This window comes from Aquibium microcysteis, assembly GCF_014495845.1.
In the GTDB taxonomy this organism is placed as follows: Bacteria; Pseudomonadota; Alphaproteobacteria; order Rhizobiales; family Rhizobiaceae; genus Aquibium; species Aquibium microcysteis.
In genome coordinates this window covers 4,324,199-4,381,005 of the sequence record NZ_CP061080.1, presented here as the reverse complement: position 1 = coordinate 4,381,005, position 56,807 = coordinate 4,324,199, and the positions used below count along the sequence as shown (strand labels likewise).

Here is a 56,807-nt window from a genome sequence, read left to right as displayed (position 1 = left end):
GGAGCGTCAGTGCCACGCCGAACGAAGCAAACCGTCATGGTTTGATCGTCAATGCGGATGGTGTGAGACGCACGGCTTACGAATTGCTTGCGAGGCCGGAAGTCTCTCTCGTGGACCTGCAGGCGATCTGGCCCGACCTCCGATCGATCGATCCGACCATCGTTGAAGCCCTTGAAATCGAGGCGAAATATGCCGTGTATCTCGAGCGCCAGGCGACCGACATAGCCCGGGTCCGGCGCGAGGAGGAGACTGCGATCCCGCGGGGGATCGATTACGCATCCATGACCGGACTCTCCCGCGAATTGTCTCAGAAGCTGGCGGCGAGAAGGCCTGTCAGCATTGCGGAGGCGCAGAAGATCGACGGGATGACGCCGGCTGCTCTTGCTCTGGTCCTGGCGCAGGTCAGGAACGGTCGCAACAGGAGCGTCGGCTAGCGTGTCGCGTTATGAGGCCTTGTGCGCCGTTGCCGGACCTGTTTCACGTGAAACGTTCGACAAGCTGCTCGCCTTCGAAACGATCTTCCGCAAATGGGCCGCGCGAATCAATCTGGCGGCGCCGTCGACGTTGAGCGAGTTGTGGACACGCCATATTCTCGACAGTGCGCAACTGCTTTCTCTCGCGCGGGACGCGAAGCGTTGGGCCGACATCGGGTCGGGAGGAGGATTCCCGGGAGCGATCATGGCGATTCTGCTCAACGATCAATTGGATAGCTCGATCATCCTGATCGAATCGAATGGAAAGAAGGCCGCGTTCCTGAGGAACGTGCTCGCTGACCTCGCCGGTCGGGCCAGGATCGCGCCGGAAAGAGCCGAGACCGTCATCTCTGCACAACCCGCGCCTGACGTCGTGACGGCCCGTGCGGTAGCCCCCCTGCGCGACCTTCTCACTCTGACCGAACCGTGGATGGAGGCCGGAACAAGGGCCCTGTTTCACAAAGGCCGGGATTTCCGGTCGGAAGTGAAATCAGCGAGTGACACGTGGAATCTCGATTTGGTAGAACATCGAAGCGCGGTCGATCCGCTAAGCGTCGTTCTGGAGATCGATCGAATCCGACGCGTGTGACGAACAGCGGAAGCGGGATATGATGCTCAACGGAGCCAGGATCATCACTGTCGCTAACCAGAAGGGCGGAGTCGGCAAGACGACCACGGCCATCAATCTGGCGACGGCCCTTGCCGCCATCGGTGAAAAGGTGCTCATCGTCGACCTCGATCCGCAAGGGAATGCCAGCACAGGGTTGGGGATCGATCGGAAGGACCGGGATATCTCGTCCTACGACGTCATGCTCGGGACCGCTTCCATCGTCGAGGCCGCGACATCGACTGCCGTCCCGGAGCTTTCGATCGTTCCGTCCACGATGGATCTCCTCGGTGTCGAGATGGAGATTGCCGGCGCGCCGGATCGGGCTCTGCGGCTGCGAAATGCGCTGCGCGGACCAGTGTCATCGTCGGGAAGCTTCGACTACGTGCTGATCGATTGCCCGCCTTCACTCAATCTCCTGACCATCAACGCGATGGCAGCCGCCGATTCGGTGCTCGTTCCCCTGCAGTGCGAATTCTTCGCGCTCGAAGGCCTGAGCCAGCTGCTGGAGACCATCGGCGGCGTGCGGGCTTCAGTCAATCCGGCCCTCGAAATCCAGGGTATCGTGCTGACGATGTTTGACGGGCGCAACAACCTGGCGAATCAGGTCGTCGATGACGTTCGCCAGCACATGGGAGACAAGGTCTATCAGACGGTCATTCCGAGGAACGTCCGTGTGTCGGAGGCGCCCTCCTACGGCAAGCCGGCGATTCTCTACGATCTGAAGTGCACCGGCAGCCAGGCCTATCTGCAGCTCGCGTCGGAGGTCATCCGCCGGGAGCGGCGGCTTCGGGCAGCGTAGAACAGCACCAACCGCGAGGGCAAACAGATGAGCGAAGATCTCTCCCGCAAGCGGCTCGGCCGCGGTCTCGCAGCGCTGATCGGTGAAATCGACAAGCCCGCCAGTCCCGGACGTCAGGCGGCTCCGTCCGACCGCAAGGTGCCGATCGAATTCATAGCGGCCAATCCGCGCAATCCGAGGCGCCGGTTCGCCGAGGCTGATCTGGCCGATCTCGCCGCCTCCATCAAGGAGCATGGAATCGTCCAGCCGATCGTGGTCCGACCCTCCCCGGGCGGCAGGTACGAGATCATCGCCGGCGAGCGTCGCTGGCGTGCAGCTCAACAGGCTGGTGTGACGGATGTTCCCGTCATCGTGCGTGAGGTCGATGATCGCGTCGCTCTGGAAATCGCGATCATCGAGAACGTACAGCGCAGCGACCTGAACCCGGTCGAAGAAGCGGCAGGCTATCAAAGCCTCATCGACGAGCATCACTACACCCAGGCGGATCTCGCTCAGGTCATCTGCAAATCGCGCAGCCATGTCGCGAACACGCTACGGCTGCTGAAGCTGCCGCCTGACGTGCGTCAGATGCTCACGGATGGCGTTCTTTCGGCGGGCCATGCGCGGACGCTCGTTACGGTGGATCAGCCCATGGCGCTCGCTCAGCGCATCGTGTCCGAAGGGTTGTCCGTGCGCCAGGCGGAGGCTCTTGCGCAGACGCCTGACGCCAAGGCCGGCCATGACCGTGAACGCAAGCCCAAGGAGGCGCCGCGCGAGAAGGACTCCGATACCATAGCGCTCGAGAGGCTGCTTTCGGACGCGATCGGACTTGGCGTGACCATCAACCACAAGAGCGGTGGCGGCGAACTGCGGATCAGCTACAGTTCGTTGGAGCAGCTCGATGACCTCTGCCGTCGTCTTCAGGCACATTGACGCCAGTTCCGCGCATGCCGATGCCGAACATGTCGCGAAAAGGTGGGCGGGCACCGGTTTGGGTCCGACGACAGGCGCGGACCCAAAGATCTGAAGCGCGCGGAGCGAAGCTCTAGGATCGCTGCATCCCGTCGGAACCAGGCGCGAGGCGGCGCGACAAGCCCGACCGGATCCGTTTCACTCTTCCTCTCCTCGGGCCGATCTGAAATCCCGGGACTATCCACCCGGTGGGACGAAGCGCTGCGGCGCTCCGTCGTACGATCAGGAGCCGCGGCGGGCCGACTGCACGCCCAATGCCAGCAGGGTCTGACGTGTCGCCTCGACCGCCAGTTCCGGACGTCTACGGGTGAGCAGAACGGTCTGCTGCAGCCGGTCGAGGCCCTGGGCCAAGGCGTCGCTCGTCCACCGTGCGAGGGCATGTTCGACGATCGTCCGCCTGGCAAAGAAGACGGGAGGGCGCGCACCTGCCACGACGCTCGAGGCGTTGCGTCCCGAGACGTCCATGTCGGCGCGCAGGGCGGACAGCAACTGGAACTGGCGCATCGTCGTCGACAGAAGCAGGAACGGGGCGGTCCCGGCCGACAAGGCGCGCTGCATTTTCTCGTCCATCTCGGCGAGACGCCCCTGAAGCATCGCATCGACGACCTGATCGGCCGAGACACCAGCCACGTCACCCAAGGATGCTTCGACGTCTGCGACCTCGATCGTAGCGCGCCCGGCGGCGTACAGTATCAGCTTCTGGATCTCGCCACGGCTCGCGAGGCGGTCTCCTCCGACCTGCGACTTCAGGAGCTGGCGCGCCTCGAGCGTGATCATCATGTCCGCCGCCTGAAGTTCCTGGTCCAGAAGCTGGTCGATGGAACGGCCTTCATCGGCGTAGCAGGGCAGTGCCATCGCGCATCGTGCACTCTCCGCGACCGTGCGAAGGGGCGCGTTCTTCTTCAGGTCTCCCGCCTCGACGAGGACGATGGCGTCCTGCGGCGGACGTTCGCAGAGAGCCTTCACCGCTTCGGCGATTGCCTTGTGCGTTCCGGCATTGCGCAGCCAGATCAACCGCCGTCCCCCGAACATGGACACGGTGGAAGCCTCGTCGATCAGCCGCCCCGGATCACCTTCGATCTCGCCTGCTTCGAGCTTTACCACGGAGAACGGGTCGTCGAGGTCGAGTCCGGTTCCCCCGGCGAACCGTTTCGCACGCTCCGACACCAGCCCCCTGTCCGGTCCGTAGACCAGCACGATCACGGCTGCCGGATCCGGTCGCGCGAGCCAGCCGTCGACCTCGTGAGACTTCTTCTGTGCCATGCCTCTCCATATCACGACCCAGACCGCAGGCCAGAGGCGATGAATGGACGATCCTGATGCCGAGCGGTTTCACGTGAAGCAGCCGCGCAGGCATGGCATGTTGACACGACGAAGCGAACTAGTTAACGCGTTAATCAACCCACGAAGGTGATCCATGCCGCACGTCTCGATCGAGTACTCGTCGAACCTCGACGGCGCGGTCGACATGCAGCGCGTCTGCGACGTCGTCCACGAAGCGCTGGCCGCCTGCGGGCTGTTCGAACTCGGCGCTCTGCGCGTTCGCGCCATTCGCTGCGACGCCTATGCGATCGCCGATCGACTGCCGCGAAACGCGTTTATCGACATGAGCCTGCGCATGGGCGCCGGCCGCGCCTCCGAGGACCGCGAGCGCGCGGGCAAGGCGATCTTCGAAGCCGTATCCAATGTCGTGGCGCCTCTTCTCGCCGAGCCGCATTTCGCGCTCTCGCTGGAGATCCGGGAAATCGACCCCGTGCTCAGCTGGAAGCGCAACGCCATGCACCCCCGGCTTCGCGCCGCAACGTAGGGAAGCCCATGTCCGACCTGGCCACCAATCTCGCCAAAGCAAACGACTATCTCGCCCGCTTCCGCAAGGACGGCGTGATGAACCATATCGGGGGCGAGAGCGTTGCTGCCGCCGATGGCGGGACGTTTCAGAGCGTGTCGCCCATCGACATGGCGCCGCTCGCGACCGTGGCCCGCGGGACGGTGGCGGATATCGAGCGCGCCGCCAAGGCGGCGAAAGCCGCCTTTCCTGCCTGGGCCGCGATGAACGGCGACGCGCGTAAGGCGCTCCTGCACCGGATCGCCGATGCGATCGTCAAGCGCGCGGAGGAAATCGCGTTCGTCGAATGCATGGACACCGGCCAGGCGCTCAAGTTCATGTCGAAGGCGGCGCTTCGGGGTGCGGAAAACTTCCGCTTCTTCGCCGATCGGGCGCCCGAAGCCCGCGATGGACGGACGTTGCGGGCGCCCGACCAGGTGAACATGACGACACGGGTTCCGATCGGACCCGTCGGCATCATCACGCCGTGGAACACGCCCTTCATGCTGTCCACCTGGAAGATCGCGCCCGCGCTCGCGGCCGGCTGCACGGTGGTTCACAAGCCGGCCGAGTTTTCGCCGCTTTCGGCACGCCTGCTCGTCGAGATCGCGGAGGAGGCTGGGCTGCCGAAGGGTGTCTGGAACCTCGTCAACGGCTATGGCGAGGAGGCCGGCCGGGCGCTGACCGAACACCCCGACATCAAGGCGATCGGCTTCGTGGGCGAGAGCCGCACCGGGTCGCTGATCATGAAGCAGGGAGCGGACACGCTGAAGCGCGTCCATTTCGAACTGGGGGGCAAGAATCCGGTCATCGTCTTTGCGGATGCCGATCTGGAGCGGGCGGCAGATGCGGCCGTCTTCATGATCTACTCCCTCAATGGCGAACGCTGCACGTCGTCGTCGCGCCTGCTCGTCGAAGACAGCATCCATGACGCCTTCACCGCCACCGTGGCGGAAAAGGCGAGGCGCATCCCGATCGGGCATCCGCTCGATCCGAAGACCGTGATCGGTCCCCTGATCCATCCCGATCACGAGAAGAAGGTCCTGTCCTATGTCGAGACGGCGCGACGGGAGGGCGCTACCATCGCGGCTGGTGGCGCGAAGGTCACGACCGGTGAACTCGGCCGGGGGTGCTACGTCGAGCCGACGCTGTTCACCAATGCGCGCAACGACATGCGGATCGCCCAGGAAGAGATCTTCGGTCCGGTGCTCACCGCCATCCCCTTCCGCGACGAGGCGGAAGCGCTGGCGCTCGCAAACGACGTCCCGTACGGACTGACGGGCTATCTCTGGACCTCCGACGTGACGCGCGCCTTCCGGTTCACGGATGCGCTACAGGCCGGCATGATCTGGGTGAACTCCGAGAACGTGCGGCACCTGCCCACACCGTTCGGCGGGATCAAGAACTCGGGCATCGGGCGCGACGGCGGCGACTGGTCGTTCGACTTCTACATGGAGACCAAGAACGTCGCATTCGCCACCGGAGCACATGCGATCGCCAGGCTCGGCGGCTGACCCGGACTGATCGAGATCAAGATCCGCGCCGCCGCCGCCCCCTAGGCTCACGACGACACATTGGGAGGATTGCCATGCCCCTGCCGAAACCGAACCTCTATCCACCATTCCACATCGTCAGACTGAGCCATGTGGAACTCAACGTCACGGACCTCGCCAGGTCGCGGGCCTTCTGGGTCGACACGCTCGGGCTCCAGGTGACGCACGAGGACGACGAGCTGATCACGTTGCGGGCGATGGAAGAGCGCAATCATCACTGCGTCATCCTGCGCAAGTCGGACCGACCCTCGGCGGGCCACCTTGCGTTCAAGGTCTATGCCGAAGAGGATCTGGACAAGGCACATGCCTGGCTGTCGGCCCGCGGGCATGCAGTGGAGTGGGTCGAGCGGCCCTGGCAGCACCGCACCTTGCGAACCCGCGACCCGCAGGGCATTCCGCTCGAATTCTACGCAACCATGGAACGGCTCGCGCCGATCCACCAGAAGTACGCCCTCTACAAGGGCGTCAAGCCGCTGCGGATCGATCATTTCAACTGCTTCTCCACCGATGTGGACGCCTCGGTGGGCTTCTACAACGACATCGGTTTCCGGGTCAGCGAGTACACCGAGGACGAGGAGACGAAGCGTCTCTGGGCGGCCTGGATGCACCGCAAGGGCGGGGTGCACGACATGGCCTTCACGAATGGCCGGGGCCCGCGGCTGCACCACGTGGCGTTCTGGGTGCCGACGCCGCTCAACATCATCGACCTGCTCGACCTGATGTCGACGACGGGCTATCTCGCCAGCATCGAGCGCGGGCCCGGACGCCACGGCATCTCCAACGCCTTTTTCCTCTACGTCCGCGATCCCGACGGCCACCGCATCGAGATCTACTGCTCGGACTATCTCACCATCGATCCCGACCACGAGCCGATGCGGTGGGATCTGAAGGATCCGCAGCGACAGACGTTGTGGGGGGCGCCGGCGCCGAAGAGCTGGTTCGAGGAAGGCACGCCCTTCGCGGACACGGCGATCGGCGAACCCACGCTCGCGGCGCAGCCGATCGTGGCGCCTTGACGGCTGGCGCCGTTGCATGCCGCATGACGGCGAGGAGGACCAGGCCATGAGCGCGCCGACGCGGTTCGTCAGTTTCACCCACCGTGATCGCCCTGGCTGGGGGATCGAGACCGGGGCCGGCATCGTCGACCTGTCGCGGCGGCACGGCCACCGGTGGCCGAGCCTGCGCGAAGTCGTGGCCGCCCATGCCCTGGCTGGGCTTTCGGAGGAGGGTACCGGCCTCGAAGCCGATTTTCCCGCAAGCGACATCGGATACGGGATTCCCATTCCGCAGCCGGAGAAGATCATCTGCGTGGGAGTGAACTATCCGGACCGCAACGAAGAGTACAAGGACGGGCAGGCCGCGCCCGGCAACCCCTCGCTTTTCGTGCGGTTCCCGTCCTCGTTCGTCGGCCACGGACATCCGCTGAACCGGCCGCCGGAATCCATCCAGCTCGACTACGAAGGCGAGATCGCACTGGTCATCGGCAGGTCGGGGCGGCGAATTCCGGAAGCGCGAGCGCTTGACCATGTCGCCGGCCTCACGCTCTGCAACGAAGGCACGATCCGCGACTGGGTGCGTCATGCCAAGTTCAACGTCACACAGGGCAAGAACTTCGACGGCACCGGGTCCATGGGTCCGTGGCTGGTTCCCTACACCAACGAGGCGCAGATCGCCGACATCGTGCTTCAGACGCGGGTCAACGGAGAGGTCCGGCAGCATGACCGGACGAGCCGCATGATCTTCTCCTTCCGCCGGATCATCGCCTACGTCTCGACCTTCACGACGCTCGTGCCGGGAGACGTGATCGTGACGGGAACGCCGACAGGCGCGGGCGCACGACTCGATCCGCCGGTTTGGCTCAAGCCCGGCGATGTGGTGGAAATCGAGGCGGAAGGCCTCGGCGTCCTGCGCAACGGCGTACGGGAGGAGACCGTGTGATGCTGCTTTCCGAGAGGGAGATCGCCGCCGCGGCGGAAAAGCTCGAAGAGGCCGAGCGGACCCGGGTTCAGACCGGGCTGCTGTCGCTCGCCTATCCCGGCATGACCATGGATGATGCCTATGCGGTGCAGGCGGGATTCGTCGCGCGCAAGCGCGCCGCGGGGAGGCGGGTCATCGGGTGGAAGATCGGCCTCACCTCCAAGGCCATGCAGCAGGCGCTGGCGATCGACACGCCTGATTCGGGAGTACTCCTCGACGACATGCTGTTCGACGACGGCGCCGCGATCCCGCCGGACCGATTCATCCAGCCGCGAATCGAAGCAGAGGTGGCCTTCATCATGAAGGCGCCGCTGGCGGGGCCCGGGGTCACCGTCTTCGACGTGTTGGCGGCGACGGCCTATGTGACGCCGTCCTTGGAGATCCTCGATACCCGCATCCTCCGCGTGGATCCGGCAACCGGCCGGGCCCGGACGATCGTCGACACGATCTCCGACAACGCGGCCAATGCCGGCCTGGTGCTCGGCGGACGCGCCATGCCGCCGGACCAGGTCGACATGCGCTGGATGGGCGCGATCGTCTCGCGCAACGGGGAGGTTGAGGAGACCGGCCTCGGCGCCGGTGTCCTCAACAATCCGGCGCGGGGCGTCGCCTGGCTGGCGAACCGCCTCGCGCGCTATGGCGACCGGATCGAAGCAGGGCAGATCGTTCTCGCCGGATCGTTCATCCGCCCCGTGGAAGCGCGCCATGGCGACACCATCGTCGCGGATTTCGGTCCGCAGGGGACGGTGAGCTGCCACTTCCGGTGATGCTGGGTCCGGCCGCGCCGCTTGCCGAGCGGCCGGCATTCTCCTAGAGGGATTCCCGGAACGGAAGGGAACCGAAATGGCGAGGACGCGTGCGGATCTGATGGCCTATCTCGAGGGCCTCGGGATCGAGACGACGACGGTCGATCACCCGCCTCTCTTCACCGTCGAGCAATCCCAGGCCCTGCGGGGCGAGATTGCCGGCGCGCATACCAAGAACCTCTTCGTGAAGGACAAGAAGGGACGATACTTCCTCCTCACGGTCGGCGAGGACGCGGAGGTCGACCTGAAGACCGTCCATCAGACGATCGGTGCGTCCGGACGCGTCTCCTTCGGCAAGCCGGATGCGCTGTGGGATCTGCTCGGCGTACAACCGGGGGCGGTCACGGCCTTCGGCGTCATCAACGACGTCGGGTCGCAGGTGACTCTGGTCCTCGATGCCGCCTTGATGCAGAATGACGTCGTGAACTGTCATCCATTGACGAACGAGGCGACGACGACCATCGCAAGCCGCGATCTGCTTCGTTTTGCCGAGGCGACGGGCCACGTTCCTCTGGTCTTGAACCTCGCCACTGCATCGCCACATGACGGCAACCTCGCCTGAGAATCGGAAAGCCTGAGACATGAGCACCCGGGACAACCCCTTCGCCGGATCGAACGGCGGATACGACACCGAAATCAGCTTCGGAATGGAACCGCCTGTTGCGGCCAGACCCGCGGGGGACCTGATCAAGGACACGACGACTGCGGGATTCGCGGCCGATGTCATCCAGGAATCCCGCAAGCAGACCGTCCTGGTCGATTTCTGGGCGCCATGGTGCGGGCCGTGCAAGCAGCTGACGCCCGTGCTCGAAAAGGCGGTTCGCGAGGCGGGTGGTGCGGTCAAGCTCGTGAAGATGAACATCGACGACCATCCTGCGATCGCCGGCCAGCTTGGGATCCAGTCGATCCCGGCCGTCATCGCCTTCCGCGACGGGCGCCCGCTCGACGGCTTCATGGGAGCCCTGCCGGAAAGCCAGGTGAAGGCCTTCATCAAGAAGGTGGGCGGCGAGGCAGCCGATCCCGTGCAGGACGCCCTCGCCGATGCGGCCGCCGCTCTCCAGGCGGGCGATCTCGAAGCTGCGGGCGCCATATATGGCGGCATTCTGCAGGCGGTGCCCGGCCATCCGGTTGCATCGGGGGCGCTTGCCGGCCTGCTGGTCGATCTGGGAGATCTGGAATCGGCCAGGACCGTGCTGGCGGAGGCCGTGGTGAAAGACAAGGAGCCGGCCGAACTCGCGAGCGCCCGAACGCGCCTGGCACTGGCGGAGGAGGTCGCCGCTCTCGGCGATCCGCGCGAGCTCCTGCAGCGGCTCGGGCAGGATCCCGACGATCACGACGCGCGCTTCGATCTTGCGCTGATCCAGAATGCGCAGGGCCTGCGGGCAGAAGCGGCCGACAGCCTGCTGCACATCATCAAGGCCGATCGCAGCTGGCGCGACGACGGCGCGCGGGCTCAACTGCTGAAATTCTTCGAAGCCTGGGGCATGACCGATCCGGCGACGTTGTCGGCAAGGCGGCGGCTGTCGTCGGTCCTGTTCTCCTGACCGCAGACGTGCGAGAATCCGGATGGTGGCATTGCCGTCCGGATCAGATGTTCCAGATTCCAGGGCAATCCCGCAGGAGGCCCATCCCGTTGCAAGCTGGAAACGCGCATTATCGGAATCCGACCGACTTTCCATCCACCGTGCCCGTCTTCCCCCTGTCGGCCGCGCTCCTCCTGCCTGGCGGACGGATGCCGCTCAACATCTTCGAGCCGCGCTACGTCGAGATGGTGGACGCGGCGCTGGCGTCCGACCGCCTGATCGGCATGGTCCAGCCGCGGCTCGACGGCGGGATTCGGCCGGACGGAGAGCCGGAACTTTGCGAGGTCGGCTGCGTGGGTCGTCTCACCTCCTTCACGGAGACCGGCGACGGTCGCTATCTGATCTCGCTGCAGGGTGTCTGTCGCTTCCGCATCGTCGAGGAGGTCGCTACGCGCGAGGCGTTCCGGCGGTGCAGGGCGATGGTCTTCGCGGGTGACCTCGACCTCGAGCGGGAGGCGGCCGAGGTCGACCGGGATGCGCTGCTGAAGGCCTTCCGGTCCTATCTCAAGGCCAATGAGCTGGAGGCCGACTGGGAGTCGATCAGCCGCGCGGAGAACGCGATGCTCGTGAACGCGCTCTCGATGATGGCGCCGTATGGCGCGGTCGAGAAGCAGGCGCTGCTCGAGGCGCCCGATCTCAGGACCCGGGCGGAAACCCTGATCGCCATCACCGAAATGGCGCTGGCGCGCAGCGGTGACGGCGCCGGCGCCAGCCTTCAGTAGAGGCAGGCATGGCCGAGGGTGAACGCGTCGCGGTGATCGACACCAAACTCCTCGAGCTGATCGCCTGCCCGATCAGCAAGGGACCGCTCGTCTACGACGCCGCACGCTCGGAACTGGTTTCCAAAAGCGCACGGCTCGCCTACCCGGTCAGGGACGGTATCCCGATCATGCTTCCCTCGGAAGCGCGCTCGCTTCGCGACGATCCGCCGGAGCGGTAACCAAGCTCCACCTTCGTCGAGGCCGGCCCGCGGCTTGCGGCAGACGGGAGCGCGCCGGCCCTCCGGTCCCCGATCCTTCAGTGAAAGTTGCGGCCTTTCGGCATCACCGCGCCTGACCGCCGGGCCAGAGCCTGATAGTCTTCCCGCAGGCCCGGGATCTCCTCTATGAGGGCGGCTAGGCGCGACCCCTTCGTCGCCTTCTCGCGCTGCTCGACAACCGGTCGCCGAACCTCGTCGGCATTGGCCAGCGTCATGATGAGATGGGCTTCCTCCGACAGATCGCCGAGGCGTGACGTGATGTCTTCCACCGCTTCGGCCACGACGTGGATGACCCCCGACTCCGATTGGACCTTTCCCCGCACCCTGACGAGCCGCGAGCCGATGACGATGGCCCGGAATCGCTCGAAGACCTTCGGCCAGACGATGACGTTGGCCACTCCGGTCTCATCCTCGATGGTCATGAAGATGACGCCCTTGGCGGACCCCGGCCGCTGCCGCACCAGCACCAGGCCGCAGACGGAAACACGCGTTCCGCTTCGCACGGTCTCGAGCGCGGCATTCTCGGCCGCCCTTTCCGCGGCGAGGCGCCGGCGCAGGAACGAAACCGGATGGGCCTTCAAAGAGAGCGACAGCGTGCGGTAGTCGTGAATGACGTGCTCGCCGAGCGGCATGGCGGGCAGCCGCATTTCCGGCTCGTGATCGGCGAGCTTCAGCGCCGGGTCGTCGAGCAGCGGCAGGAAACCGCCGGTCCTGGTGTCGTCCAGGCCTTGCACGGCCCAGAGGGCATCGCGCCGGTCGAGTCCCAACGAGCGGAAGGCATCCGCCCGCGCCAGCCGTTCCAGCGTCGGGCGGGGCAGGCCCGTCCGCAGCCACAGGTCGCGGACCGAATCGTAGCCGGCTTGCCGCCGCTCCACCAGCCGCTGCATCTCGTCCTGCCGCAATCCCTTGATCTGCCGGAGGCCGAGCCGCACCGCATGGCGGGTGCGGATCACGTCCCGCATCTCGCGATGTCGGGCTGCGATCCGCGTCCTGTCGAAAGGTGCATCCTCCAGAGTTCCATCCCAGCAGGAGTGATTGACGTCGGGCTCCAGCACCTCGACCCCGTGCTCGCGGGCGTCGCGGACCAGTTGCGAGGGCGCATAGAAGCCCATCGGCTGGGAGTTCAGGAGCGCGGCGCAGAAGACGTCCGGATAGAAGGTCTTGAACCAGCACGAGGCATAGACCAGCAGGGCGAAGGAGGCGGCGTGGCTCTCCGGAAAGCCGTATTCGCCGAAGCCCTCGATCTGCTTGAAGCAGCGCTCGGCGAAATCCCGCTCGTAGCCGCGGGAGACCATGCCCTCGATCATCTTCCGGCGCAGCGTGCCGATGGTGCCGACCCGTCGGAAGGTGGCCATGGCGCGGCGCAGCTGGTCGGCCTCGCCGGGCGTGAAGCCGCCGGCCACGATGGCGATCTTCATCGCCTGTTCCTGGAACAGCGGCACGCCCAGCGTCCGCTCCAGCACGGCCTTCAGCTCCGGACGCGGATATTCCGGCTCCTCGAGCCCCTGTCGCCGGCGCAGATAGGGATGCACCATGTCGCCCTGGATGGGTCCCGGCCGCACGATCGCCACCTCGATGACCAGGTCGTAGAAGGCACGGGGCTTCAGCCGCGGCAGCATCGTCATCTGCGCCCGGCTCTCGATCTGGAAGACGCCGATCGTGTCTGCCCGGCAGATCATGTCGTAGACCCGGGCATCCTCCTTCGGGATGGTCGCCAGCGTCAGCCGCTGCGGGTGATCGTCCGGGTAGTGCCGCGCCAGGAGATCGAAGGCGCGGCGCAGGCACGACAGCATGCCGAGCGCCAGGATGTCGACCTTGAGGATGCCGACGGCATCGAGGTCGTCCTTGTCCCATTCCACCATCCGGCGTTCCTCCATCGCCGTCCTGACGATGGGCACGATCTCGTCCAGGCGGTCGCGGGTGATGACGAAGCCGCCGACATGCTGGGAGAGATGGCGCGGGAAGCCGAGGATCTCGTTGGCGCGGTCCACCAGATGGCGCGTCAGCGGCTCGGCCATGTCGAGGCCGGCGGCCTTCGCCTCCTCGCCGCCGAGGCCGGCGCTCGACCAGCCCCAGATCGAGCCGGACAGCGCCGCCATGACGTCCTGCGACAGGCCCATCGCGGCCGCCGTCTCGCGAAGCGCCGAACGGCTGCGATAGGTGACCACCGAGGCGGCGAGAGCCGTGCGCCTGGCGCTGTACTTCTCATAGATATAGGCGATCACCTCGTCGCGGCGGTCGTGCTCGAAGTCGACGTCGATGTCGGGCGGCTCGTTGCGCTCGGGCGAGATGAAGCGCTCGAACAGGAGATCCATGATCTCCGGTCCCACATCGGTGATGCCGATGCAGAAGCAGATGATGGAGTTCGCGGCCGATCCACGCCCCTGGCAGAGGATTCCCTCTCGGCGCGCGAACTGGACGATGTCGTGGACGGTGAGGAAATAGCGCGCATAGGTCAGCTGCTCCACTACGGCGAGCTCGTGCCGGATCATGGCGGACACTTTTTCCGGGACGCCTTCGGGATAGCGCCGTGCCGCGCCCTCCCAGGTCAGCCGGGCAAGCTCTTCCTGCGGGGTGGCGCCGTCGCGCGTCGCCTCGTCCGGGTAGTTGTAACTGAGTTCCGACAGGCAGAAGGACAGCTCGCCGGCGAAGCGGAGCGTCTCGGCCAGCGCCTGCGGATGGCGGCGGAAGAGCCTTGCCATTTCGCGCGGCGGCTTCAGGTGCCGCTCGGCATGGGCGCGCAGCTCGAACCCGGCCTGTGCCACCGGCGTTCCGAGCCGGATGGCGGTGACGACGTCCTGCAGCGGACGCCGACCCGGCTCGTGATAGAGCACCTCGCCCACCGCCATCAGCGGCAGGCCGGCTGCCTCGGCCAGTCGAGCCGCCTGCTCCAGCCGCCAGCGGTCGTTGCCGTCGAAGGCGGGCGCCACGGCGACGCGGACGGCGCGGCCGAAGCGCCGCGCCAGCCGGCGCAGGAGGTCGAGTTCGCCGGCGCCGTCCTCGCCGAGCGGCGGCAGCACGGCCAGCGACATGGCGTCGCCCCAGGTCATCAGGCCGCCGAGCTTCAGGTCGGGCGCGCCCTTCACGCCCGCTTCGTTGGCTTCCGTCAGCATGCGGCAGAGATGCCCCCAGCCCGCGCGGTCCCGCGGATAGGCGAGCATGTCGGGCGTGCCGTCGGAAAAGACCAGCCGGGCACCGGGATGATAGGGTAGGCCCTCCTTCTGCGCCATCTTCCAGGCCCGCACGACACCCGCCACGGTGTTGCGGTCGGCCAGCCCGACGGCCGAAATGCCGAGGCGCCGGGCCATGACCACCTGCTCCTCGGGCGCGGAGGCTCCGCGCAGGAACGAAAAGTTCGACTGGACGGCGAACTCGGCATAGGCCGGGGCGGCCTTCGTCACATCGTCGGCGACGGTCATGCGAACAGTCCGTGCATGAACCAGCGCGGCACGGCCGCGGTTCCGTCGTAGAGACCTTCGCGGCAGAGCCAGAAGCGTCGCCCGGCGGTGTCCTCGACACGGAAGTAGTCGCGGGTGCGCGCGTCCCGGCTGGCCTGCCACCATTCGGGCGCGAGACGTTCCGGCCCTTCGGCACGGGCGACCCGATAGAGCGTGCGGCGCCAGCGGAAGGAGAAGGGCGGTCCGTCGGGGACCTCGGCGGAGGCCTCGACCGGTTCGGGCCGTGGCAGCAGGCGGATCGGCCGCTCGCGTGCACCCGGCCGGGGGGCCGGGACGAGGCCGGGAGGGCCGGCGGCGCCCCTGCGCGGACCCGGCGCGTCTCTGCCTTCGGAAGGCGGCGCGTCGGCAAAGGGGACGAACGCCACGGCGCGCTCCGGGAGGTGACTTTCCCGCAGCGTCGGGCGGCTGATCGCCGCCCGGCCGAGGCGGGCGCAGATGCGGTCGGCGAAGAGCGCCAGATCCTCCTCGTCGGCGGCTCTGCCGTTCCCGGCGAGATCGCCCTGCCGGGTCTCGAAGCGCGCGCTCTCGCGCATGTTCAGCCGCACCAGATCGAAGCCGAAGCCGGCATCGATGGTGGTGACGGCCAGGCGTTCGCGGAACAGACGCTGGATCATGCGTGGGTCGCGCATCGGCCGCGATGTGCCGACGCCGACCCGGCAGACCGCACCATCGACCCTGAAGAGCGCCAGTTCGATGACCTTGGCGCCCTCGCCCCGGGTTTCCAGGCTGGCGCGCGCGGTGGTCGCCAGCATGAGGACCAGTTCCTCGATATCCTCCATCCGCTGCACGGGTTCGGCCAGCGCGCGCTCCACGGAGAGGGCCGCCACAGGGAGCCGTGGCGAGAGCGCCTCTTCGGCATGGCCCAGCGCCTGGTCGAGCCGGGCGAGCGGGAGGCGGCCGAACCGTCGGGCCAGCGGCGCGCGCGGAGCTTCGAGAATGGCCCCCACCGTTCGCAGCCCGACGCTTTCGAGGCCGGCGCAGACGGCAGCGTCGAGCCGGAGCGCCGACAGCGGCAGGTCACGCAGGAAGGCCGCTTCCGCGCCTGCCTCCAGAATGATGCCGCGGGCGAAACGGGCCGCCGCCCAGGCCGCTCCGGCCGTCGAGGCGATCGCGGCCCGGGCGCTGAATCCCTGCTCGCGCAGGCGCTTCAGGAGATCGTCCAGCATCGCCCGTTCGCCGCCGAAGAGATGGGCGCAGCCGGTGATGTCGAGATGCAGTCCGTCGGACCCGTCGAGCGCGACCAGGGGCGTATAGCGGTCGCACCAGTCGGCAAGGCCGTCGAGGAGCCGCTCCTCGGCTGCAGGATCGGCCTCGACCACCTCCAGAGACGGATGCATGGCGCGGGCATCGGCGATGCCGGTGCCGCGCTTCAGCCCGAGCGCCTCAGCCTGCTCGTCGAGAGCGGCGATCCGCTGCGCGTTCCTTTCGCGCCGGCTGACCACCAGCGGCGGTCGCCCGGCCGCCGGCGTGGCCCGCCAGGTCCGGCCGAGCCGACGCCGCCAGACGCTCTCGATCGGGAGATAGGGGAACCATAGAGACAGGATCCTCTGGCCGTCTGTGCCGGAAAGTGCGGTCATGGGCGTTCCATTCCAGTTCGAACCTGCCGGACGCGCCGGTCCGGCTCTTGTCGAGGTCGACGCAGAAGGCAGGCGGACCGATCGAGCCGGGGAGCGGACCCGACACGGTGGAGCGCAGTCCCGACGCTGCCGGCGAGACGAGGAGGCGCACGGGCGCCGCGGTCGCCTCCGCCAGGGTGGAATGGCGGATGAGCAGCACCGGCCGGCCGGCGTCGCGCGCGCGAAAATGCAGCCGTCTGGTGGCGGTCAGGTCGAGACGCCGTGCCGCCCCGCGCAGTTCCAGGATCACGAGGCCGACGCAGGAGAGGGCGGCGGCTTCGTCGGCCACCCAGAGCGCATCGTCGAGCCTGGCCGTCTCGCAGAAGAGCATGCGCTCGGGCGCGATTCCGAAACGGAACCAGAGCCCGGGCGCGTGGGGCATGCCGGCTTCGCGATGGGTGTCGGAGGTGGCGATCCACAGGAAGGGCAGGCCTGCGGGAAGCGACAGCGCCGCCAGGCACAGTACAAAGCCCGCCACCGCGCCGGCATTGCGCATCTCCGCGCCGTGAATCTCCGTCAGCGCGGCGCGCGGCAGGCCGCCGCCGAGCGCGGTGTCGAAGGCAGCCGCGCCCGTGGCCAGAAGACCGCCTCCATGGGAATCCGGACGCAGCGCCATGCCCCGCTCGCGCAGCACGGTCTCTCCTTCCGGCGGCGGGCCGGCCGGGACGACCTCCAGCCTTTCGGCGGGCGTGCCCTCGATCCGGGCGATCTGTCGACGCAAGGCAAAAAGGGTTTCCCGCGCCGTGGCGATGGTCGCCATGGCCTGCTCCTGCAATCCGTTCCTGTTATGTTCCTATGGATTCCAGAGGGTCGGAAAAGAGTCAAGCACGCGTCGGCTGAATTTATTCCTAGGGCGGTTTACCCTGCGTTTCACCTCTTGCGGCCCGCCCCTCGCAAGATCGGCGACGAACGGCTATATGCCCGCCAAAGGACAGGACATGGCCCGCATCTACCAGACCCGCTCATGGCACGATCAGCTCTCGCCCTCGGTGGACGAGATGGAACTGCTCGCGCTCGAAGCCTATGCTCACCTGCCGGAGGATTTCCGTGCCCTGACCGGCGAGATCGTGATCCAGATCGCCGAGTTTCCCGACGAGGAGATCATGGACGATCTCTCGCTGGAGACGCCGTTCGATCTGCTCGGCCTCTTCGAGGGGCGCGGCATCGCCGAGCGCTGGAACCCCGCCACCGGCGAGGGACCCAACCGCGTGACGCTCTATCGCCGCGCCATCCTCGACTACTGGGCCGAGAACGAGGAGACGCTGGGCGACATCGTCACCCACGTCCTGATCCACGAGATCGGCCACCATTTCGGCCTGTCGGACGAGGACATGGAACGCATCGAGGAAGCCGCGCCGTAAAGGCGCGCCCGCAGCGGATTCCCGAAGACGTCTTACGGCCGGCGGCCCGCGCGTGCCGCTGACGCCCGGCTCGCGCCGCTCACTGTTCGCCGAGCTTGATGCCCGGTTCGTAGTCGATCCCCTCGACCTCCTTCACCACGGCCTGGCCGCAGCGCATGGTCTTCGTCTCGGCATCATAGGCGTAGGTCGGCCCGCCGGACAGGATCCAGCCCTTGTTCAGGGCCGCCGTCACCTTGTGGCAGAAGCTCGAATCGTCGGGTCCGGTGAGGAAGCGGTAGAGTTTCATGAAGCGAACCTGATCGGGAAAGACGGAGGAGACTTTACCGCACTGCGACCGCGACAGCCAGGGAGACGATCGTCCCGGCGCCTGGTCCTGCCTTGGCCGGCACGATCAGTCGCTGAACCTGTCCGGGAAGCGGCGCGCGCCATGCAGGACGGCCAAGATCTCGATATGCTCGCGAAGCCGGTAGAAGGCCAGGTAGGGCGTGCCGATGATCGTCAAGCGACGTGTGTCCTTATCGGCCAGCGCCCGGCCGAGCTTCGGATGCCACGAGAGAACGGCAACCGCCGACGATGCGGCGCACGACGGCTGCGGCCGCACGTTCGTTGTCCATGGCGATATAGGAGCCGATATCGTCGAGATCCTGCAGAGCTTCGTCCAGCCAACGAATGTCATTCATCGGGAATGAATTTGCGGATGACCGCCCGAACATCGGCGTCGGAGGCAAAGCGGCCTTGGTCGGCTGCCTTGTGGCGATCCCGGATCTTCTTCAGGTGCCATGCCTGCACGTCCTGCTCTCCCTCGACGGGAAGCGGCGAAATCGCGTCGGCAATCGAAATCGGCTTGGGGTCCATGCTCATGACGTCATTCTCGCATGCCACGGGCAAGTCGACCAGACCCTGGAGGTCTTCACAAGCCGCCTCGCTCCTCACCGCGCCATGGCGTGGTATTCGTCGTTGGGACGCATGTCGACGGCGGCAGCCATGCGGTTGGACATGTTGAAGAAGGCGGCGGTGGAGGCGAGGTCCCAGATGTCGCGGTCGGAGAAGCCTGCCGCGCGCAGGCCCTGGCGGTCCGCTTCCTCGATCCTGTCCGGCGTCTCCGTCAGCTTGACCGCGAAGTCGAGCATGGCCTTCTGGCGTGGCGACAGGTCGGCGGCGCGGTAGTTCATCACCATCATCTCGCCGAGCTTGGGATCGCCCGACAGCTGCCGCACGGCGGCGCCATGCGCCGTCAGGCAGTAGTAGCAGTGGTTGACCGAGGAGACCGCCACGGCGATCATCTCGCGCTCGAGCTTCGTAAGGCCTGACTGACCGAGCATCAGGTCGTTGTACATGTCGGTGAAGGCGCGAAGCTTCTTCTCGTCGAAGGCGTAGGCCTGGAGCACGTTCGGCACCATGCCCAGCTTTTCCTCGCATTTGGCGAAATAGGCGCGGGTCGGTTCGCTCAAGTCCCCGGCCGGGGGAAGGTCCAGTGCCGTGATCTTTCCCGTCATGATGATTTCATCCCTTCCGGTCAATGTCGCCCCGGGCTCGGATCATCGGCGGGGTCGTAAACGTTCACGATCCTGATACGATACCGGAAAAACCCCAGGGGAGGGAAGAATGCCCGAGGAAACGAGGATCGGCACCGACGACGGCGCAGGCCGGGCGTTCGCCAAGCTTCTTCTGTCGCGCGCGTCCGCCGAAGACCTGGCCGGCTACGACGACAGGATGCTGCGCAAGGCGGCAGCGCTCGCCCACGACATGGTGCTGCGCCATCGCAAGGGCGAGAGCGTGATCTCGATCCTGACCGACAGCGGGGTGATGCGCGCGGACCGCCCGGTCTGCGTCGTCACCGTCATCAACGACAACATGCCCTTCCTGTTCGATTCGGTGATGGGCGAGATCGCCGAGGGCGGGAACGAACCGTTCTTCGTCACGCATCCCGTCATGGTCGTCTCGCATGCCCGGGATGGTGCCAACGTGATCGCCGCCGATTCCGTCCAGCCGCAAGGTGATCGGCTGAGCGTCATCCAGGTTCATGTTCCTCCGATGACGGGCGAAGAGGCGGAGGCGCTCCGGATGCGGCTCGAGCGCGTGCTCACCCATGTGCGCAACGCGGTGCAGGACTGGAAGCCGATGCTGGCCCGGCTCGAGCACACGATCTCGGATTATCGCTACCTGCCCGTCCCGCTCGACAAGGGTGCCGTCACCGAAGCGATCGCCTTCCTCGAATGGCTGCGCGACAACAATTTCACCTTCCTCGGCATGCGCAGCTACCGCGCCCTCGGAGAGGGCGAGACGACGGAACTCGAGCGGACCGACCAGCGCGGACTGGGCATCCTGTCCGATCCCGACCTGCGGGTGCTGCGCGGCAGGACTCAGACCTCCATCACCACGCCCGAGATCCTCGAGTTCCTCAACGGTCCCGAGCCGCTGATCGTCGCCAAGGCCAATGCCCGCTCCCTGGTGCACCGGCGCGCCTATCTCGATTATGTCGGCGTCAAGACCTTCGACGCCGAGGGCAGGTTGTCGGGAGAACTGCGCATCGTCGGCCTGTTCACCTCGACGGCCTACACGCGCTCCGTTCTCAACATCCCCTACCTGCGGTCCAAGGCCGAGACCGTCATCGCGAAGTCGGGCTTCGACAAGAGCGATCATTCCGGCAAGGCCCTGATCAACGTGCTGGAATCCTATCCGCGCGACGAGCTGTTCCAGATCGACGCGACCCTGCTGAGAAAGCATGCGATGGCCGTGCTGGCGCTCGGCGAACGTCCGCGCGTGCGGGTCCTGGTGCGCGTCGACCAGTTCGACCGGTACGTCTCGGTGATCGTCTTCGTGCCGCGCGACCGCTACGATTCGCGCGTGCGGCAGCAGATCGGAGACCACCTGAAGACGGTCTTCCAGGGGCGCCTCTCCGCCTATTATCCGGCCTTCCCCGAAGGCTCGCTGGCGCGCGTCCATTTCATCATCGGCCGCTCGGGCGGCAAGACGCCTGCCATCCCGGCCCAGGAGATCGAGAACGCCATCCGCAACATCATCCGGACCTGGGACGACGCCCTGCGCGAGGCGGTTGCCGAAGCTGGCGAAGATCCCGCGCTTGCCGACAAGGCCCAGCTCTTCCCCGAGGCCTATCGCACCTCCTTCGCACCGCACGAAGCGATCGCCGATGCCCGGCGCGTCGCCGGGCTTTCGAAGGACAGCCCGATCGCCATCGACTTCTATCGCCGGGCCGACCAGCCGGCCGAGCATGTGGCGCTCAAGATCTACCACCACGGCGCGGCGGTCTCCCTGTCGAAGCGCGTTCCGCTGCTCGAGAACATGGGCTTCCGCGTCATCTCCGAACGCACGTTCGAAACCGTCGGGGACGAGCCCGTCTTCATCCACGACATGGAACTCGAAAGTGCCTACGGCAAGGCCGTGGAACTCGCGACGGACGGCGCACTGTTCGAAGACGTCTTCCTGTCTGTCTGGAGCGGCCAGGCAGACAATGACGGCTACAACGGCCTCGTCCAGACCGCCGGCCTGAAGGCCCGCGAAATCGTCATCCTGCGCGCCTACGGGCGATACCTGCAGCAGGCCGGCATTCCGCAGAGCCAGGACTTCGTGGCCGCCGTGCTCAACCGTTATCCGGCGATCGCGCGCGACCTCTATTCGCTGTTCAACGCCCGTTTCGACCTCGCCATGCCCAAAGGCACCTCGGCCCACGACCAGCAGGAGATCGGACGGCGGATCGGCGAGGCGCTGGAAGGCGTTCCGGTCCTCGACGACGACACGATCATCCGGCGCTTCCTCAACCTGATCCTGAGCACCCTGCGGACCAATGCGTTCAAGACGCAGGAGCCGGAAAAAGCCCGCTCGCTTGCCTTCAAGCTCGATTCAGGACAGGTCGTGGGCCTTCCCGATCCGAAGCCCTGGCGGGAGATCTTCGTCTACGGACCCGAGGTCGAAGGCGTGCATCTGCGTTTCGGACCGGTCGCCCGCGGCGGGCTGCGCTGGTCCGACCGGGCGCAGGACTACCGCACCGAGGTGCTGGGGCTCGTCAAGGCGCAGCAGGTCAAGAACGCGGTCATCGTTCCGGTCGGCGCCAAGGGCGGCTTCTATCCCAAGCAGCTTCCGGCGGGCGGATCGCGCGACGCGGTGTTCGAGGCCGGCAAGGCGGCCTACGTCAATTTCGTGTCGTCGCTGCTGTCAATCACCGACGATCTGGACGTCGACGGGGTTCTCCCGCCGGAGGGCGTGATCCGCCACGACGGCGACGACCCCTATTTCGTCGTCGCGGCCGACAAGGGAACGGCGACCTTCTCAGATACGGCCAACGCGATCAGCCAGGCGCACGGCTTCTGGCTCGACGACGCCTTCGCCTCCGGCGGATCGGCCGGCTACGACCACAAGAAGATGGGCATCACCGCCCGCGGCGCCTGGGAGGCGGTCAAGCGGCACTTCCGCGAGATGAACCGCGACATCCAGACGGAGCCCTTCACCGTCGCCGGCGTCGGCGACATGTCGGGCGACGTGTTCGGCAACGGCATGCTGCTTTCGACCGAGATCCGGCTTGTCGCCGCCTTCGACCACCGCGACATCTTCATCGATCCCGATCCGGACGCCGCCGTCTCCTTCGCCGAACGCCAGCGCATGTTCGCGCTGCCGCGGTCGAGCTGGCAGGACTATGACCGCTCGGCGATCTCGGCCGGCGGCGGCGTGTTCTCGCGGTCGCAGAAGGCGATCACGCTGTCGGAGGCCGCCGCCCGGGCGATCGGCATCGGCAAGACCATCGCTTCGCCGACCGAGATCATGAACGCCATCCTGAAGGCGCCCGTCGATCTCCTCTGGTTCGGCGGCATCGGCACCTATGTCCGGGCGACCACCGAAAGCAATCCTGACGTCGGCGACCGGGCCAACGACGCCATCCGGGTCGCGGCTCCGGACGTCGGAGCGAAAGTCGTCGGCGAAGGCGCCAATCTCGGCATGACGCAGCGCGCACGCATCGAATACGGCCTCGCGGGCGGCCGCTGCAACTCGGATGCGATCGACAATTCCGGCGGCGTCAACTCGTCCGACGTCGAGGTCAACATCAAGATCGCGCTCGCCGCAGCGATGCGGAAGGGAACGCTGTCGCGGCCCGACCGGAACGTCTTCCTCGCCGAGATGACCGACGAGGTGGCGGCTCTGGTGCTGTCCAACAATTACGACCAGACGCTCGCCCTGTCGCTCGCCGAGCGGCGGGGGCTGTCGGACCTGCCGCACCAGCAGCGCTTCATGGCCATGCTGGAAGCGCGGGGACGGCTCGACCGCGTCGTCGAGACGCTACCGTCCGATGCGGCGCTCGCCGAACGCTCGGCGAGGAACCTGCCGCTCACCCGCGCCGAACTGGGCGTGCTGCTTGCCTATGCCAAGATCGCGCTCTTCACCGACATCGTCGAAAGCGGTCTTCCCGACGAGGCTCATTTCGAGGAGGATCTGCTCGCCTATTTCCCCGACCGGATGGCGCGCGAATACAAGGCGGAGATCGAAGGCCACAGGCTGCGCCGGGAGATCATCGCCACGCAACTGGCCAATGACGTGATCAACCGCGGCGGGCCGTCCTTCGTCAGCCGGTTGCAGGACGTGTCGGCCTGCGGCGCCGCCGAGGTGGTGGCATCCTATTCGGTCGTGCGGGACGGCTTCGACATGCCGGGCCTGTTCGGTGCCATCGACGCGCTGGACAACAGGGTCGACGGCCAGGCGCAGCTCCGCTTCTATCAGGCCGTCGTGCGGCTGATCGATGCGGCCACTCACTGGGACCTCACGAACGGAGATCGCTCGATGAACGTTGGCGAGCGGGCGGCGGAACTGCGCCGCGCCCGCGGCGTGCTGGAGCCGATCCTGGTCGACCTGCTGCCGGCCTTTCTCCGCTCGCGTCTCGACGGGCGCGTCGCTGCCTTTGCGGAGGCCGGCGCGCCTGCGGGTCTCGCGGCGCGCCTCGCCTTCCTGGACGTCGCGGAAATCGTGCCCGACATCGACCTCGTGGCCCGGGCGGCCGAAGCCGATCTCCCGCTGGCCGCAAGAACGTTCCTCGGCGTCACCGAGGCGTTCAGGATCGGGCGCATCGAGGATGCGGCGCGGTCGGTGGTGGCGACGGACTATTATGACGGCCTTGCGCTTTCGCGTGCCAATGACATGATCGGCGCGGCCCGGCGCGGCATGGCCATCTCGGTTCTCGCAGGCCATCGCGATGCCGCCGATCCGGTTGCGTCATGGCTGGAAGCCGGCGGCCGGCAGATGGCGCGGGCGCGCGAGCGGCTGCAGGCGCTCACCGAAAGCGGCGACATCAGCCTGTCGCGCCTGACGGTCGCCGCCGGCATCATGACGGATCTGGCCGGGCAGTGACCCGGCGCGGGGGGACGGAACGGACATGAGCGATCTGGCGGGACCCCGTGCATCGAAGCGCGGCATCTGGGGGTGGATGCTGTTCGACTGGGCGGCGCAGCCCTTCTTCACCGTCGTCACGACCTTCATCTTCGGGCCCTATTTCGTGTCGCGCATGGCAAGCGATCCCGCGGCAGGGCAGGCGGCCTGGGGCTATGGCATCGCCGCGGCCGGCTTCGTCATCGCCATCCTGTCGCCGGTGCTCGGATCGATCGCCGACCAGACCGGCGCCCGCAAGCGTTGGATCGCCTTCTTCGCGGCCATCAAGATCGTCTGCCTCTGCCTGCTGTGGTACGCGGCGCCGGGCTCCAGCCTGTTCCTCGTCGTCCTCCTGTTCTCGCTGGCGTCCGTCGCGGCGGAGTTCTCGACCGTCTTCAACGATTCGATGATGCCGCGGCTCGTGTCGAACGAGGACATCGGCCGCATCTCCAACGTGGCCTGGGGCCTCGGCTATCTCGGCGGGATGATCGTGCTCATCTTCGTCGTCGCCTTCATGGCCGGCTCACCCGAGACCGGCAGGACGATCATCGGCGTGTCGCCGATCCTCGGTCTCGACCCGGCGCTCGGCGAGGATGCCCGCGCCACCGGCCCGATCTCGGCGCTCTGGTATCTCGTCTTCATCCTGCCGATGTTCCTCTTCACGCCCGATACCGGAACGGGCAGGCGCATCGGAACCGCGGTACGCGACGGAATGGCCGAGCTCGGGACGACCCTGACCGAGGTCAGACGGCGGGCCGGGCTCCTGCGGTTCCTGATCGCGCGGATGATCTACCAGGACGGCGTCACAGCGCTCCTGGCCCTTGGCGGCGCCTTCGCGGCGGCGATGTTCGGCTGGTCGATCACCGAGATCGGCATTTTCGGCATCATCCTCAACGTCGTCGCGATCTTCGGCTGTCTCGCCGCCAGCCGGCTGGACACGGCACTGGGCTCCAAGACGGTGGTGCTGATCACGCTCGTCCTTCTCACCATCGCGACCATCGGCATCGTCTCGACCGGGCCGGGCTACACGCTGTTCGGTGCCTGGATGATGCCGGGCGAGGACAGCGGCGGGCTCTTCGGCACGCCGGCCGAGAAGGCCTACATCGCCTTCGGCCTCCTCATCGGCATCGCCTTCGGGCCGGTGCAGGCCTCGTCGCGCTCCTACATGGCTCGCAGCGTCTCGCCCGAAGAGGCCGGCCGCTATTTCGGCATCTACGCGCTGGCCGGCCGGGCGACGAGCTTCCTCGCGCCGTTCCTCGTCGCCACGATCACCGCGCTGAGCGGCTCTCCCCGGCTCGGGATGGCGGTGATCATCCTGTTCTTCCTCGCCGGCATGCTCCTGCTGGCGTCGACGCCCTATCCGGCGCACAGGCCGGCGCGGTAGTTGCGTCTGGTGAAAATGTCCCGTTCCCGGGGAGACCACGGCGATGCCGGCCGCGAAGGGACGCGTCGCCGAAGCGTTCGGCCTCTACCCGCTGCCGGGCAAGGCGACCACCTTCATCGGCCCGTACTCGATCGTGCTGGTCACCGGCTTCTTGGCCTCGGAAGCCTTCGACCTGTAGACCCGGGACGCCCAGCACCTCGGCGTCACGCCCGTCGGGGTGCTGTTCGTCATCGGGCCCGCGCTGCTGCCGTTCTGAAAGACCGAGACACGCTTTAGGCCAATCGCCTGTCAGGGGAGGAGGCGGGTTTCGGCCCAGGCGACGAACTCCTCAAGGCGCTGCAGGGCCCTCTCCGCTTCGGCCCGGGTCTTCGCCCGGGCGCCGTACTGGATTTCGTCCTTCTGCTCGAGCAGCGCCCGCAGGTTGGCTTCCTGCCTGGACGGCAAATCCTTGCCGAGAGCGGCACGCAGAAGTTTCACCACCGCCTGGTGGTCCCCCTGATTGATCTCGCCGCGAAAGCGTGCGCTGAGCGCATCCGCATAGGCGATGGCGCAGGTGACGATGGTCGACATCAGGGGATTGGCGATGTCGCCAGCCTCGGCGACCGTATCGCTGTTGCGCGCTTCCTTGAGAAAGGCTCTCGCGATCGCCAGCCGGCCTGAGACGTAGGCTTCGTCGACCGGCCGGGAGCGTCCGGTCCTAGTCATCGGGAGCTTGCTTCGGGCTCGCCAGCTCCTCCGGCCGGCGGCCGGAGAGCACGAGTGCCTCGCGCCTGACGCTCTCCCACCATGGATCGCGCTCTGCCGCCAGGCGACGGACGTCGGCAGTGTCCAGGCCTACGACATTGGCGACGAAGCCCAGCCGCGCCGCGTCGTCCCGAAGTCCCTCGCGGACGCTCTCGACCATCGGCGACAGATCGTCCGGCGCTGCCACGAGCCCGATATCGAGGTCACTGTCGGGCCGGTCGTCACCACGTGCCACACTGCCGTAGACGAACAGGCTGAGGATCGCGTCGTTTCGGGCAACCCGCCGGATGGAGTCGAGGATCGCCTCGAACCGGCTCGGCTCGGCCTCGAACAGCGCCGCGATCTGTGGCGCGAGGACATGGCGGTCGCTGAACCGGAAGACCCGCGCGTGCGAGGACCCCAGCGCCTCCACGATGCCGACGACCGTCAAACTGTTCAGTCCCAGGCGCACGCTCTCGCGCGACAACCCGCTCCTGCGGACGATTTCGGCCGCAGCCAGCGGGCCGCCATGCCGCACCAGGACGCGCAGGATGCGCACGTTGGAATCGACGCCGAAGACGTCGGTCAGGGGCTTGCGAAGGGCGCTCTCGCGTTCCGGACGGGCCATGAACTGCTTTGATATGTTGGCAATTGCCTGAATATCATGGCAGGGCTGGCCGGATCAAGGCTTCTTCCATCGCCAAGGCGCGGCGAGCCCAAAACGCACCTGCCAGAGCCCCCACCCTCAGTGCCGGAAATGCCGCATCCCGGTGAAGACCATGGCGATGCCGGCCGCGTCGGCGGCGTCGATCACGTCCTGGTCGCGCATCGAGCCGCCGGGCTGGATGACCGCCGTGGCGCCGGCCTCGACGGCCGAGAGCAGACCGTCGGCGAAGGGGAAGAAGGCGTCGGAGGCGACGACGGAGCCCCTGGTCGCCGGCTCGGACGCACCGGCCGCCTGCGCCGCGTCCTCGGCCTTGCGGGCGGCGATGCGCGAGGAGTCCACCCGGCTCATCTGGCCGGCGCCGATGCCGACGGTGGCGCCGCCGCGGGCATAGACGATGGCGTTGGACTTGACGTGCTTGGCGATGCGGAAGGCGAATTTCAGGTCGGCGCGTTCGGCCTCGGTCGGCGCGCGCTTCGTCACCACCTGGAGTTCGAGGTCGTCGACGGAACCGTTGTCGCGCGACTGGACGAGCAGTCCGCCCGAGACGGTCTTCGCCGTGATGCCGGGAGCGCGCGGATCGGGCGTGCCTTCGGTGAGCAGGAGGCGCAGGTTCTTCTTGCCGGCAATGATCGCCTCGGCCTCGGGCGACGCCCCCGGCGCGATGATCACCTCGGTGAAGACCTTGGCGATCTCTTCCGCCGCTTCGGCATCGAGCGGCCGGTTCAGCGCCACGATGCCGCCGAAGGCGGAGACCGGATCGCAGGCCAGCGCCTTCAGATAGGCTTCCTTCAGTGTGGCGCCTTCGGCCACGCCGCAGGGGTTGGCGTGCTTGATGATCGCCACCGCGGCCGTGCGCGCCGGGTCGAACTCGCCCACCAGTTCGAAGGCGGCGTCGGTGTCGTTGATGTTGTTGTAGGACAGCTGCTTGCCCTGCACCTGGCGGGCGGTCGCGACGCCGGGGCGCTTGTCGCCGGTCACGTAGAAGGCCGCCTGCTGGTGCGGGTTCTCGCCGTAGCGGGTCACCTCGGCCAGCCGGCCGCCGACGCTGCGCCAGCCGGGATGCTCGATGCCCAGCGTCTCGGCGAACCAGTTCGCGATCGCAGCGTCGTAGGCCGCCGTGCGCGCGAAGGCCTTGGCGGCGAGCTTCCTGCGGAGCTCGAGCGACAGGTGTCCGGCATCCGCCTCCAGTGCGGCCATCACCACCGCGTAGTCGTGCGGATCGGTCACCACGGCGACGTAGGCATGGTTCTTCGCTGCGGCGCGCACCATGGCGGGGCCGCCGATGTCGATGTTCTCGACCGTGGTCGCGTAGTCCGCGCCCGCGAAGCGAACCTCCTCGAAGGGATAGAGGTTGATCACCAGGAGATCGAATGGCTCGATGCCGTGGGTCTCCATCGCTTCGGCGTGTTCGGGATCGTCACGCACGCCGAGCAGGCCGCCATGGACCAGCGGGTGCAGCGTCTTGACCCGACCGTCCATGATCTCCGGAAAGCCGGTCACCTCTGAGACGTCGGTGACGGTCAGCCCTGCGGCTGCGAGCGCCTTTGCCGTACCCCCGGTCGAGACCAGCTGGACGCCGCGGTGGAAAAGTTCGGACGCGAACGCCTCCAGGCCCGTCTTGTCGGAAACCGAGATCAGAGCGCGGCGAAGCTGGATGCGGTCGGGCGCGGGAACGTTCTTGGATGCGACGGCCATGGCGCTTGTCTGTCTCCGTGCGATGTCGGGGAAATCGCGCCCTACCACAGGACGCGCCTAAAACAAATCGAGCGGGACGAGCGTCAGGCGTTCCCGATCGCCATGCGCTTGAAGCGCCAGCGCACCACATCCGTCTCGGAGGCGTCGAAGGACAGGACGATCTGCATGTTGCGGCGCGGTCCGGAAAGGCCGGCGAAGTAGATCGACTCCTCGATCACCGGCTTCGCCTCGGCGCAGGAGAAAATCCAGGCCTCCGAGCCTCCCGTCGACAGAGCGATCCGGTCGTGATCGTCGCGCAGGATCTCCACGCCCGGATGGATGTGGAACCGCACCGCGACATGGTCGCCATGGTAACGGGGCTGATCGCCATCGGGCGTATAGAACCGGTCGCGACCGACCAGCGTCGCACCCTCGTCCGCCAGGATGAGCATGCGTTCGTGCACGAGACCGAAAGCCGGGACGTACCCGTCATGGTGCGCCACGAAGCCCTGCATCCCGCGCTCGTCGATCCGTCGCGATTCGACGATCTGGGGACCCGATGTGATTCGCCGGCCGAGGAGCTCGACCGGACGCGTCCCGGTCAGGAAGCCGCAGGACGAGGTGTCGTTGATACAGGCGGTGCTGTGTGCGGCGGTGGCGCGCGCCACCGTCAGGAAATCGGCAGGGCCGCGGTTGTCGACGCCTGCGTTGACGACGAAGAGCCGGCGCTGCGACGACATCTCGAAGGACAGGCAGCCGGCGTGGGCGGCGCCCGAAGCGTCGAAGGGCGGCGCGCGTCCGGTGTCGGCGATCACCGTCGTCTCGCCCAGACACAGCCTTTCGAAGCCGGAATGCGGTGCATGCAGGAGCGGCTGGCCCGCGGCATCGTCATGGCGCAGGATCGCCACGATGCGGTCGGGAATGGTGGCGCCCATGCCGTTGAAGCGGGCGAGATTGCCGTCCTGGTGGCGGAAGAACCGCAGCGCCGGCAGCATGCGGTCGATCGCGCCCATCAGCGCCTGCGGCGGCGCCTCGGCCTGATTCGCGTAGGTCTGCCGGAGCGGCAGGAGATCGGCGAGAAGCTCGAGAATCGCCAGCGGACTGCGCGAGATGTGGCCGCCGTCGGCGAGGATCTGCCTGTCGAGTTCGCGCGCAAGGTTGCGCGTGGCTGTGCGCAGCGCGGTCGGGGCCGTGGGCAGCGACAGCGCGGCGAAGGCGATGGCGATCCGCGCGCGGAGCCTTTCCTCGTTCTCGGGCATCTCGCCTGCGATCGACCGCAGGTAGCGGATCTGGAAGGAGAGTGACCTCAGGAAGGAACGGTAGAACGGCAACTCCGCACCTTGCAGAACCACCGTCGAATGCTGAAGCCAGGCAATGATCCGCCGCGCGGTGACGTCGGGTTCCCAGGCGACACCGGCCAGACGCCCGCTGTTGGTGGTGATCCAGTCCGACACCAGCGCCCGCGCATTGGCTGCGGCAAGCTCCGTCCCGGCCTCGCGCATGTGACGCAGCCACCGGAAGCTGTTCAGCGACCGGCGCCAGGGGAGAGGCGGGTGATCCATGCCGAAAGGCGAATTGCCGCCGGTCTCGATGATTCGGCCGGCAAGCGCGAACCGTCCATGGTAGATCTCGATGGCGATCTGTGCGTCCGGCAGGCGAAGATCGGGCGGCGCGATGAGCACCCGTTCCGGGGTGCGCCCCATATAGCGCCAGCGATACGCTGGACCCGACCGCAGCGTCCGCCGCGCTCGCGCCCACGCCTCGCGTGCAAGCAATGCCCACAGGCGCGGGGAATGATCCGCCGCTTTCGCCAAAACTCATTGTCCTCGTCTGTCGGCCCCGCGCCCTGTTGTAACCGATTCAAGATTCAGAGCGACACCGAATTTTACCGAACCAACAGGCTTGTCCTCCCGAGGGCTTCAGGCCCTCGTCAGGTGCCTGCCGACCTGCGGAGTCTGACCGCGAAGAATCCGTCGAGACCCGCATGGGATGGCTCTTCGGCGGGCAGGCCCGCAGGCGTGGTCCGAAGTTCGCCCACCGCGTTGACGAAGTCGTCGATGCCCGGCAATTCGCCCGGCTGCGCCGGATCGCGGACGAAATCCGTCCTGGACGCGAGGAAGCCAGCGATCATGTCCTCGCCCTCGGCGGGGTCGAGCGAACAGTTGGAGAAAACCAGCAACCCGCCCGGGGCGATCATGTCCGCAGCGTGGGACAGGAGCCTTGCCTGTACGCCGGCGAGCTTGACGACGTCCTCGGCGGACTTGGTCCATGGAATGTCGGGATGACGCCGGACGGTGCCGGTCGAGGAACAGGGCGCATCGAGCAGGACGGCGTCGAAGGGAGCGGCCGGCGCGTACTTCGTCAAGTCCTCTTCGACGATCTCCGCCTCGAGTCCGAGCCGGGCGAGGTTCGACGCGAGACGTTTCCGGCGGTTCGCCGACGCTTCCACGGCGGTGACCTTCGCGCCCGCCGCGGCGAGCTGAGCCGTCTTGCCGCCCGGTGCCGCGCAGAGATCGGCCACTCGTCGCTCGGCCACGTCGCCCAGCAGGCGCGCCGGCAGGGCCGCCGCGGCATCCTGGACCCACCATTGCCCGTCCGCAAAGCCGGGCAGGTCTGGGACCGGCCTATCGAGATGCGGCACGCGGACGGAACCCGTCGGGAGGACGAAGCCGCCGAAGGCTTCGGCCCATCGTTCCGGGTCGGACCGGACGGTGAAGTCCGTCGGCGCCTCGGAGCGATGCATCGCCAGGATGCGCGCCGCTTCCTCTTCGCCGTAGGCGGCCTTCAGGCGCTCGACGAACCAGGCGGGAGCGTCTGCCGATTCAGCCAGCGCAGCGGGAAGCGCGCGTTCCTTGCGGCGGGCGAGTTCGCGCAGCACGCCATTGACGAGCCCGGAGAACCGCTCGGTGCGCGGATCGGCCTTCGCATGGACGACGGCGAGATTGACGGCGGCGCTGTCTGGAACGTCGAGGAACAGGATCTGCGCGGCTGCGACATGCAGGATGTGGGCGAGCGCGGTCGCATTGGAAGGCAGCGGCCGGTCGAGCCGGCGATCGATGAGTGCCGAGATGGTCATGCGGAAGCGCAGCGCGGTGGCGAGGATGGCGCGCGCCAGCGCGCGATCACGGGGGTCGAGCGCGCGATAGTCGGGGTGGCCGTGCTCGTCGTCGGTCAGCCCGTCGAGCGGCGTCTTCTTGTCGACGACGGCGGCCAGCAGTCTGGCTGCAGCGCGTCGTGCTGCCAGTCCAGGCGTGCCGGCGCCGTCGTCCGGGATATGTCGCGATCCGGCATGTGAGCGGTGCCGCTGCGCGCCGCTCAAGACCAGGGCCCCTTCGGCCCGCGTTCATTGCCCGGGTTGCCCGTCCGGGGAACCGAGCCGCGTCCCGGGCGCGCGGTGCCGCGCGTCGGCTCGGTCCGGCCTTCGCGTCCGCGCCCCCAAGGGCTCCCGTCTTCGACGACGGGACGATCGCGGCGGGCGGCTCCGCCGGACAGGCCGTTGCGCGCCATGTCCTCCAGCGCCGCGATCCGGTTGTCGGTGTTCGGGTGCGTCGAGAAGAGGTTGTCCATCTTCTCGCCGGACAGCGGATTGATGATGAACATGTGCGCGGTGGCCGGATTGTGCTCCGCATCCGGGTTGCGGATGCGCCTGGCCGCATTCGCGATCTTGTCGAGCGCCGATGCCAGCCAGAGCGGATTGCCGCAGATCTCGGCCCCCAGCCGGTCGGCGGAATACTCGCGGGTGCGGCTGATCGCCATCTGCACCAGCATGGCCGCCAGCGGCGCGACGATCATCGCCACCAGCACACCGACGAAGCCGAGCGGATTGTTGTTGTCGCGGTTGCCGCCGAAGAAAAAGGCGAAGTTGCCGAGCATCGAGATCGCGCCCGCCAGCGTCGCCGTGATCGTCATGATCAGCGTGTCGCGGTTCTGGATATGCGCCAGTTCGTGCGCCATCACGCCCGCCACCTCCTCGTAGGAGAGGCGCTCCAGCAGGCCGGTGGTCGCGGCCACCGCGGCATTCTGCGGATTGCGGCCGGTGGCGAAGGCGTTCGGCTGGTCGTTCTGGATCAGATAGACCTTCGGCATCGGCATGCCGGCGTTGTGCACCAGGCCGCGCACGATCTCGTAGTATTCCGGCGCGTTGCGCTCGTCGACCTCGACCGCGTGATGCATCCGCAGCACCATCTTGTCGGCGTTCCAGTAGCCGAAGAGGTTCATTGCGGCTGCGATGACGAAGGCGATCAACATGCCGCCCGAACCGCCGATCAGGTAGCCGACGCCCATGAAGAGCGCCGTCATGGCGGCAAGCAGCATCGCGGTGCGTATCATGTTCATCGACGAAGGCTCCGTGCTGCCGGCGAGCGCGAAAGCTCGCAGGGTGTCCAAACCGCTCTATATGATGGTATGCGCTGGGTGCCACTTCAATATTGTGCAACGGGTCGAGAACGATGGGCGACGACGGCGAAGACCGGAAGAACGCGTCAACGGCGAGGCAGCAGGACGCTGGATCTGCAGGATCTCCCGCGGATCCCGACGGCCCGGCGCCGAAGGCGTTGAGCGCCGCAGCCCAGCGCGCGCTGGAGGAGGCCGAAGCGCGGCGGCTTGCCTACGAGGCGCAGGTCGCCGCTCTCCCCAGGGAGCTCGGCGGACGCGGTGGCAAGGAACCCGGCCGCTACGGCGACTGGGAAGTCAAGGGTATCGCGACGGACTTCTGAGGCAGGCCAGTCCGGGCCGCCGGATGTCTCCGGTGTCGTTCCGTGCAGCCGGCCAGGCCGGCCGCGAGCGCGATCACGACAGGAGCGCGATCATCTCCGGCACGAAGCGATCGCCCTGCCCCGCCTCCACCTGATCGGCATAGGCGCGTGCGACCGCCGAGGCGATGGACGCCTCGCTGCCCAGCACCTCCGCCATGGCGGCATAATAGCCGATGTCCTTCGCGGCATTGGCGATGGAAAAGCGGAAATTGCCCGTGTCGCCATCGAGGATGAAGGGCGTGAGCCGATCGAGCACGACGCCCTTGCCGCCGCCCTGCGCCAGAACGCCCTGAAGGGTCGCAGGCTCGATGCCCGCCCTCGCCGCGGCGGCCGCCGCCTCGCAGAGCACCGCGGAGAAGCCGAGCGATACGTAGTTGTGCACGAGCTTCATGACGTGGCCCGAGCCGACGGGTCCGGCATGGGTGACGTTCTCGGCGAAGCAGCGCAGAAGCGGGAGGCATTCCGTAAAAAGCGCCTCGTCTCCCCCGACCAGAAGATTGAGGCGCCCCTCCGCGGCCTCCTTCGGTGTCCGCGTCATCGGCGCGTCGAGCATGCGCCCGCCGGCCTCGTGCACCAGAGCCGCCATGCGGCGCGTCGAATCGGGAAGCGCCGTCGAACAGTCGATGACCACCGTTCCAGGCCGAAGGCCCGCGATCACTCCGTCCGGGCCGGTCAGGACCGCTTCGACCTGCGGCGAGCCGGTGACGCAGAGCACGATCGTGCCGCATCGCGCGGCGAGGCGCGCGGGTGTGGAGACCACCTCGGCCCCGGCGGCGACGAGATCCTGCGTCGGCTGGTTGCCGGGATGGTCGACGAAAGCGATCCGGCGCCCGGCGCGCTGGATGCTCGACGCGATTCCGTGGCCCATCAGGCCGACGCCGATGATCCCGATGATGTCAGCCTGCATGGCTCGTCTCTCCTGCATAGTGTGAACAGGGCCGCAACCGTGCGGGCGGTTCCGCGGTGCGATCCGCGAGCCGACGATCCTTTCGGGCGGTGCCTGTCCGGTCATGGAGAGGCAAAACCCTTCCGGTCGGGAAAGTCCAGACGGGACGATCGTAAAATCCTCGCCCGTCGATCGTTTCGGCCGGCCTGGGCCAACGTCCGGTCGGGATGATGGCGCCGGAGCGCCGAACGGACCGGTCGGGGGCTCGCCCTATGCCGGTCGGTCGGAGGCGTGCAGTCGGCGCAGCTCGGTCTTCAGCACCTTGCCGTAGGCGTTCTTCGGCAGATCCGCCAGCCAGACATAGGCCTTCGGCCGCTTGAACCGGGCGATCCGGGCGTTGCAATGGGCGTCGAGCGCCACCTCGTCGACCGACGCGCCGGGCTCCCGCACGACGCATGCGACCACGATCTCTCCCCATTCCGGATCGGGTCGCCCGATCACGGACACCTCCGCCACCGCCGGATGGTCGAGCAGCGCCTCCTCGACCTCGCGCGGGTAGATGTTGGTCCCGCCCGAGATGATGACGTCCTTCGACCGGTCGTGGAGGGTGAGAAAGCCCGCATCGTCCAGCGCGCCCATGTCGCCGGTGTGGAGCCAGCCGCCGCGGATGGCCGCTTCCGTGGCGGCCGGATCGTTCCAGTAGCCCTTCATCACCGACGGGCCGCGGACGGCCACCTCGCCGATCTCGCCACGGGGCAGGGGCCGGTCGTCCTCGCCCAGGACCGCCACCTCGCATCCCGCCTGCGCCACGCCGACCGAGGCCAGCCGATGCGCCTGCACCGGGTCGCCCGCGCAGGCCGCCAGCGCGTCGGCATGCGCCTGCCGGTGCAGGGCGGTGATGGTCATCGGCGTCTCGCCCTGGCCGTAGATCTGGACGAAGCGGGTGCCGAACCGGTCCATCGCGTCGCGGATGTCGGCCAGATACATGGGACCGCCGCCATAGACGATGGTGCGGATACCCTCGCCATGGCTGCCCCGCGCCCGTGCGGCCCCGATCAGGCGCCGGATCATGGTGGGAGCCGCGAAAAAGCACAGCCGATCCATCGTTTCCGCGAGGTCGAGGATTTCGTCGCTGTCGAAGGCGCCCGACGCCGGAACGACGTGGCGCGCGCCGACGATCATATAGATGAACTGGTAGAGCCCCGCGCCGTGCGAGATCGGCGCCGCGTAGACCTTGGCGTCGGCCGCCTCCGCAGCGTCGACGTCGGCCAAATAGCTCATGACCATGGCGTGGATGTTCGCCGGCGTGAGCATCGCCCCTTTCGGGCGCCCGGTGGTGCCGGAGGTGTAGAAGAGCCAGACGAGATCGTCCTGCTTCGTGGGATGAAGCGGCGGCGGCGGACCCGCCAGAAGGGCGTCGAAATCCGGCCCGTCCATGTCGACGATCCGTGTCTCCGGGGCGAGCGCGGCCAGTCCTTGCGCATGCGCGGCATCGGTGAAGGCGAGCCGCGTGCCGGAATGGTCGAGGATGAAGGCCGCTTCCTTCTCGTGCAGCTTGGCATTGATCGGCACGGCCACCGCGCCGATCCGCCAGATCGCCTGCATCGCGACGAGATAGTCGGTGCAGTTGGCGAGGAAGAGAGCGACGCGGTCGCCGGGAGCGACACCGGAAGCCTTCAGTCCGGCGGCCAGCGAACCGGCGCGTGCCGCGAAGCCGGCATAGTCGGCGACCTGTTCGGTGCCTCGAAACAGCGCCGGGCGATGCGGCCAGAGCAGGGCCGCCCGCTCGAGCCAGCGTGCGGGATTCACGGCTCGATCTCCCGGGTCGTGCAGGATCGCACCGATGAGCCGCTCATGATCGCCTCCCCTTTCGCGGTTCTCGTCAACGAGCCGGGAATCTGCCCCTCCGGGGAGAGCATGGCAAGGCAGCCGGCAGATGGCTCAGGATGCATCTCGGTCGCCCGCGGCCGGAAAATCGGCCGCCTGATGCTCGACGATCTCCAGATAATCCTTCCGAATCGGGCAGAAGATGTCGAGGTTCATGACCACCTCGTCCGAGATCGGGATGCCGCCATGCATCACGTCCGGCGGTACGCGCAGCACTTCGCCCGCGCCGACCTCGAAGGTCTCCTCGCCGACGGTCCAGCGCATGCGGCCGGTCAGGACGACGGCGATCTGCTCGAAGGGATGCTTGTGCATGCCGATGGTCATGCCCGGCTCCAGCCAGTTCATGACCAGGAGCACGTCCTCGCCGCGAAAACCTGCCCGGCTGACGTGCTCGCGCACGGCGAAGCGCGGCAGGTCTTCCCATTTGACCGGCATGCGGAAGGGTTGAAGCTCGCTCATCCGTCTCTCCTTCTTCGGTCAGCCATCGGTCCGGGCCGCCGCCGGCGCGCCGAAGCCGCCGCCGCCCGGCGTGATCATCATCACCTCGTCGCCGGCCTTCATGTCCGTCTTGCCGGACAGCACGGTCGCCGTGCCGTTGACGAGGAACTGCCCGGCCCGTCCCGGTTCGCCACCGGCGAGCCCCTGCGGCGCCTCGAGCAGGCGGCTGGGGACCGTGTTCAGCAGCCAGGGCTGGGTCGTGCGCATCCGGAAGCCGATGCGCTGGCCGTCGCCGCCCGGCTGCAGGCCGCCTCCGCCCGAACCGCGCTCCAGTTCCTTGCACGTGAAGACGATCGGGTAGGCGGCCTCGAGCACCTCGACCGGAACAGCCGAGACGCCGGTCGGATAGCAGACGGCCGAGATCCCAGGCTTGCCCGCCCGCGCGCCCATGCCGCCGGAATAGTTGAACATCGACGAGGTGAAGGCCCGGCCTTCGCTGTCCTGCCCCTGGATCTGGACCGTCCACACCGCGCCGGAGCCCTCGGCCACGACCTTGTCCGGCACGACCTGCGCCAGGGCGTTGAGGATCGGGAAGGGCACGTACATGCCGACGACGTGCCGGGCATTCACCGGAGAGGGATAGGTGGCGTTGACGATGCAGTCGTCCGGCAGCTTCATCCTGATCGGCGCCAGCGATCCGGCATTGTTCGGCAGGTCCGGATTGAGCGTCGAGCGGATCGCGAAGGTCGCATAGGCCTGCGTGTAGGCGGGCACGACGTTGATGCCGCGCGGGCTGCGCCCCGACGATCCGGCGAAGTCGACGGTGATCTCCCCGGCCTCGCCGTCGATGGTCACGGCCGTCTTCAGCGTGATCCGGTCGCCGCCGGGAACGTCGAAGGTCGATTCGCCATGAAAGGTCCCGCTTCGAAGCGCCCGGATCGATTCGCGCGTCGCCTTCTCGGACCGCGAGATGATCTCGTCCGCCAGCGTCTCGATGTCGTCCAGCCCGTAGCGGTCGCAGAGCGCGTTGAGGCGCTGCGAGGCGATCATGCCCGACGACACCTGCGCGCCGAGATCGCCCAGCAGGGCGTCGGGGGTGCGGACGTTGCGGGTGATGATCGAGAACAGGGTCTCGTTGCGGACGCCGGCCTCGTAGAGCTTGAGGACGGGGATCCACAGGCCTTCCTCGTGGATGTCGCGCGCGCCGGACCCGATGCCGTAGCCGCCGATGTCGGTGTGGTGGATCGTCGAGCCGGCATAGCCGATGATCCGGTCTCCCCGGAAGATCGGCGACAGGACGGTGATGTCGAAGAAATGCCCCGCCGACATCCAGGGATCGTTGGTGATCAGCACGTCGCCGGGCTTCAGCCCGTCGGCATCGACATGCTTGAGCAGGTTGGCGGCGGCGGCCGCCAGCGAGTTGATGTGGCCGGGCGTCCCCGTCACCGCCTGCGCCACCATCCGGGCGCGGGCGTCGAAGATGCCGTTGGCGAGGTCGCCCGCTTCGCGCACGATGGGCGAGAAGGCGATGCGCTGCAGCGCGCGGGCCTGCTCGGAAACGATCCCGATCACGTTCGACCACAGGATCTGGAGTTCGACGCCGTCCATGGTCACTTCTCCGTCGTCTTGTCGGCAACGAGGCTGCCGTTCGGGTGCAGGCGGATCGTCCAGCCGGGCAGGACGAAGATCGTCGTTTCGCGCTCTTCCACGATCACCGGGCCGGCGATGGGATCGTCCTCCATCAGTTCGGTGCGCGAATAGACCGCCGTTTCGACCGGCCTGCCGCGGATGTGGACGATGCGGCTGCGCGGCGCCGGACGGCTGTTGCCTTTCTTGACATGGGCGGCGGCGCGATCGGGCAGGCTGCCGCGCGCGGTGACGTGCCAGTTGACCAGTTCGATCGGCATGTCGAGCTTGAGGCCGTACTGCGCGACGTATTCCTTGTCGAAGATCGCGCGCATCGCCGCGGTGTCGAGGCGTTCGCGCGGATCGAAGGGAAGCTCGATCCGCAGCTCGGACTGCTGTCCGAGATAGCGCAGGTCCGCGCCGAAGACGAAGCCGATGTCGGTTGGCGCGAGGCCCGCCTCGGTCAGGGCCGCCGTTCCCTCCTCAGTCATCTGGCTGACGAAGTCGCGGGCGGTCGCCGGATCGAAGCGGTCGATCAGCCCGAGCTGGCTGCGGACGAGGTCGATCTGCGCCGGCGTCACCAGCGTTCCGAAGGCCGAGAGCACCGAGGCCAGCGGCGGATAGATGACCTGCGTGGATTCGATCAGGTCGGCCACCAGGCAGGCATGCACCGGGCCGGCGCCGCCGAAGGCCAGCATCGGCAGGCCGCGATAGTCGACGCCGCGGTCGGTGGCGTGGGTGCGGGCGGCGGCGGCCATCTGTTCGCAGACGACCTCGTAGATTCCCCAGGCCGCCTGCTCCGTCGTGAGGCCGATTCCCGCCCCGAGCGAGGCGATGGCTGCCCGCGCGCCGGCCGCGTCGAGCCTCATGTCCCCTCCCAGGAACCGGTCGGGATCGAGGATGCCGAGCACCACGTCGGCGTCGGTCACGCAGGGCTCGGTGCCGCCGCGGCCGTAGCAGACCGGACCCGGGATCGATCCCGCGCTTTCGGGACCCGTCCGCAGCAGGCCGAGATCGTCGACCCAGGCGATGGAGCCGCCGCCGGCGCCGATCTCGATCATGTCGATCGACGGCACGGTGATCGGCATGCCCGAGCCCGGCTTGAACCGGTAGCGGCGATCCACCTCGAAGGTGCTCGTCACCAGCGGCTCGTGGTTCTGGATCATGCAGGCCTTGGCGGTAGTCCCGCCCATGTCGAAGGAGATCAGGTCCGGCAGCCCGAACATGCGCGAGAAATAGCACGCGACCAGGGCGCCGGCGGCCGGGCCGCTCTCGATCATCCGGACGGGCAGAGTTCCCGCCCGCGCGGCACCGATCACGCCGCCGTTGGACAGCATGATCAGCGGCTGCTGCGAGAAGCCGCGCCGTCCCAGTTCTGCGATCAGTGCCTCGAGATAGGGGCGCGTGATCGGCACGGTGTAGGCGTTGATGGCGACCGTGGAGGTGCGCAGGTATTCGCGCATCTGCGGCGCGATCACCGAGGACAGCGACACGAAGATTTCGGGGGCTTCGCGCGCGAAGACCTCTGCCACCAGCGCCTCGTTCCCGCCGTTGCGATAGGCGTTGATGAGGCTGACGGCGACGGACTGGATGCCGCGCGACCGGCATTCGCGCGCGATGGCCGCGATCTCGGCCTCGCTCGCGCCCTTCTCGATCGTGCCGTCGGCCAGAACGCGCTCGTCGAGCGGCCACGTCCGCTCACGCGGGATCAGCGGCTCGGCGAACTCGATCTGGGGATCGTACATGTCGTAGCGATGTTCGTCGCGGATGTAGAGGATGTCGGTGAACCCCTTCGTCAGGATCAGCCCGACGGGCGGCCCCTTGCGCTCGATCAGGGCGTTGGTCACCACCGTGGTGGCATGAACAACGACGTCGTTGACGTCGGCCGGCGCGATGCCGGCGCGTCCCATCACCAGGTCGACGCCGCGGAAGAAGCCCTCGAGCAGGTTGCCATGCGTCGTCAGGGTCTTGTCGACGAAGGTGCGGCCGTCGTCGGCCAGGAGGACGGCATCGGTGAAAGTGCCGCCGATGTCGACCGCCAGCGAGTATCGTGTCATGCGCGTTGGTCCGTATTTCCCAGATTGGTGGAGATCTTGCGGGCAGCCCCGGTCAACGCTTCCACGAAGCGTCCGGCGGGCGGCGTCCCGATCGTGTTGGTGGGGCCGGCGATCGTCAGCGTCGCGACGAACCCGCCCTTCATGTCGAAGATCGGCGCGGAGACGGCGGTCACCCCCTGCAGCGTCTGGTTCGGTGCGTCTGCCCAGCCCCGCGCCCTGACGGCCTCGACCTCGGCCTCGACGCGGCTGCGATCGGTCGGCGTCTCGCTGGTCCACTGCCGCAGCGCCGTATCGGCCAGCCGCGCGCCGCCGAAGGCCAGCGCGATCTTGCCCTGTGCCGAGGCATGGAAGTCGAGCAGCGCGCCGGGTCGGGTGACGATGGCGACCGGCTGCTCCGTACGCACCATGTCGAGGATGCGCATGCCCGTCGTCTCCAGCTGCGAGAAGGACACGGTGAAGCCGGTCGCGTCGCGCAGCTCGACCATCACGGGCCGCGCCTCGCGCAGGATGTCGGTCGAATCGGCCAGTGCCTGGCCGAGGTGATAGAGCTTGTAGGACAGCCGGTACTTCTCGGTGGCGGGATCCTGGAGGACGTAGCCGAGCGAAAGCAGCGTGCGCAGGAACCGGAACACCCTGACCTTGGACACGCCGATCCGGCGCGCCAGGTCGGAGAGCCCGACCGGATGCCCGATCTCGGCCATCACCTCGATGATCATGAAGGCCATCTGAGTGGACTGGTTGACCGACTTGTCGAGTTCGACGCTCATGACGGCCTCACCGGAACAGGTTCGGGATGAACAGCGACAGCCCGGGCACTGTCGCGACCAGCATCAGCACGATGGCGCACAGCCCCAACATCGGCAGGGCCGCCCGCGCCACCGCCTGGATCGGCGTGCGCGCGATCGAGCCGACGATGAAGAGACAGAGACCGACCGGCGGCGTGCACATGCCGATCATCAGGTTGAGAACCACCATTACGCCCATCTGCACCGGATCCATCCCGATCGACGGCGACAGGGCATTCAGGACCGGAATGATCAGGACCATCGCCGCCAGCGGCTCCAGGAACAGGCCGAGGACCAGCAGGATGACGTTGAGCAGGACGACGAGCAGCACCGGCGAGTCGGTCAGCCCGAGGATCAGGGCGGCGACCTTCTGCGGCAGGCTCTCGATGCCGAGCACGAAGCCGGTCATGCTGGCCATCGCCACGACGAGCATCACGCCGGCCGACATGGTGGCGGTGTCGTAGAAGCAGGTCCTGAGCTTCTCCCAGGAGAGCGAGCGATAGACGAGGAAGCCGATCGCCAGCGCATAGATGCAGGCGACGCCGGCCGCCTCCGTCGGCGTGAAGATGCCGCTGCGGATGCCGACCACGATGAAGACGGGCAGGACGACGGCCGGGAGCGCCGCGATCAGGATGCCGCGGCGTTCCTCGCGCGGGACGGGCGCGGCGACGGGATGGTTTTCGCGCCGGCCCTTCCACAAGGCGTAGGCCATCAGGAGGCTTCCCAGCAGCAGGCCGGGAAGGATGCCGGCCAGGAAGAGGTCGCCGATCGACGTGCCGGTGAGGACGCCGAAGAGGATCAGCGGCAGCGACGGCGGGATCATCGGCCCGAGCAGCGAGCCCACCGCCGTCAGCGCCGCCGCATAGGCGGGCGGGTAGCCTTCGCGCTTCATCGGCGGAATCATGATGCCGCCGACGGCCGCCGCCTCCGACGTCGCCGCACCGCTCGACCCGGACAGGAGGAAGCTCGACAGGACGTTGACGACGGCCAGGCCGCCCTTGATCCGGCCCACCGCGAACTGCGCGGCGCGGACGATGTGTCCGGTCAGGTTGGCGGCACCCATCAGGTTGCCGGCCAGGATGAAGAACGGGATCGTCAGCAGCAGGAAGCTGTCGATGCCGGCGATCATCCGCTGCGGGAAGGCGACGAGCAGGTGGCCGTGCCCTTCGATCAGCAGGTAGACGAGGGACGCCGCGCCGAGGCCGAGGGCCACCGGCATGCCGATGAGCAAAGCGAGGAAGAAGATGCCCAGATAGAGGATCATGGATGTCCCTCCGGGACGCCGCCGTCGCGAAGGTCGGCAGCATACTCGCCCGTTCCGATCATCCGCCCGTAGAGGATGACGTCCACGGCCAGCCGCAGGGCGAGGATGGTGAGCCCGATCGGCAGGGCGACATAGACCCAGTACATGGTCGGGGTCGGGAATGCGGGGCCGAAGAGGTCGCCGAGCAGGAACTTCATGGCGGGGATCGGCGCGGAACCGAGCCGGTTGGCATAGACCAGGCCATACCAGACCAGAACCGCAAGGAGCACGATCCCGCAGACGTTCGCGATCATCGCCAGCACGAGGCCGGCCCTGCGCGGCAGCGCGTCCCGCAGCATCGGGACGCTTGCGATCTCGCCACGTTCATAGGCCAGAACGACCGACAGGAAAGAGACCCAGATCAGCAGGTAGCGCGAGGTTTCCTCCGCCCAGATCAGCGAGGCCGAGAAGCCATAGCGGAGGACGACCTGCGTGGTCATGACCGCGAGCAGGACGATCAGCATCCAGACGACGACCCTGGACACCACCGCGTCGAAAGCGCGTCGCAATGCCAGCATTGATCGGCCTCCTCAAGGCACGCCTTCTCCCCGACGGCACGCGACCGTCGCTCGGCGACCATATCCGATGGATCACTGAAATGGGGGCGGCGACCGGATCGGTGCGCCGCCCGGCTTAGCTCAGTTCGACTGACGCACGGCGTCGACGAAGCTCTGGATCAGCGGATCCTTGGCGAGCCAGGAGTCGAAGACCGGCTTCATGCGAGCCTGCATTTCCTCGAGATCGTCGAGCTTCGAGATGGTGACACCCTTCTCTTCCAGCTTCCTGGCGATCTCGGCCTCCTGGTCCCGCGCAAGCGCGTAGTGCTCCGCGATGACCTCGTGCCCGGCCGCGACGATGGCGGTCTTCACGTCATCCGGCAGGCTGTCGAACTTGGGTCCGCCCATCATCAGCACGCCCGGCCAGAAATAGTGGCCGGTCAGCGTCGCGTTCTTGGCGGCCTCGTAGAAGCTCTCGGCATAGGCGGACGACAGGTTGATCTCCACCGCGTCGATGGTGCCGGTCTCCAGCGCCGAGAAAATCTCGCCATAGGCCATGCCGATGGGGTTCGTGCCCACGGCTTCCCAGATCGCCTTGTGCAGCGGCGTGGGAACGATGCGCGTCTTGAGCCCCGCGAAGTCCGCGACCGATTTGACCGCCTTGGTGCGGGACAGGAAGTGGCGCTGGCCGGCCTCGATGTAGCCGAGGCCCTTGATGCCGGTCGTCCCCAGCGAGTCCAGCATCTGCTGGCCGACGTCGGAGGAGAGCACTTCCGCCATCTTGTCGTAGCTCGGCACCAGGAACGGCAGCTGCAGCGCGTCGAAGGCGGGGGCGTTCAGCGTCAGCGGAATCGTCGGCACCGAGACCAGGGCGCCGTCGATGGTTCCGAGCTGGATCCCTTCGAGAAGCTGCTTGTCGTCGCCGAGCTGGCGATCGCCGAACACCTCGATCTTGACCTTGCCCCCGGTCTTTTCGGCGACCTTGTCGGCAAACATGACCAGCCCGTTCTGGAACAGGTGGCTCGACGCCGCGGCGTGTCCGAACTTCAGCGTGACATCCTGCGCGAACGCGGCGCCCGGGGCGAGCAGGACGAGTGCGGCGAGAAGGCCGCTGCGAATATTCATGTTGCATTCCTCCCTTTTGTTTCATATATAGAAACACCATTGCAATATACGATACACTTGCCGTGCGGTCAATCCGCTGACGGGTGGAACCGGCACGGCCTCTTCAGCCCCGGTCCGGATCCTGCCGAACCCCATCGATCGCAAGCGGCTCGGGTGCGCGAAAAGACGGTGCGCCCAGTCGCAGCGAGATATTCCGGACCGACCATTGCCGTCCCGGCCCCGCGAAAGGCGGCGGAACGCGCGACGACGCGCCGCTTGGGTTTCGGACAGTCGCGCACCATATGGTCGGGCGCATCTCACCGTCGCGGGCAAGACATGGTTCCGTCCCTCCACATCGCCGTCCTTCCGGAGAGCGTCTCCCTGCTCGATCCGGTGATCGTCGTCGGCAGCTGGTTCGGCATGGGCCTGGTCGAGCCGCTGCGCGCCGGTCTGGCGGTCGCGAGCGTCGTTCCGCTGGCCGTCATGCTCTCCCGCCGCTCGCCGATCCTGCTCCTCGTCGTCACGCTCCTGGTCGGCTTGACCGGAACCTGGGCGGCCCACTCCTGGGAAGCGCTGACCGCCATCAAGGACGATCGGCGCATCGTGGTCGACGAAGTCGCAGCCTACCTTGCGGGCATCGCGCTGATCGGCCGGACCGGATGGTGGGCCGCCGGATGCTTCGCCGTGGCGTTCCTCGCCCTGGACCGGCTGAAGCCATGGCCCTTCCACCTCGTCGAGGGTGTCCCCGGCGGGTACGGGGTGATGCTGGACGATCTGGCGGTGGCGGTCCCGCTCGGCATCGCGGTCCTGCTGGTCGCGGCGGCCGGACGCCGGATCGGCATGGTCGAACCTCGTTCGGGGTGAAGCCGAGGCCCGGCAACCGGGGACTTGTCGTCGGGACGAACCACCGCGCGCCTGGCTCCCGGGCACGCCCACCCCGACGAGCGCGGGACGCCCTTCCCGTCCGCCAGCGACAAGAACGGGCGGGCTCGGGAGGGGTCGGGCAGCCCGGCCGTCTCAGGCGGCCGCGAGACCGGCGTCGAGCGATGCGCTAATGGTCCGCACCTGTTCGGCCGTCAGGATCAGCGGCGGTGACAGGATGATGTTGGAACCGGACACGCGCAGCATGACGCCGGCGTCGTAGGCCGCGTCCGCCACGCGCTTCATCACGGCCTTGTCGGCCAGCTTGCGGGAGGCGCGGTCGGACACCAGTTCCAGGGCGGCCATCAGGCCCTTATAGCGGACGTCGCCGACGACCGCGTGCCGGCGCTTCAGGTCTTCCAGCGCCTCGGCGAGTTCCAGGCCCCGGGCCGCGGCGTTCTCGTCCAGCTTCAGCCGGCGCGTCTCGGCGAGTGCCGCGATGCCCGCGGCACAGCCGACGGGATGGCCGGAATAGGTGTAGCCGTGGCCGATGGCGCCGAAGCTGGTCCTGTCGGCTTCGAAGATGTCGGCGACCCTGCCGCCGATCATCGTCGCGCCGAGCGGGAAGTAGCCGGAGGTGATGGCCTTGGCGATGGTCATCATGTCCGGCTTCACGCCGGAGAGCCTCGAACCGGACCAGGCGCCCGTCCGGCCGAAGCCGGTGACGACCTCGTCGGCGATCAGCAGGATCTCGTGCCTGTCGCAGACCGCGCGCACCTGCGGCATGAAGCTCTCGTGCGGAACGATCACGCCGCCCGCGCCGAGCACCGGCTCCATGATGAAGGCGGCGATCGTGTCGCCGCCCTGGAAGGCGATCTCGTCCTCGAGGGCGCGGATGCACAGCCTGGCCAGCGTCTCGGGATCCGACTCGTCGAAGGGATTGCGGTAGGCGTAGGGCGCCGGGACATGGAAGACGCCGGGCAGCAGCGGTTCGTAGTTGCGGCGGAAGTTGGCGTTGCCGTTGACCGAGGCGCCGCCGAAATGCGTGCCGTGGTATCCCTTCTTGAGCGCGATGAACTTGGTGCGGTCGGCCTGGCCGCGGATCTTCCAGTACTGGCGGGCGAGGCGCAGCGCGGTCTCGACGGAATCCGACCCGCCGGACGTGAAGAAGGCGCGCGTCATCCCTTCCGGCTCGAACCACTGCGTCAGTTCCCAGGCGAGTTCGATCGACGGACCCGTGGAGGTTCCGCGGAAGCCGGAATAATAGGGCAGCGCGTCGAGCTGGGCGGCGATCGCCTGCTTGATGGGGTCGCAGCTGTAGCCGAGATTGACGTTCCAGAGGCCGCCGACCGCGTCGAGCACCGTGCGGCCTTCCAGATCGGTCACATGGGCGCCTTCGCCCTTCATGATGACGCGCGGCGGCTGGCTGCGCATCTCGGCCGGATGCGCCATCGGGTGCCAGATCTGCCGGGCATTGTTCTCGGCGAGGAAGTTCGTGTCACGCATGGTCCGTCCTCTCGGCGACGCTTTCGGGCAGGTCGAGGGCTAACCCGAAATGGGCGAGCGCCTCGCTGAAGGAATGGTGCGGATCGCGCACCTCGAACTGGACGGCGCGCATGCCGGCCCGGACAGCACCGGCGACGTTGCGCGCCTGGTCGTCGACGAAGACGCAGGACGAGGCCGGCACGCCGAGGGCGTCCGCCACGGCGGCGTAGGCGCGCGGGTCGGGCTTGAGGATGCCGGTATGGGTCGCGTCGACGATCGGATCGAACAGCGACAGCAGCGGGAGCCGCTGCCGGAAATCGGCGCCGTAGAACAGGTCGAGCTCGTTCGACAGGATGGCGAGCCGGATGCCGGCCGCATGGGCGATGCGGATCGCCGCGTCGGCCTCCGGCCGGACGATCGCCTCCGGATCGGCGCCACGGGCGCGCCGGACGAAGGTCTCCATGGCGGACCACGCCTCGCCCACCAGCCGCCCCACCTCGCGGGTCCGTTCCATCCAGTAGTCGCGCTCGCTGATCTCGTCGGCCTGCATGCGCCGCCAGAGGGCGTCGGTCTCCGGCGCGAAGGGGCCGCGCCAGGTCAGGCTGCCGGGCGGCAGGCCGAGCGCGGCCTCCGACTGCCGGTGCGTCTCGAACAGCGTGCGGGTGACCACGCCGCCGAAATCGAGCACGAGCGCGGACGGCGCGTTCACGACGGCACCCCGGGGGTCGTTCACGACGGCACCCCGGCGGCGATGATGCCTTCGGCCGCCCAGCGGTCGAAGATGTCCAGGGCGGCTGCGACGAATTCGTCGTCGTTGATGTGCCCTGCAATCTCACGGAAGACGATGGAGCCGGGCACGCTCCGGCGCATCTCGTCGACGAAGGCCGCCGTCGCGTCCGGCTCGTGCAGGGGCTCGCCCACCTGGTCCCACTGCTGGATGCCGCCGGCCGGCAGGATGAAGGCCGTCGGCCCGGCGGCCGCGGCGAGCTTGGCGCCGATCGCGCGGGCAATAGCGCGGCGACCCTCGCCGTCGCTGGTCACCGACGCCAGCAGCCGGTTGTGCGCATGGTAGGGGCGTCCGTCGAACCGCGAGGGCACCGGCTGCCAGGTCGGAAAGTCGACCATGTCGATGGCGCCCGGCGCGACGATCTGCGGGACGCCGGCCCGGCCGGCACTCTCAAGCCGGTCGGCGCCGGACGTGACCACCGAGCCTGACAGGTGGTTGGCCAGTTCCTGGAGACTGAAATCCAGCACGGCGGCGAAACCGCGCTGTGCGGCGATCGCTTCCAGGGCGCGGCCGCCCATCCCCGTGGTGTGAAAGATCACCACCTCGTAGCCGCGCTTCTCCAGTTCCGGCTTCAGCGGCACCATGTAGGTGAGGCAGCTCTTGCCCAGCGAACTGATCGCGACGACGGGACGCCGGAGGTCGGGGCGCTCCGCCGTGCGCGCGGCACCGACGACGGCGCCGCAGGCCTGCGACAGCACCGCCCGGCAGGTCGAATTCAGTCCGTAGAGCCCGCCGGCCCAGAGGATCATCATCAGGTCGGTCGCGATGCGGTCCGGCGGGACGAGGTGTGAAAAGGCAATGGTGGAGACGACGAATTTCGGGACGCCCAGGGGCAGCGCGAGGGCGACGTCGAGAGCGAGATCGGTGCCCATCGTCCCGCCAAGGGCAATGACGCCGTCGATGCGGCTCTCGTCGTGGAGTCGTCTCGTGAGGGCCGAGGCACCGGCGGCCATCGCCGTCATGGCGGCGTTCTCGTCGCCCAGCGCGACGATCGCCGGAATGGTCGAGCCGCCTTCGGCCGCCACCGCATGCTTGTCGAAATCGGGCTGGTAGGGCGGGTCGCCCAGCACGCTGACGTCGAGCATCAGCGGCAGGCCGCCGGCCTGCGCGATCGTCATGCGCATGAACGCGAGTTCGTCGGCCTTGGTGTCGCCGGTTCCGATGACCAGGATTCTCGGCTGCATCCGCTCCTGCTCCCCCATCACGCAGTCGCCCTGTTCCTGAGGGCGGTGAAGCCTTCGCCGCTGAGGCGCTCGCTGATCTGGCGGGCGGCGGCTGCGACGGCCTGTCCGCGCTCGGCAGCCAGTGCCTTCGAGGTGCGCACCACTGGCGCCGCGACCGCGAGCGTCCCGATGGCATGGCCGCCGGAACCGAGGATCGCGGCAGCGACGCTGAAGACGCCATCCTCGAATCCCTGGTCCATGACGGAGTATCCGCGGGCCCGCGCGGCCTCGACATCCCTGAGGATGGCTGCCGGCTCTGTGACGGTGTGCGCGGTGAAGGCCGTGAGCGGGCTGCCGAGCGCGGCCTTCACCGCCTCGGGGCGCGCATGGGCGAGATAGGCGAGGCCCGACGCGGTCGAGTGCAGGGGAAGATATTCTCCGACGTTCACGTTGACGCGGTTCGCCCGCGCGGGATGCTCGACGAGCACCGTCAGGAGGGATGCGTTGCCTGCTTCGGCCAGGTGCACCGTCTCCGACGTCGTGGCGGCCAGTTCGCGCAGAAACGGCAGTGCGGTCTGCAGCAGGGGAAGCCGCGCCTCGCGAATGCGGGCAAGGCGGGTCAGGCCGGCCCCCAGACGATACTGGCGCGTCTCGGCATCTTGCTCGACGAAGCCGTGGCGGGACAGCGACAGCAGCAACCGCCGCGCCGTCGCCTTGTCGTAGCCGGCCAGCCGCGCGATCTCCGAAAGACCGAGTTCGGGCATGTCGATGCTGAACAGGTCGAGCAGCGACATCGCCTTGTCCACCGTGCTCAACGTTTCCTCCGCCGCGAACGTTCGTATCGCGGCGAAGAGGGTGGCAGGACGGCCGGCCGTTCGCAAGTCAATATTCGAAATATCGGTTCGAATATTGATCCAAGGCGACGACGGTCATCTGCCCGGAGCGGAGCGATCTTCCATGTCGGCTTCGGCGGAGCGCAACTTGTCGAGCCCGGTGAGGTCCGCATCGATGAAGCGCCCGCCAGCGACCCCGGTTGCGAAGGAAGATGACGATCGACTGCAGTGATCTTTGCAACCCCGATTGACAAGCGACCGGCAATGCGAAAATTTAACTGCCGAGTTAAGAAATCCGGAAACACGGATCGTCGACAGGGGAACTGGTATGCTGCAGGAACGCGTCGAAGGACGCTGGCTGGACAGTTTTCGGCGTGTCTTCGCGCTGAACGGCATCGGCAAGGGCACGCAGGTCGCACTCCTGTCGGAGACGCAGTCGCGCCCGGTCCTGATCCATCTTTCGGAACTCGCCCTGCACGACCTGGGCGCCGAGTTCTGCATGATCCAGATGCCGACCCCGCGCCAGACCGCCCCGGTGCCGGTGAAGTCCACCGGCACGTCCTGGGCGCTCCAGGGAAACCGACCGGTCATCGAAGCACTGAAGCGGGTCGATGTCGTCGTCGACTGTACCGTCGAGGGTCTGATCCACGCGCCCGAATGGCCCGAAATCGAGGCTGCCGGACGCGCGCGGCTCCTCGTGGTCTGCAACGAGCATCCCGAGATCCTCGAACGGACCGAGCCGACGGCCGCACTCGGCCCGAAAATCGCGCTCGGGATACAGATGTTGCGCGATGCCAGGGAAATGCGCGTGACCTCGGCCGTGGGCACGGATCTCATCGTCGACCTGCGCGACGCTCCCTGTGGCGGTACGCCCGGCTTCGGCACGACTCCAGGTTCGGTGGCGCACTGGCCGGGCGGACTGTGCCTCGCCTTTCCCGGCAGGAACTGCGTCAACGGGCGCATCGTCATGGACGTCGGCGATATGAACCTGACGTTCAAGTCGACGCTGACCAGCCGCATCGACTTCACCGTCGAGGACGATTTCGTCACCGCGATCAAGGGCGACGGCATCGATGCGATCCATTTCCGCGAGTACATGGACGCCTGGAACGACCGCAACGCCTACGGCATGAGCCATGTCGGCTGGGGCATGCATCCGGGTGCGCGCTGGGTCTCGGCGGCGATGTACGACAAGCGCGACATGCAGGCGGTCGAGTTCCGCGCGCTGGCCGGCTCCTTCCTGTGGTCGACGGGCGCGAACCAGTATGCGGGCCGCTACACGCTCGGCCACTTCGACCTGCCGATGCGCAACTGCACGATCGCGCTGGACGGAACGATCGTCGTCCGGGACGGCGTCCTGCAAGGCGAACTCGCGTCCTGACAGTCTCCGGAGAAAAGCATGAGCGACATTGCCGACTATTACGACATCGCCCGCATCCGTCCGGAGGTGCAGGACAAGCTCCGCCTGATCAACGAGATTGGCCGCGAGACGTTCGCCCCCCGCGCCAAGGCGATCGACGATGACGCGTCTTTCCCGGTCGAGAACTACCGGGACCTCGCGGCGGAAGGCTTTCTCGGCCTCTGCATTCCCGAAGAGTTCGGGGGCTGGGGCTATTCGATGTACGAATACGCCATGGTGGGCGCCGAGATCGGCAAGTACTGCGGCGCCACCGCGCTGACCTTCAACATGCACAACTCGTCCATGGCCTGGTCGCGCTTCATGTTCGACATGCCGAACCTGTCGGCCGAGGAGAAGGCGGCCTTCGCGCCGCTGCGCGCGCGGCAGTTCCGCCGCGCGATCGCCGAGAAGGCGATCTACTCGCAGCCGATCTCGGAAGGCGGCCAGAACTGGACCTCCAAGCCGAACCAGACCCAGTGCCGCAAGGTCGATGGCGGCTGGAAGATCAGCGGCTTCAAGAAATTCGCATCGCTCGCCGGCTACTGCGACTACTACACCATCGTCTGCACGGAGGTCTTCGAAGGTCAGGAACCGCGCCACGAGGACACGATGCTGTTCGTGGTCCACAAGGACGCCCCCGGCCTCAGCGTCAAAGGCGACTGGGACCCGCTCGGCATGCGCGGCACGAACAGCCGTGATCTCATCCTCAAGGACGTCTTCGTCACCGAAGAGGATCTTCTCATGCCGCGCGGCATCTTCAACAAGACGCTGCCCAACTGGCCGCACATGATGATCACGCTTTCGCCGACCTACATGGGCGTGGCGCAGGGCGCGTTCGACTTCACGGTGGACTACCTGAAGGGCCGGATTCCCGGCCAGCCGCCCGTCGACCGGCGCATGTACGCGACCAAGCGCATCGCGGTCTCCAAGATGTATGCGCGCCTGGCCAATATCCGCGCGCTGTGGTGGCAGGCGTTCAGCGAAGCGAAGGGCTTCCCCAGCAAGGCAGAGGTCATGCGCATGTACGCGGCGCAGTACAACGTCATGGAGGGCGCGGCGGAAATGACGTCGATGGCGATCCGCACCTGCGGTGGCCAGTCCATGCTGAAGTCGCTGCCGCTGGAGCGCATGTATCGCGACAGCCGCTGCGGCGCGCTGATGCTGCCTTACACGTCGGAGATCATGGAAGACTATATCGGCGTTCTCGCGCTCTACGAGATGGAGGAACTCGACACCGCGCCGGGCGACGAAGGCGGCGCGCGCAACTCGCTGTGGCGAGGCGAGGCCGGCTCCATCCGGTCGGTGCGGTAGGCATGGCGCGCGAGACGGTAGAGGTCACAGGCACCTTGTCCGCCTCGCCGGAGGCGGCCTGGGCGATCGTGTCGGACTTTGCCGGGAAATGGCATCCCGCCATCGCGACGATCCGTGCCGAGCACGACGCGCAAGGATCGCTGATCCGCGCGTTCACGGTGCACGGCGAGGATACCGTCTACCGCGAGCGGCTGACCTGGCTGAGTCACTCCGACCGGACGCTCGGATACAGGCATCTGCAGGGAATACGCGGCGCCGACGCCTATGACGCGCGCATTTCCATACAAGAGGCGGAGAGTGGCGGAAGCACGGTGCGCTGGAGCGCGGTCGTCGCGGCCGACGGGCCGCGTCTCAGACAGATCTGCGAGGGCACGCGGTCGATCTTCGAAGCAGGTCTGGCCGCGCTGCGCGACCTTGCAGGGACGGCAGCCGCGGAAACTGCCGTGCAGCACCCGACGGCTCCAACGCACGACGTGACCATCGAAGGAGAACCGCAGCTTGCCCTGACGGTGACGCCGACGAGGACGGGTCCGCTCTGCCTCTTCCTGCACGGCATCGGGGGCGCGCGCGGAAACTGGCTGCCGCAGCTTGCCGCCGCCGGCGCCGTCATGCGCTCCGCTGCGCTCGATCTGCGTGGCTACGGCGGCAGCGCGCTCGGCCCGAAACAATCGACCGTCGACGACCATTGTGACGACATTCTGCGCGTGAAGGAGACGCTCGGCGCCGAGCGCCTGGTGCTGGTCGGTCTCTCCTTCGGCTCGTGGATCGCGACCTCCTTCGCGATGCGCCATCCCGAAATGCTGGCCGGGCTGGTGCTGTCGGGCGGCTGCACGGGCATGTCCGAAGCCGGGCCGGAGGAGCGCGAGGCGTTCCGCACCAGCCGCCAGGCGCCGCTCGCTGCCGGTCGGACGCCCGCCGATTTCGCGCCTGCCGTCGTCGAGGTTCTGGCCGGCCCGGATGCGCCTGAAGCCGTGCGATCGACGCTGTTGTCGTCGATGGCGGCAATCCCCTCGACCACCTATGCAGACGCGTTGGCCTGCTTCACCAATCCCCCGGAACGCTTCGTGTTCTCGCGGCTGACGATGCCCGTCCTGATGATGACTGGCGAACACGATCGCCTTGCCTCGCCGGCTGAGATCCGAGGCGTCGCCAACCGCATCCTGGCCGAGGCGGAGCGGCCGGACGTACGCTACGAGACGATCGGCCACGCCGGCCACGTGTGCAACGTGGAGCAGCCGGAAGCCTTCAACCGCCTCCTCCTGGACTTCCTGCGGAGGCTGCCGCGGTGACCACGCTTCCCAAGCGGCAGCAGAACAGGATCGAGCGCGAGCGGCGCATCCTCGAAGCCGCGCTCAAGGTGTTCTCCGAGACCGGCTACAGCGGCGCCAACATGGATGCGGTCGCCCTCGAGGCGGGCCTGTCGAAGCCGACCCTCTACCAGTACTTCCAATCCAAGGAAGCGCTCTTCTCGGCCATGATGCTGGGCGAACGCGACCGCATGATGGACGTTTTCGAGCATCCATCCCGCGAGGGCATGGTGCGCGACCTGCTGAGTTTCGCCTGGGACTATGCCGACACGGTGATGCGCCCCGACATGCTGTCCCTGGCCCGTCTGATCATCGGCGAGGTTCAGCGCTTTCCCGAAATCGGCCGCGCCTATCAGGAGGTCGGTCCCGACCGGCTGCTGTCGGGCATCATGACCTATCTGGACGGCCAGCGTCAGGCGGACCGCCTGGTCTTCGAGGATGCCGAACTGGCCGCGCAGGATCTGTGGGGCCTCATCCTCTCGGCGCCGCGCACGCAGGCCCTCTACATGCCAGATCGCCCGCCGTCGCGCGCCGAGCTCGCCCGCTACATCCACAACGGGCTTCGGGTGTTCCTCAAGGCCTACTCGTCCCGTCCCGCGCAAGACGTCGCCGAACTCGACCGGCTGATCGGCCCCCCAAACCTCCAGACAGGTGGAAGATGACGATTGACGACTACCTGGCCGACCCGGCCAGCCGTTTCGCGACGGTCGCGATGACCGACACCAACGGCCTCCTCCGAGGGCAGATGGTCTCTGCCCGAAGCCTGAAGGGAATCGTCCGCAGCGGCATGGGAATGTCTCCCGTCCAACTGGCCCTTGATCCGACCGACGCCATGTTGACCATTCCCGGCGTCAACGACGACAAGGGCGATTTCCACGATGACCCCCTCCAGGTCGATCCCGCCTCGGTTCGGCGGCTGCCGTGGTCGAAGCCGGGCCATGACCTGCTCGTGCTGTCCAACTATGTCGGCGCCTCCGCGCAGATCTGTCCGAGAGCGCTGCTGAAGTCGGTGATCGCCCGCGCTGGCGAGGCCGGCCTCGTGCCGAAATACGGCATGGAGCTCGAATACACCCTGTTCGACGAAACACCGGAATCGGCGCGCGCCAAAGGCTATCGCAATCTCCGGACAGCGACCGCCCATGCGAGCCACGATCTCCTGCTCTACCAGGTCGTCCAGACCGAATGGTACGAGGCGGTCGCCGCCATGTGCGAGCCGCTCCGGATCGACCTCGCCAAGATGCACGAGGAGATCGGCGCAGGCTTCATGGAGGCCTGCGTCGGCGCGGGCGAAGGCACCGAGCCCGCCGACCAGCTCGTTCTTCTGAAGAACTTCATCCGTGCGCTGGCGCTGCGCCAGGGACGTTCGGTCACCTTCATGCCGCGCTGGACCGAAAAAGCCGACAGCCAGTCGATCCATCTTCACATCAGCCTGAAGGACGAGAACGGCCAGCCGCTCTTCTGGGATCCGAACGGAAAGAACGGCGTCAGCAGAAAGTTCAGACATTTCCTCGGCGGACTGCAGACCTACATCGGCGATCTGACGCTGATCTTCCAGCCCACGGTGAACAGCTACCGCCGCTTTGCGCCGGGCACCTTCGCCCCGCCCGGTCTGACGTGGGGGTTCGAGAACCGGACGACGTGCTTCCGCCTCGTTGGACACGACGAGGGGACGCTGCGGGTGGAGAACCGCCTGCCCGGGGCCGATTCCAACCCCTATCTGTCGGCTGCAGCCACCATCGCGGCCGGTGTCGCCGGCGTCCTGGGCGAGATCGAGCCGGATCCCGAAACCATCGGCTCGGGCTATGCGCAGGAGCCTGCCCGCGACTTCGCGCGTTCGATGCCCGAAGCGATCGAAAGGCTGCGCGGTTCGGCCTTTGCGAAGGACTGGCTCGGCGAGCGCTTCGTGGACGCATTCGCCGCCACGCGCCAGTGCCAATACGACGAATTCAGCCGCAAGGTTCCAGACGTGGAACTCGAGCGCTTCTTCGATCTGGGGTGAGGCCGCTCATGGACGCCGACCTCCGCAACCGCTTTCTCGAGGGCATGAGCCGGGTGGCCTCTGCCGTCACGGTCGTGACCACAGACGGCGAGGCGGGACGGTTCGGCGTCACGGTGTCTTCGATGACCTCGGTCTCGGCCGATACGCCCCGGCCCTCCTTGCTGATCTCCATCCATCATCTGAGCCCGGCCTGCGAGGCGATCCGCCGCAATCGGCGGTTCTGTGCGAACGTTCTGAGCGGAAGCCAGAGCTTCCTGTCCGATCTCTTCTCCGGCAGGCTCAAGCACCTGAACGAGGATCGGTTCGGTGCGATCAAGTGGCATCCGGGCTCGACGGGCGCGCCGATCGTCGACGGCGCGGTGGTCGCCCTGGACTGCGAGCTGAAAACCGCCGTGATGTGGGGGACGCATTTCATCTTCATCGGCGAAGTCGAGCAGATCGAGCTCTCCACGCAGCGCTCGCCGCTGGTCTATGCCAATCGCGGCTATCGCCGCGCCATTCCCATCGCACCCGAAGACCACCCGCCCCTCGTCTCGGCGGACCGGTTGCGGGTAGGGTTCTTCATAACGCTCGGCCCGGAACTGGTACCGGCGCTCTTCGCTGATTTCGCCAGACGGGAGCCGGGCGTCGATCTTCGGTTGCTGGAGGCCGATCACGACGATCTGGTGGAGCAGATGCGTGCAGACGGCATCGACGCCGCCATCACCTTCGGCTCCGTCGACGATCCCGATCTGGCCGTCGAACTCCTGTGTCCGCCCGATCCGCATGTCCTGGTCGGTGAGGAGCATCCCCTGGCGGGACGATCCAGCCTCCGGCTGGCTGACCTTTCGGACAAGCCGATGATCCTGTTCGATCATCCTTCGGTGCGAAGGGCCAATGCGGCGCTGTTCGAACGCGGCGGGCAGAAGCCGGCGATCCGACTGCAGTCGCCGTCATTCGCAATGGTGCGCGGCCTGGTCGGGCGGGGGCTCGGCTATTCCGTCGTGCCGCAGCGACCCCGGTCGAAAACGGGACCCGACGGCGGGATCATCCACGCCATACCCTTGCGGGAGGAGTTTCCGGAAGCAGGGGTCATAGCGCTGGCGCGGCCGGCCGAGCGGCACAAGCCGCTGGTCGAGAACTTCCTCGCCGGATGCAGGGCACATTTCGCACGCAGCCAATGACGGAACGACACGGACGGAAATCCGTGCAGGGGAACCAAACTCAACAGGAGACGGTGAAATGAATGGAGAGGGGACTAACCAACTGAGAAAGAATTCGCTGGGGCTGATCGCGGTCACCTTCATGGTGATTTCGGCGGCCGCCCCGCTGACGGGCATAGCGGGGGCGATGCCGATTGCCTTCATGCTCGGCAACGGGGCCGGCATTCCCGCGACGTTCGTCTTCGTGACGTTGCTGATGCTCGCCTTCTCGGCCGGCTACGTGGCGATGGCGCGTCACGTCAAGAACGCAGGCGCATTCTACGCCTATGCTGCGCACGGACTCGGAGGGCGCGTTGCCGGCGCCATCGCGATCGT

Annotated in this window: 52 protein-coding genes and 1 pseudogene (2 of these 53 running past the window's edge); 26 read left to right on the top strand and 27 right to left on the bottom strand. The window is 67.3% G+C overall.

Going from position 1 to position 56,807, the window contains the following annotated elements; genetic code table 11:
* The 4 genes in view from mnmG to IAI54_RS20485 are tightly spaced (at most 27 nt apart) and all read left to right on the top strand, a layout consistent with a single transcriptional unit that may run on beyond the window.
* Window positions 1–434 carry the 3' portion of a tRNA uridine-5-carboxymethylaminomethyl(34) synthesis enzyme MnmG gene (gene mnmG / locus IAI54_RS20500; protein ID WP_187968950.1) on the top strand. It extends 1,429 nt beyond the left edge of the window, so 434 of the gene's 1,863 nt are visible here — the last part of the coding sequence; its start codon lies beyond the left edge, outside the window; it ends in the stop codon at window positions 432–434.
* 1 nt (window position 435) lies between these two features.
* Window positions 436–1,062, top strand: a complete 627-nt coding sequence (gene rsmG / locus IAI54_RS20495; RefSeq protein ID WP_235679120.1) for a 16S rRNA (guanine(527)-N(7))-methyltransferase RsmG — start codon at window positions 436–438, stop codon at window positions 1,060–1,062.
* Between the two features lie 19 nt (window positions 1,063–1,081).
* Complete coding sequence (locus tag IAI54_RS20490; protein ID WP_187968949.1) at window positions 1,082–1,882, top strand: ParA family protein; 801 nt, start codon at window positions 1,082–1,084, stop codon at window positions 1,880–1,882.
* Between the two features lie 27 nt (window positions 1,883–1,909).
* Window positions 1,910–2,794: a ParB/RepB/Spo0J family partition protein gene (locus IAI54_RS20485; protein ID WP_187968948.1), complete on the top strand. Its 885-nt coding sequence runs from the start codon at window positions 1,910–1,912 to the stop codon at window positions 2,792–2,794.
* A 261-nt stretch (window positions 2,795–3,055) separates the two neighbouring features.
* On the opposite strand, the gene holA is transcribed toward IAI54_RS20485, so the two are convergent.
* On the bottom strand, window positions 3,056–4,096 hold the full coding sequence (gene holA, locus IAI54_RS20480; protein WP_187968947.1) for a DNA polymerase III subunit delta: 1,041 nt from the start codon (window positions 4,094–4,096) through the stop codon (window positions 3,056–3,058).
* A gap of 154 nt (window positions 4,097–4,250) precedes the next feature.
* Between holA and IAI54_RS20475 the strand changes: the two genes are divergently transcribed.
* From IAI54_RS20475 to IAI54_RS20435, 9 genes are all read left to right on the top strand, one after another.
* Window positions 4,251–4,640: a 5-carboxymethyl-2-hydroxymuconate Delta-isomerase gene (locus IAI54_RS20475; RefSeq protein WP_187968946.1), complete on the top strand. Its 390-nt coding sequence runs from the start codon at window positions 4,251–4,253 to the stop codon at window positions 4,638–4,640.
* Between the two features lie 8 nt (window positions 4,641–4,648).
* Window positions 4,649–6,172: a 5-carboxymethyl-2-hydroxymuconate semialdehyde dehydrogenase gene (gene hpaE, locus IAI54_RS20470; protein WP_187968945.1), complete on the top strand. Its 1,524-nt coding sequence runs from the start codon at window positions 4,649–4,651 to the stop codon at window positions 6,170–6,172.
* A gap of 74 nt (window positions 6,173–6,246) precedes the next feature.
* The gene (hpaD, locus tag IAI54_RS20465) at window positions 6,247–7,227 is read left to right on the top strand and encodes a 3,4-dihydroxyphenylacetate 2,3-dioxygenase (protein ID WP_187968944.1); all 981 of its coding nucleotides are present in this window, start codon (window positions 6,247–6,249) and stop codon (window positions 7,225–7,227) included.
* A 46-nt stretch (window positions 7,228–7,273) separates the two neighbouring features.
* A complete protein-coding gene (locus tag IAI54_RS20460) occupies window positions 7,274–8,149 on the top strand; it encodes a fumarylacetoacetate hydrolase family protein (RefSeq protein WP_187968943.1) in 876 nt (291 codons plus the stop codon).
* Window positions 8,150–8,151: 2 nt separating this feature from the next.
* Window positions 8,152–8,955 carry a 2-oxo-hept-4-ene-1,7-dioate hydratase gene (hpaH, locus tag IAI54_RS20455; RefSeq protein ID WP_187973262.1) on the top strand — a complete coding sequence of 268 codons (804 nt, stop codon included), beginning with the start codon at window positions 8,152–8,154 and terminating at the stop codon, window positions 8,953–8,955.
* Window positions 8,956–9,031: 76 nt separating this feature from the next.
* The gene (locus IAI54_RS20450) at window positions 9,032–9,556 is read left to right on the top strand and encodes a prolyl-tRNA synthetase associated domain-containing protein (RefSeq protein ID WP_187968942.1); all 525 of its coding nucleotides are present in this window, start codon (window positions 9,032–9,034) and stop codon (window positions 9,554–9,556) included.
* Between the two features lie 19 nt (window positions 9,557–9,575).
* A complete protein-coding gene (trxA, locus tag IAI54_RS20445; protein WP_187968941.1) occupies window positions 9,576–10,538 on the top strand; it encodes a thioredoxin in 963 nt (320 codons plus the stop codon).
* 89 nt (window positions 10,539–10,627) lie between these two features.
* Window positions 10,628–11,299, top strand: a complete 672-nt coding sequence (locus tag IAI54_RS20440) for an LON peptidase substrate-binding domain-containing protein (protein WP_187968940.1) — start codon at window positions 10,628–10,630, stop codon at window positions 11,297–11,299.
* Window positions 11,300–11,307: 8 nt separating this feature from the next.
* On the top strand, window positions 11,308–11,517 hold the full coding sequence (locus tag IAI54_RS20435; protein ID WP_187968939.1) for a Trm112 family protein: 210 nt from the start codon (window positions 11,308–11,310) through the stop codon (window positions 11,515–11,517).
* A gap of 77 nt (window positions 11,518–11,594) precedes the next feature.
* On the opposite strand, the gene IAI54_RS20430 is transcribed toward IAI54_RS20435, so the two are convergent.
* From IAI54_RS20430 to IAI54_RS29025, 3 genes are read right to left on the bottom strand one after another with little or no spacing between them, the layout of a single operon-like run.
* Window positions 11,595–14,975: an error-prone DNA polymerase gene (locus IAI54_RS20430; protein ID WP_187968938.1), complete on the bottom strand. Its 3,381-nt coding sequence runs from the start codon at window positions 14,973–14,975 to the stop codon at window positions 11,595–11,597.
* A complete protein-coding gene (locus IAI54_RS20425) occupies window positions 14,972–16,456 on the bottom strand; it encodes a DNA polymerase Y family protein (RefSeq protein ID WP_235679119.1) in 1,485 nt (494 codons plus the stop codon). The genes IAI54_RS20430 and IAI54_RS20425 overlap by 4 nt, the downstream gene beginning before the upstream one ends.
* Window positions 16,398–17,390 (bottom strand): ImuA family protein, encoded by a 993-nt coding sequence (locus tag IAI54_RS29025; protein WP_235679118.1) that lies wholly within the window; start codon window positions 17,388–17,390, stop codon window positions 16,398–16,400. The genes IAI54_RS20425 and IAI54_RS29025 overlap by 59 nt, the downstream gene beginning before the upstream one ends.
* Window positions 17,391–17,568: 178 nt before the next feature.
* On the opposite strand from IAI54_RS29025, the gene IAI54_RS20420 reads away from it, so the two are divergent.
* Window positions 17,569–17,991 carry a metallopeptidase family protein gene (locus tag IAI54_RS20420; protein WP_187968936.1) on the top strand — a complete coding sequence of 141 codons (423 nt, stop codon included), beginning with the start codon at window positions 17,569–17,571 and terminating at the stop codon, window positions 17,989–17,991.
* 79 nt (window positions 17,992–18,070) lie between these two features.
* Here IAI54_RS20420 and IAI54_RS20415 read toward each other — a convergent pair whose 3' ends face one another.
* From IAI54_RS20415 to IAI54_RS20400, 4 genes and pseudogenes are all read right to left on the bottom strand, one after another.
* The gene (locus tag IAI54_RS20415) at window positions 18,071–18,277 is read right to left on the bottom strand and encodes a DUF1737 domain-containing protein (protein ID WP_187968935.1); all 207 of its coding nucleotides are present in this window, start codon (window positions 18,275–18,277) and stop codon (window positions 18,071–18,073) included.
* Between the two features lie 105 nt (window positions 18,278–18,382).
* A pseudogene (locus tag IAI54_RS20410) lies at window positions 18,383–18,605 on the bottom strand (type II toxin-antitoxin system RelE/ParE family toxin).
* Window positions 18,606–18,663: 58 nt separating this feature from the next.
* Window positions 18,664–18,852 carry a hypothetical protein gene (locus IAI54_RS20405; RefSeq protein ID WP_187968934.1) on the bottom strand — a complete coding sequence of 63 codons (189 nt, stop codon included), beginning with the start codon at window positions 18,850–18,852 and terminating at the stop codon, window positions 18,664–18,666.
* Between the two features lie 68 nt (window positions 18,853–18,920).
* A complete protein-coding gene (locus IAI54_RS20400; protein WP_187968933.1) occupies window positions 18,921–19,487 on the bottom strand; it encodes a peroxidase-related enzyme in 567 nt (188 codons plus the stop codon).
* Window positions 19,488–19,596: 109 nt separating this feature from the next.
* On the opposite strand from IAI54_RS20400, the gene IAI54_RS20395 reads away from it, so the two are divergent.
* From IAI54_RS20395 to IAI54_RS29180, 3 genes are read left to right on the top strand one after another with little or no spacing between them, the layout of a single operon-like run.
* Complete coding sequence (locus tag IAI54_RS20395) at window positions 19,597–24,342, top strand: NAD-glutamate dehydrogenase (protein ID WP_187968932.1); 4,746 nt, start codon at window positions 19,597–19,599, stop codon at window positions 24,340–24,342.
* Between the two features lie 25 nt (window positions 24,343–24,367).
* A complete protein-coding gene (locus IAI54_RS20390; protein ID WP_187968931.1) occupies window positions 24,368–25,744 on the top strand; it encodes an MFS transporter in 1,377 nt (458 codons plus the stop codon).
* A 43-nt stretch (window positions 25,745–25,787) separates the two neighbouring features.
* Window positions 25,788–25,922: a hypothetical protein gene (locus IAI54_RS29180; RefSeq protein ID WP_275403584.1), complete on the top strand. Its 135-nt coding sequence runs from the start codon at window positions 25,788–25,790 to the stop codon at window positions 25,920–25,922.
* Window positions 25,923–26,032: 110 nt separating this feature from the next.
* Here IAI54_RS29180 and IAI54_RS20385 read toward each other — a convergent pair whose 3' ends face one another.
* The 6 genes from IAI54_RS20385 to htpX all read right to left on the bottom strand — a co-directional run bounded on the left by IAI54_RS20385 (window position 26,033) and on the right by htpX (window position 33,143).
* Window positions 26,033–26,449 carry a hypothetical protein gene (locus tag IAI54_RS20385; RefSeq protein WP_187968930.1) on the bottom strand — a complete coding sequence of 139 codons (417 nt, stop codon included), beginning with the start codon at window positions 26,447–26,449 and terminating at the stop codon, window positions 26,033–26,035.
* On the bottom strand, window positions 26,442–27,095 hold the full coding sequence (locus tag IAI54_RS20380; protein ID WP_187968929.1) for a helix-turn-helix domain-containing protein: 654 nt from the start codon (window positions 27,093–27,095) through the stop codon (window positions 26,442–26,444). The genes IAI54_RS20385 and IAI54_RS20380 overlap by 8 nt, the downstream gene beginning before the upstream one ends.
* 117 nt (window positions 27,096–27,212) lie before the next feature.
* The gene (gene purH / locus IAI54_RS20375) at window positions 27,213–28,829 is read right to left on the bottom strand and encodes a bifunctional phosphoribosylaminoimidazolecarboxamide formyltransferase/IMP cyclohydrolase (RefSeq protein WP_187968928.1); all 1,617 of its coding nucleotides are present in this window, start codon (window positions 28,827–28,829) and stop codon (window positions 27,213–27,215) included.
* 83 nt (window positions 28,830–28,912) lie between these two features.
* Complete coding sequence (locus IAI54_RS20370; RefSeq protein WP_235679117.1) at window positions 28,913–30,622, bottom strand: heparinase II/III family protein; 1,710 nt, start codon at window positions 30,620–30,622, stop codon at window positions 28,913–28,915.
* Between the two features lie 116 nt (window positions 30,623–30,738).
* Entirely contained in the window at window positions 30,739–32,133 is a 1,395-nt protein-coding gene (locus tag IAI54_RS20365) for an RsmB/NOP family class I SAM-dependent RNA methyltransferase (RefSeq protein WP_187973261.1), read from the bottom strand.
* Window positions 32,124–33,143 carry a zinc metalloprotease HtpX gene (gene htpX / locus IAI54_RS20360; RefSeq protein ID WP_187968926.1) on the bottom strand — a complete coding sequence of 340 codons (1,020 nt, stop codon included), beginning with the start codon at window positions 33,141–33,143 and terminating at the stop codon, window positions 32,124–32,126. Before htpX ends, IAI54_RS20365 begins: the two co-directional genes overlap by 10 nt.
* A gap of 113 nt (window positions 33,144–33,256) precedes the next feature.
* Between htpX and IAI54_RS29335 the strand changes: the two genes are divergently transcribed.
* Entirely contained in the window at window positions 33,257–33,523 is a 267-nt protein-coding gene (locus IAI54_RS29335) for a DUF1674 domain-containing protein (RefSeq protein ID WP_187968925.1), read from the top strand.
* 73 nt (window positions 33,524–33,596) lie between these two features.
* Here IAI54_RS29335 and IAI54_RS20350 read toward each other — a convergent pair whose 3' ends face one another.
* The 9 genes from IAI54_RS20350 to IAI54_RS20310 all read right to left on the bottom strand — a co-directional run bounded on the left by IAI54_RS20350 (window position 33,597) and on the right by IAI54_RS20310 (window position 44,166).
* A complete protein-coding gene (locus IAI54_RS20350; RefSeq protein WP_187968924.1) occupies window positions 33,597–34,469 on the bottom strand; it encodes an NAD(P)-dependent oxidoreductase in 873 nt (290 codons plus the stop codon).
* Window positions 34,470–34,718: 249 nt separating this feature from the next.
* Window positions 34,719–36,257: an AMP-binding protein gene (locus IAI54_RS20345; protein ID WP_187968923.1), complete on the bottom strand. Its 1,539-nt coding sequence runs from the start codon at window positions 36,255–36,257 to the stop codon at window positions 34,719–34,721.
* Window positions 36,258–36,389: 132 nt separating this feature from the next.
* Window positions 36,390–36,794, bottom strand: coding sequence for a cupin domain-containing protein (locus IAI54_RS20340; protein WP_235679115.1), 405 nt, complete (start codon window positions 36,792–36,794; stop codon window positions 36,390–36,392).
* A gap of 18 nt (window positions 36,795–36,812) precedes the next feature.
* Window positions 36,813–38,381 (bottom strand): hydantoinase B/oxoprolinase family protein, encoded by a 1,569-nt coding sequence (locus tag IAI54_RS20335; RefSeq protein WP_187968922.1) that lies wholly within the window; start codon window positions 38,379–38,381, stop codon window positions 36,813–36,815.
* Window positions 38,382–38,383: 2 nt separating this feature from the next.
* Window positions 38,384–40,456, bottom strand: coding sequence for a hydantoinase/oxoprolinase family protein (locus IAI54_RS20330; RefSeq protein ID WP_187968921.1), 2,073 nt, complete (start codon window positions 40,454–40,456; stop codon window positions 38,384–38,386).
* Window positions 40,453–41,223 (bottom strand): IclR family transcriptional regulator, encoded by a 771-nt coding sequence (locus tag IAI54_RS20325; protein ID WP_187968920.1) that lies wholly within the window; start codon window positions 41,221–41,223, stop codon window positions 40,453–40,455. The genes IAI54_RS20330 and IAI54_RS20325 overlap by 4 nt, the downstream gene beginning before the upstream one ends.
* A gap of 7 nt (window positions 41,224–41,230) precedes the next feature.
* Window positions 41,231–42,505, bottom strand: a complete 1,275-nt coding sequence (locus tag IAI54_RS20320) for a TRAP transporter large permease (RefSeq protein WP_187968919.1) — start codon at window positions 42,503–42,505, stop codon at window positions 41,231–41,233.
* Window positions 42,502–43,062: a TRAP transporter small permease gene (locus tag IAI54_RS20315; protein WP_187968918.1), complete on the bottom strand. Its 561-nt coding sequence runs from the start codon at window positions 43,060–43,062 to the stop codon at window positions 42,502–42,504. Before IAI54_RS20315 ends, IAI54_RS20320 begins: the two co-directional genes overlap by 4 nt.
* A 120-nt stretch (window positions 43,063–43,182) precedes the next feature.
* Window positions 43,183–44,166, bottom strand: a complete 984-nt coding sequence (locus IAI54_RS20310; protein WP_187968917.1) for a TRAP transporter substrate-binding protein — start codon at window positions 44,164–44,166, stop codon at window positions 43,183–43,185.
* A gap of 315 nt (window positions 44,167–44,481) precedes the next feature.
* On the opposite strand from IAI54_RS20310, the gene IAI54_RS20305 reads away from it, so the two are divergent.
* Entirely contained in the window at window positions 44,482–45,009 is a 528-nt protein-coding gene (locus IAI54_RS20305) for a phosphatidylglycerophosphatase A family protein (RefSeq protein ID WP_187968916.1), read from the top strand.
* A 153-nt stretch (window positions 45,010–45,162) separates the two neighbouring features.
* Here the strand turns inward: IAI54_RS20305 and IAI54_RS20300 are convergent, their stop codons facing one another.
* The 4 genes from IAI54_RS20300 to IAI54_RS20285 are packed head-to-tail and all read right to left on the bottom strand — an operon-like array spanning window position 45,163 to window position 49,256.
* A complete protein-coding gene (locus tag IAI54_RS20300) occupies window positions 45,163–46,512 on the bottom strand; it encodes an aspartate aminotransferase family protein (RefSeq protein WP_187968915.1) in 1,350 nt (449 codons plus the stop codon).
* Window positions 46,505–47,200 (bottom strand): HAD family hydrolase, encoded by a 696-nt coding sequence (locus tag IAI54_RS20295; protein ID WP_187973259.1) that lies wholly within the window; start codon window positions 47,198–47,200, stop codon window positions 46,505–46,507. Before IAI54_RS20295 ends, IAI54_RS20300 begins: the two co-directional genes overlap by 8 nt.
* A 20-nt stretch (window positions 47,201–47,220) precedes the next feature.
* Window positions 47,221–48,462 (bottom strand): Tm-1-like ATP-binding domain-containing protein, encoded by a 1,242-nt coding sequence (locus IAI54_RS20290; protein WP_187968914.1) that lies wholly within the window; start codon window positions 48,460–48,462, stop codon window positions 47,221–47,223.
* Between the two features lie 17 nt (window positions 48,463–48,479).
* Window positions 48,480–49,256 carry an IclR family transcriptional regulator gene (locus tag IAI54_RS20285; RefSeq protein WP_187968913.1) on the bottom strand — a complete coding sequence of 259 codons (777 nt, stop codon included), beginning with the start codon at window positions 49,254–49,256 and terminating at the stop codon, window positions 48,480–48,482.
* Window positions 49,257–49,602: 346 nt separating this feature from the next.
* On the opposite strand from IAI54_RS20285, the gene IAI54_RS20280 reads away from it, so the two are divergent.
* The 7 genes in view from IAI54_RS20280 to IAI54_RS20250 are tightly spaced (at most 58 nt apart) and all read left to right on the top strand, a layout consistent with a single transcriptional unit that may run on beyond the window.
* Window positions 49,603–50,655 (top strand): 2,5-dihydroxypyridine 5,6-dioxygenase NicX family protein, encoded by a 1,053-nt coding sequence (locus tag IAI54_RS20280; RefSeq protein WP_187968912.1) that lies wholly within the window; start codon window positions 49,603–49,605, stop codon window positions 50,653–50,655.
* A gap of 18 nt (window positions 50,656–50,673) precedes the next feature.
* Window positions 50,674–51,984 carry an acyl-CoA dehydrogenase family protein gene (locus tag IAI54_RS20275; RefSeq protein ID WP_187968911.1) on the top strand — a complete coding sequence of 437 codons (1,311 nt, stop codon included), beginning with the start codon at window positions 50,674–50,676 and terminating at the stop codon, window positions 51,982–51,984.
* A 2-nt stretch (window positions 51,985–51,986) separates the two neighbouring features.
* On the top strand, window positions 51,987–53,273 hold the full coding sequence (locus IAI54_RS20270) for an alpha/beta fold hydrolase (protein ID WP_187968910.1): 1,287 nt from the start codon (window positions 51,987–51,989) through the stop codon (window positions 53,271–53,273).
* Window positions 53,270–53,953, top strand: a complete 684-nt coding sequence (locus IAI54_RS20265) for a TetR/AcrR family transcriptional regulator (protein ID WP_187968909.1) — start codon at window positions 53,270–53,272, stop codon at window positions 53,951–53,953. Before IAI54_RS20270 ends, IAI54_RS20265 begins: the two co-directional genes overlap by 4 nt.
* Window positions 53,950–55,290: a glutamine synthetase family protein gene (locus tag IAI54_RS20260; protein WP_187968908.1), complete on the top strand. Its 1,341-nt coding sequence runs from the start codon at window positions 53,950–53,952 to the stop codon at window positions 55,288–55,290. Before IAI54_RS20265 ends, IAI54_RS20260 begins: the two co-directional genes overlap by 4 nt.
* Window positions 55,291–55,298: 8 nt before the next feature.
* Window positions 55,299–56,453, top strand: a complete 1,155-nt coding sequence (locus IAI54_RS20255) for a LysR substrate-binding domain-containing protein (RefSeq protein ID WP_187968907.1) — start codon at window positions 55,299–55,301, stop codon at window positions 56,451–56,453.
* 58 nt (window positions 56,454–56,511) lie between these two features.
* On the top strand, window positions 56,512–56,807 hold the beginning of the coding sequence (locus IAI54_RS20250; protein WP_187968906.1) for an APC family permease. 1,141 nt of this gene lie beyond the right edge of the window; only the first 296 of its 1,437 coding nucleotides appear in the window; its start codon is at window positions 56,512–56,514; its stop codon lies off the right edge, out of view.

Coding starts and splice junctions, on each gene's coding strand:
- IAI54_RS20485 (WP_187968948.1), top strand. CDS start 1,910: ATGAGCGAAGATCTCTCCCGCAAGCGGCTCGGCCGCGGTCTCGCAGCG.
- purH (WP_187968928.1), bottom strand. CDS start 28,829: ATGGCCGTCGCATCCAAGAACGTTCCCGCGCCCGACCGCATCCAGCTT.
- IAI54_RS20450 (WP_187968942.1), top strand. CDS start 9,032: ATGGCGAGGACGCGTGCGGATCTGATGGCCTATCTCGAGGGCCTCGGG.
- IAI54_RS20335 (WP_187968922.1), bottom strand. CDS start 38,381: ATGGACGGCGTCGAACTCCAGATCCTGTGGTCGAACGTGATCGGGATC.
- IAI54_RS20475 (WP_187968946.1), top strand. CDS start 4,251: ATGCCGCACGTCTCGATCGAGTACTCGTCGAACCTCGACGGCGCGGTC.
- IAI54_RS29025 (WP_235679118.1), bottom strand. CDS start 17,390: ATGGCGACCATCGCCACGGCGCGGGAAACCCTTTTTGCCTTGCGTCGA.
- IAI54_RS20320 (WP_187968919.1), bottom strand. CDS start 42,505: ATGATCCTCTATCTGGGCATCTTCTTCCTCGCTTTGCTCATCGGCATG.
- trxA (WP_187968941.1), top strand. CDS start 9,576: ATGAGCACCCGGGACAACCCCTTCGCCGGATCGAACGGCGGATACGAC.
- hpaD (WP_187968944.1), top strand. CDS start 6,247: ATGCCCCTGCCGAAACCGAACCTCTATCCACCATTCCACATCGTCAGA.
- IAI54_RS20350 (WP_187968924.1), bottom strand. CDS start 34,469: ATGCAGGCTGACATCATCGGGATCATCGGCGTCGGCCTGATGGGCCAC.
- IAI54_RS20380 (WP_187968929.1), bottom strand. CDS start 27,095: ATGGCCCGTCCGGAACGCGAGAGCGCCCTTCGCAAGCCCCTGACCGAC.
- IAI54_RS20400 (WP_187968933.1), bottom strand. CDS start 19,487: ATGACGGGAAAGATCACGGCACTGGACCTTCCCCCGGCCGGGGACTTG.
- hpaE (WP_187968945.1), top strand. CDS start 4,649: ATGTCCGACCTGGCCACCAATCTCGCCAAAGCAAACGACTATCTCGCC.
- IAI54_RS20385 (WP_187968930.1), bottom strand. CDS start 26,449: ATGACTAGGACCGGACGCTCCCGGCCGGTCGACGAAGCCTACGTCTCA.
- holA (WP_187968947.1), bottom strand. CDS start 4,096: ATGGCACAGAAGAAGTCTCACGAGGTCGACGGCTGGCTCGCGCGACCG.
- IAI54_RS20260 (WP_187968908.1), top strand. CDS start 53,950: ATGACGATTGACGACTACCTGGCCGACCCGGCCAGCCGTTTCGCGACG.
- IAI54_RS29180 (WP_275403584.1), top strand. CDS start 25,788: ATGCCGGCCGCGAAGGGACGCGTCGCCGAAGCGTTCGGCCTCTACCCG.
- IAI54_RS20300 (WP_187968915.1), bottom strand. CDS start 46,512: ATGCGTGACACGAACTTCCTCGCCGAGAACAATGCCCGGCAGATCTGG.
- IAI54_RS20395 (WP_187968932.1), top strand. CDS start 19,597: ATGCCCGAGGAAACGAGGATCGGCACCGACGACGGCGCAGGCCGGGCG.
- IAI54_RS20290 (WP_187968914.1), bottom strand. CDS start 48,462: ATGCAGCCGAGAATCCTGGTCATCGGAACCGGCGACACCAAGGCCGAC.
- IAI54_RS20275 (WP_187968911.1), top strand. CDS start 50,674: ATGAGCGACATTGCCGACTATTACGACATCGCCCGCATCCGTCCGGAG.
- IAI54_RS20305 (WP_187968916.1), top strand. CDS start 44,482: ATGGTTCCGTCCCTCCACATCGCCGTCCTTCCGGAGAGCGTCTCCCTG.
- IAI54_RS20430 (WP_187968938.1), bottom strand. CDS start 14,975: ATGACCGTCGCCGACGATGTGACGAAGGCCGCCCCGGCCTATGCCGAG.
- IAI54_RS20255 (WP_187968907.1), top strand. CDS start 55,299: ATGGACGCCGACCTCCGCAACCGCTTTCTCGAGGGCATGAGCCGGGTG.
- IAI54_RS20435 (WP_187968939.1), top strand. CDS start 11,308: ATGGCCGAGGGTGAACGCGTCGCGGTGATCGACACCAAACTCCTCGAG.
- IAI54_RS20390 (WP_187968931.1), top strand. CDS start 24,368: ATGAGCGATCTGGCGGGACCCCGTGCATCGAAGCGCGGCATCTGGGGG.
- IAI54_RS20415 (WP_187968935.1), bottom strand. CDS start 18,277: ATGAAACTCTACCGCTTCCTCACCGGACCCGACGATTCGAGCTTCTGC.
- IAI54_RS20325 (WP_187968920.1), bottom strand. CDS start 41,223: ATGAGCGTCGAACTCGACAAGTCGGTCAACCAGTCCACTCAGATGGCC.
- IAI54_RS29335 (WP_187968925.1), top strand. CDS start 33,257: ATGGGCGACGACGGCGAAGACCGGAAGAACGCGTCAACGGCGAGGCAG.
- IAI54_RS20270 (WP_187968910.1), top strand. CDS start 51,987: ATGGCGCGCGAGACGGTAGAGGTCACAGGCACCTTGTCCGCCTCGCCG.
- IAI54_RS20405 (WP_187968934.1), bottom strand. CDS start 18,852: ATGAGCATGGACCCCAAGCCGATTTCGATTGCCGACGCGATTTCGCCG.
- IAI54_RS20490 (WP_187968949.1), top strand. CDS start 1,082: ATGATGCTCAACGGAGCCAGGATCATCACTGTCGCTAACCAGAAGGGC.
- IAI54_RS20340 (WP_235679115.1), bottom strand. CDS start 36,794: ATGAGCGAGCTTCAACCCTTCCGCATGCCGGTCAAATGGGAAGACCTG.
- IAI54_RS20315 (WP_187968918.1), bottom strand. CDS start 43,062: ATGCTGGCATTGCGACGCGCTTTCGACGCGGTGGTGTCCAGGGTCGTC.
- IAI54_RS20330 (WP_187968921.1), bottom strand. CDS start 40,456: ATGACACGATACTCGCTGGCGGTCGACATCGGCGGCACTTTCACCGAT.
- IAI54_RS20280 (WP_187968912.1), top strand. CDS start 49,603: ATGCTGCAGGAACGCGTCGAAGGACGCTGGCTGGACAGTTTTCGGCGT.
- IAI54_RS20310 (WP_187968917.1), bottom strand. CDS start 44,166: ATGAATATTCGCAGCGGCCTTCTCGCCGCACTCGTCCTGCTCGCCCCG.
- htpX (WP_187968926.1), bottom strand. CDS start 33,143: ATGAACATGATACGCACCGCGATGCTGCTTGCCGCCATGACGGCGCTC.
- IAI54_RS20420 (WP_187968936.1), top strand. CDS start 17,569: ATGGCCCGCATCTACCAGACCCGCTCATGGCACGATCAGCTCTCGCCC.
- IAI54_RS20460 (WP_187968943.1), top strand. CDS start 7,274: ATGAGCGCGCCGACGCGGTTCGTCAGTTTCACCCACCGTGATCGCCCT.